We start from the raw sequence: 57,391 nt of genomic DNA on the forward strand, positions 1-57,391 counted from the left end.
TCTCCAGAAAGCGCGGGTTGCTGCCCGGCACGGCGAGGCAGGAGCGGCGAGGACGAAGCCGGTTCACGGCGCCGGCGACGGTCTCGGTCATGCGGGGACCTCCAGGGGATTGAGCTTGTTCGCTGCACGGATCTCGTCGACGATACGTCCGATGATCTCCGTGATACCGAAGTCCTTCGGGGTGAAGACGGCCGCGACTCCGGCCGCGCGGAGCGCCTCGGCGTCGGCGGAGGGGATGATCCCGCCGACGATGACCGGGATGTCCGACGCACCGGACTGGCGCAGCCGCTCCAGGACATCCGGTACGAGTTCGGCGTGCGAGCCGGAGAGGATCGACAGGCCGACGCAGTGCACGTCCTCGGCCACGGCCGCGTCGACGATCTGCTCGGGCGTGAGCCGGATGCCCTGGTAGACCACCTCGAAGCCGGCGTCCCGCGCGCGTACGGCGATCTGCTCGGCGCCGTTGGAGTGGCCGTCGAGGCCCGGCTTGCCGACGAGCAGCCGCAGCCTGCCGCCGCCCAGTTCCTCGGCGGTCCTGGCGACCTTCTCGCGCACCGAGGCCAGCGGAGTGCCCTGTTCGGCGGCCACCGCGAGCGGCGCGCTGCTGACGCCGGTGGGCGCCCGGAACTCGCCGAACACATCCCGCAGTGCCCAGGCCCACTCGCCCGTGGTCACGCCCGCGCGGGCGCACTCGAGTGTGGGGCCGAAGAGGTTGGTGTCGCCGGCGGCCGCCCCCTTGAGGGCGGACAGCGCCTCCTGGGCCCGTCCCTCGTCGCGATTGTCCCGCCAGTCGTGCAGGGCGGCGACGACCTTGGCCTCGTTCTCCGGGTCCACTGTCATGATCGCGGTGTCGAGGTCCGCGGTGAGCGGGTTGGGCTCGGTCGACTCGAAGCAGTTGACCCCGATGATCTTCTCCTCGCCGGACTCGATTCGAGCCCGGCGTTCGGCGTGCGACGAGACGAGCTGGGCCTTGAGGTAGCCCGACTCGACGGCGGCCATCGCGCCGCCCATCTCCTGGATCCGCTCGATCTCGGTCATGCACTCCTCGACGAGCGCGTCGACCTTGGCCTCGATGACGTGCGAGCCCGCGAAGATGTCCTCGTACTCCAGCAGGTCGGACTCGTGGGCGAGCACCTGCTGGATGCGCAGCGACCACTGCTGGTCCCAGGGCCGGGGCAGGCCCAGCGCCTCGTTCCAGGCGGGGAGTTGGACGGCGCGGGCGCGGGCGTCCTTGGAGAGGGTGACGGCCAGCATCTCGAGCACGATCCGCTGGACGTTGTTCTCCGGCTGGGCCTCGGTCAGGCCGAGGGAGTTGACCTGGACTCCGTACCGGAAGCGGCGGTGGCGGGGGTTCTCGACCCCGTAGCGCTCGCGTGTGATCCGGTCCCAGATGCGGCCGAAGGCGCGCATCTTGCACATCTCCTCGACGAAGCGGACGCCCGCGTTCACGAAGAAGGAGATGCGGGCGACCATGTCGCCCATCTTCTCCTGCGGCACCTGCCCGGAGTCGCGTGCGGCGTCGAGCACGGCGATGGCGGTGCTCATGGCGTACGCGATCTCCTGGACCGGGGTGGCCCCGGCCTCCTGGAGGTGGTAGCTGCAGATGTTGATCGGGTTCCACTTGGGGATGTGGGCGACGGTGTAGGCGATCATGTCGGTGGTCAGACGCAGGGAGGGCCCCGGCGGGAAGACGTGCGTCCCGCGCGACAGGTACTCCTTGACGATGTCGTTCTGCGTCGTCCCCGACAGCTCGGTGATGTCGGCGCCCTGCTCCTCGGCGACCACCTCGTACAGCGCCAGCAGCCACATGGCCGTGGCGTTGATGGTCATCGAGGTGTTCATCTGCTCCAGCGGAATGTCCTGGAACAGCCGCCGCATGTCACCGAGGTGGGAGACCGGGACCCCGACCCGGCCGACCTCGCCGCGGGCGAGGATGTGGTCGGGGTCGTAGCCGGTCTGCGTCGGGAGGTCGAACGCGACCGACAGGCCGGTCTGGCCTTTGGCGAGGTTGCGCCGGTACAGCTCGTTGGACGCCTCGGCCGTGGAGTGCCCGGCGTACGTCCGCATCAGCCACGGACGATCCTTCTGACGCTCAGTCATCTAGGTGTCTCTCAGACGTTCCTGAAGCGGTTGATGGCGTCGATGTGCTGGGCGCGCTTCTCCTCGTCGTGCACGCCCATGCCCTCCTGCGGAGCCAGGCACAGCACGCCGACCTTGCCCTGGTGCACATTGCGGTGGACGTCGTGAGCGGCCTGGCCGGTCTCGTCCATCCTGTACGTCTTGGAGAGCGTCGGGTGGATCTTGCCCTTGGCGATGAGGCGGTTGGCCTCCCACGCCTCGCGGTAGTTGGCGAAGTGCGAGCCGACGATGCGCTTCAGGGACATCCACAGGTAGCGGTTGTCGTACTCGTGGTTGTAGCCCGAGGTCGAGGCGCAGGTGACGATCGTGCCGCCCTTGCGGGTGACGTAGACCGAGGCGCCGAAGGTCTCGCGGCCGGGGTGCTCGAAGACGATGTCCACGTCCTCGCCGCCGGTCAGTTCGCGGATGCGCTTGCCGAAGCGCTTCCACTCCCGCGGGTCCTGGTTGTGCTCGTCCTTCCAGAACTTGTAGCCCTCGGCGTTGCGGTCGATGATCGCCTCGGCGCCCATGGCGCGGCAGATGTCGGCCTTCTTGTCGCTGGAGACGACGCAGATCGGGTTGGCGCCGCCGGCCAGGGCGAACTGGGTGGCGTAGCTGCCGAGTCCGCCGCTGGCGCCCCAGATGAGGACGTTGTCGCCCTGCTTCATGCCGGCGCCGTTGCGGGAGACGAGCTGGCGGTACGCGGTGGAGTTGACCAGGCCGGGGGCCGCGGCCTCCTCCCAGCTCAGGTGCTTGGGCTTGGGCATCAGCTGGTTGGACTTCACCAGCGCGATCTCGGCGAGGCCGCCGAAGTTGGTCTCGAAGCCCCAGATGCGCTGCTCCGGGTCGAGCATGGTGTCGTTGTGGCCGTCGGCCGACTCCAGCTCCACCGAGAGGCAGTGGGCCACGACCTCGTCACCGGGGGTCCAGGCGTTCACGCCCGGGCCGGTGCGCAGGACCACGCCCGCGAGGTCGGAACCGATGATGTGGTACGGCAGGTCGTGACGCTTGGTGAGCGGCGACAGCTTGCCGTAGCGCTCCAGGAAGCGGAAGGTCGACACCGGCTCGAAGATCGAGGTCCACACCGAGTTGTAGTTGACCGAGCTGGCCATGACGGCGACGAGGGCCTCGCCGGGGCCGAGCTCGGGGACCGGCACGTCGTCCACGTGGAGGGACTTGCGCGGGTCCTTGTCCCGGGTCTCGAGACCGGCGAACATCTCCTCCTCGTCCTTGTGGACCGTGACCGCTCGGTAGGACTCGGGGAGCGGCAGGGCGGCGAAGTCGGCAGCGGTGCTGTCGGACGAAAGGATTGCGTCCAGGATCTGGTTCACTTTGGGGCCTCCGGCGAAGCGTCGGGGAACGCTTGAGGGAACGCTGGGGTCGCTGACGGGTCGTGTGCTGGCCGTCGGTTCGGCGCTGGGTGGTGCTGGCGGCGCGGGTAGCGCTGGAGAGCCTGTGACGCAGGCGTCCGGGCACGCATATGTTGCGGGGACAGCCGAACGTGGGTGCGATCGCTCCACGCCCGGCCGCCCGGACACTTCCAACGTATGGCACGGCGTGCCACTCGGCAAGACACTGCGTGCCAGCAATTTCTCTCAGATGTCATCCCGCAGGTACGTATGAGCAACAACGGCCGCCCCTCCGGAGGCGGCCGTTGCCGACAGTGGTGACCCGTGTGCTGTCCGTTTCCGGATTGTCCCCGAGGGCGGCGCCGTGGGCGCCGCGCCCCCGCGCGAGGGAGCCGTCAGGGTGAGCCCGCGTCAGCCGCTTGGCCGGATCGGGTCGACCACCTGGTGGAGCGGGAGCGCCCCGGCCCGCGGCGGCCGGCTGCGCCATGACCTCCGCGGCGGGTGCCGCCGACCCGGCAGGGCGTGAGACCGACGGGCCGTCACCCATCGCTGATGCGACGTCAGAACGCAGTGGTGGCCTGCCGCCACGGATATCCGCGGCGACAGGCCACCGACCTGTTCACTTCTCCTTGAGCGCCTGCTCGATGGTGCGCATGACCTCGCGCAGCGGCGCATCCGTACGCGCCACGGTCACCAGTACGTCGCCTTGGGTGGACGCCGACACCATGGGCTCCCGGTCGTGGGCGGGACGGCCCGCGCCGATCCCCGTGCCGAAGGTGTCCCGGACGATCGCGAAGGCGTGGTCGAGCTGCGTCTCCACATCCCCCTGGCCGCCGCTGCGCAGCCAGCGCCGCAGCACGTGGTTGTGCGCGGTGACCACCGCGGAGGCGGCGACCTCGGCGAGCAGCGGGTCGTCGTCGCCGTCGCGGTGCGCCCGCTCGTCGAAATGGCCCAGCAGATAGCGGGTGAACAGCCGTTCGTAGCGTGCGACGGAGGCGATCTCTCGCTCCCGCAGGGTGGGCACCTCGCGGGTCAGCTGATACCGCTCCACCGAGACGGCGGGGGAGGCGGCGTACATCCGCATGACTTCCTTGATGCCCCGGCAGACGGTGTCCAGCGGGTGCTCGTGCGCCGGTGCGGCCTCCAGGACCGCCTCGGCCCGTACGAGCGTGTCGTCGTGGTCCGGGAAGATCGCCTCTTCCTTGGAACGGAAGTGCCGGAAGAAGGTCCTGCGGGCCACCCCGGCCGCTGCGGCGATCTCGTCGACCGTCGTCGCCTCGTATCCCTTCGTGGCGAAGAGTTCCATCGCCGAGGCCGCCAACTTGCGGCGCATGGAGAGCCGCTGTGCGGCCGCCCGGCGACTGCCCGCGCTCTCGGAGGGCTCCACAGGAGGGGTACGAGGGGACTTAACGGGCTGGGCCATGTGGGGAACGTAACACGACGCACGGACACCGTGTGGGGGCGGACTGTCGACCGGGCCCAGCAGCCCGCCCCATGCCGGGTCCCGGTCAGCGCCGGGCATACTCGCGGAAGCCGCGCCCCGTCTTACGGCCCAGGCAGCCCGCCGCGACCAGATGCTCCAGCAGCGGTGCGGGCTTCAGACCCGGGTCACGGAACTCGCGGTGCAGCACCCGCTCGATGGCCAGCGACACATCCAGGCCCACGACGTCGAGGAGCTCGAAGGGGCCCATGGGATAGCCGCCGCCCAGCTTCATCGCGGCGTCGATCTCGTCCAGCGACGCGTAGTGCTCCTGCACCATCTTGACCGCGTTGTTGAGGTACGGGAACAGCAGCGCGTTCACGATGAAGCCGGCCCGGTCGCCGCAGTCCACCGGGTGCTTGCGGACCTTGCCGCACACCTCGCGCACGGTGGCGTGCACATCGTCCGCGGTCAGCACCGTGCGGACGATCTCGACGAGCTTCATCGCCGGCGCCGGGTTGAAGAAGTGCATGCCGATCACGTCCTGCGGCCGCGACGTGGCGCGGGCGCACGCGATGACGGGCAGGGACGAGGTCGTGGTGGCGAGAACGGCACCGGGCTTGCAGACCTTGTCGAGCGTGCCGAAGAGCTGCTGCTTGACCTCCAGGTCCTCGGCCACTGCCTCGACGGCCAGATCCACCTCGGCGAACGCGTCCAGGGACCCCGCCGGCGTGATCCGGTCCAGCGCCGCGTCCCGCGCCTCCGCCGTCAGACGGCCCTTGTCGACCGACCTGCCCAGCGACTTGGCGATACGGGCCTTCGCCGTCTCCGCCTTCTCCAGGCTGCGGGCGGCCAGCACCACGGCGTAGCCCGCCTTGGCGAAGACCTCGGCGATGCCGCTCGCCATGGTGCCCGAGCCCGCGACACCGACGCCGGCGACCGTACGGGCCCCGGCGACCGTGCCGTCGCTCTCGGCCGGAGCCTCGGCGTCCGGCACGACGGTGCCGCTGCCCGGCGCCTCGTACGTGTAGAAGCCGCGGCCCGACTTGCGGCCGGTCAGGCCTGCCTCGCTGAGTTGCTTGAGGATCGGGGCCGGGGCGTGCAGCCGGTCCCCGGAAGCCGCGTACATGGCGTCCAGGACGGTGCGGGCGGTGTCGATCCCGACGAGGTCGAGCAGGGCCAGCGGGCCCATCGGCAGGCCGCAGCCGAGCCGCATCGCGGCGTCGATGTCCTCGCGGGTGGCGTACTTCGACTCGTACATCGCGGCGGCCTGGTTGAGGTAGCCGAAGAGCAGACCGTCCGCCACGAAGCCGGGCCGGTCGCCGACCGCCACCGGCTCCTTGCCCAGATCGCGGGCGAGTTGGGTGACCGTGGCGACGGCGGCGGGCGCGGTCAGCACCGAGGAGACGATCTCGACGAGCTTCATGGCGGGCGCCGGATTGAAGAAGTGCAGGCCGAGGACGCGTTCGGGGCGCGCGGAGTCGGCGGCCAGACGCGTCACGGAGAGCGCGTTGGTGCCGGTGGCGAGGATGGCGTCGGGCCGGACGACGGTGTCCAGCGCCGCGAAGACCTCGCGCTTGGTCTCGTAGTGCTCCGGCACGACCTCGATCACGAGGTCGGCCTCGGCCGCTGCCTGCAGGTCCGAGAACGTACGGAAGCGGGCGAGGACGTCCTGCCGCTCCTGCTCGGTGATCTTCTCGCGCTCCACGGCGCGGGCCGTCGACGCCTCCAGCGCGGACGTGGCCTGCACGGCCGCGGCGTCGCTGATGTCGATGCCGATGACCTCACGGCCCGCACGGGCCAGCACCTCGGCGATGCCGCTGCCCATGGTGCCGAGGCCGACGACGGCGACGGTGCCGAAGATGGTGGGTGCGGAGTGGGGTTCCGGACTGGACGGACGAACCATCGCGGGACTCCTGAGGGTGTTCCCCGGGCCGAGGGCCGCAGGGAGAGTGACGACTGAGGGTTTTCCGGGTGCGCGGCGGTCGTTCCCGATCGGGGTGATGTCCGATCGAGGACCGGGTGCGCGCGGAGAGCCGGACTGAAAGGGATTCCGGCCGACGGGCCCGGGTGCACATGCTCCGGGTCGGTGCCCGACCAGGGCGCCGACGAGCGGGTGTCGTGGTGGCGATGCACGTGGGCAGTGCTGCCCGACGGGCAAGAGACCGGCCGGCCCTGTCCCGAGGCCGAGCCGTACTGCGTGCTGTGCAGAACCGACTGCACAAGGCGGCTGCGTCACCAGGCCGCCCGAGCGGGTGTGCTCGTGGCCCCTACCTTAACTCGCGGGTAACAACTTCGCCAGAGGAAGTTGGCGATCCGGGCTGTGGCACGGGCCACGCGCGGGGAGGGACAGTCCATGGACACCGATGACGCACGACGCTCTCTGGTGGAGCGAGCCCGCAAGGAAGTCACCGGGCCCGAGGAGGCGGCCGAGTACGCGCGCCTGATGGCACTTGCCCGGGACGGCTTACCACCAGCGCGCAGGGACGAACTGGTCCGCGTCCTGGCCGAACCGGGACGCCCGTTGTGGGCACGGGAGATGGCGGCGTTCGCGCTGGGATGCGCGGGGGACCGGCGGTCCTTCGAGACGCTGGTGCTGCTGCTCAACCACCGGGACGCACCGCGCTGCGCCTCGGCCGCGCACGCACTGGCCCGCCTCGGCGACCCGCGTACGGCCCGGGCGGCCGCGGCCCTGGCCACCAACCCGCTGCGCACGGCGTACGCGCTGCACCCGGTCCGGCTGCTGACCGCCCTGCGCGCCCCGGAGTCCGTGCCCGCGCTGACCACCACGCTGGAACGGCTGCTGGCCGCGCGGACGCCGTACTGGCCGGTGGCGCTGGCCTGCGTCGAGGGGCTCGGCGCGCTGGGGGACCGGCGGGCGATACGAGTGCTGAAGACCGCCCGCGACCACGCCCGCCTCGCCGCTCCGTCGGAAGCGGCCCTGGCCCGACTGGACCCCACGCCGAAGGGATAGCGGGGGCGGGGGCGGGGTGAGCCTGTGCTGGGGCGGCGGAGTGCGGACGGGGTTGAGACGCCGGGGGAGAGGAGGGGGGGCTCAACCCCGTCCGGGTTGAGACGCCGGGGGAGAGGAGGGGGCTCGGCGGGCGGGGCGCCAGGTCGGTCCGCCCCGGCGCCGCGGTCAGAGCTGGTCGACGCTCGCGGAGTGCCGCTCCGGTACTGAGGGAGGGCCGATCCGGCAGTGAGGCGCCCCTGCCCCGCTGCCCCCCTGCCCCGCTGCCCCGCTGCCCCGCGAAGAGCGGAGCAGGGGTGAACGCCCCCGCCCCGCCCGGCACTTGGGGAGGTCACCGGCCTCTTCGGCGGCCCGGTCTCACCCTGCCCCGGGCCCGCCCCGGGCGGCGACGCACGCACGAATGCCCACGGCCATGGCCACGGCGTCGTCGTGCTCCATCGCCAACACGCCGTTCTCGGTCATCAACGCGTGGAACTGCTGCTGCTCGTACGGAACGCCCGGCGGCAGTACGGCGATGTGCCAGTGCAGATGCGCGTTGCCCTGTTGGCTGCCCAAGGAGTACAGATACGTCCGCTCGGCTCCCACGAAGTCCTCCACCGCGAGGGCGACTTCCCGGACGACCAGCATGAGGCGCGTGTACGCATCCTGATCGAGATCACGGACGACGTGCTCGACATGCTCTTTCGGAGCGACCAGAACCTTGCCGGCGAGGGTGGGCCACCGGTCGAGGAAGGCAATGTGGTCCTCGTCCTCGAACACCGTCTGATGCGCATGGTCGGGATGCCCCGACAGGAAGGCGCACACGAAGCATGGCCCGTTGCGTGCCCTGGCCGCGTAGGCGGCCACGTCCATGGCCCGCATCTCCCGCGGCGCAGGTGTCCCCCTTGCCGGAGCGTCCGGTCCGCTGCTCCGGCGAGGATCGGGCTGCCCGTCCGGGCGGCGCTCGTCGGGCGGGCGGGAACCGGACCGTCCTCGCGGGCTCATGTGGGCCCGATTCCCGCGAGGGGGAGCACGTACCGGACCTCCGGTACGTCCGTGCCGCCCGCGTCGTCCGCCCGCCGTGCGCCGTCCGGCGCGAAGCCCGCGATGCCGTAGAAGCGGCGTGCGCGAGTGTTGCCCTCGACGACCCACAGCAGCAGCCGCCGGAATCCGCGCCGGGCGGCCCGTGCGACCGACTCCTCCAGCAGCGCGCGGCCCGCCCCGGTGGACAGGTGCTCGGGCAGAACGTAGAGCGCGAGCAGTTCGCCGTCACCGGGACGGGAATCCTCGTCGCGGCAGGGGCCGGTGCACGCCCAGCCGACGACCGCTCCGCCGCGCTCGGCCACGAGGTCGGCCACCGTGCCTCTCCCGGGCGCGAAGTGCTCCCGCCGCCGTTCGGCATCGGCCTGGACGGTCTTGGCGTCGAGGTACGTCTTCGGCATCAGGCCCGCGTAGGCGGACTGCCATCCCCGCACCCGGACGGCCGAGACCGCCTCGATGTCCCCCTCGTCCATCTCCCGTATCCGCACCACGCTCGCCAGGCTAGCCGCCGTCTGTGGCAACTCTCCGTATGGACTGGCTCGCCGGCCACCATGTCTCCACCATCGCGCCGGTGTGCGGCGCCGAACAGAGGCGCTCGCCCGGGCCGCGGGGCGCCGCACGGACGACGGCGAGTGCCCCGGCATCGTTACGCCGGCGTACACCGCGCGGTGCGCATGACCGCATCCTCCGCCTGGCGCCCGGATCTCGGGATTGGTGAACTCGATGCGCTCGCACGGCTGTTGGGCTCCCGCAGTGGACGAGCTGGTCGGCCCGTGGACGTACGGCACCGGGAGTGGATCACGCGGGCCCCGGCCCTGACCGGACGCGGGCCGGACGGCGGTGTGCGGCCGGGCGGTGGGAGCGGGGGCGCTCAGAGCAGCGTGAGCTGGGTGGGTTCCGGCTCCGCCGGGTCCGGTTGCGGGGCCGGCGGTTCGGTGATGCGGCGCGACGCGCCGGCGCGGGACGGCCCGATGCCGAACTCCCGCGCGTACTCGTGCACTTGGCGGGTGATGCGGCGCTGGTACCAGGTGGGGGCGTACGAACCGCCCGCGTACATCGTCGCGTAGCGCCGCACCAGATGCGGATGGTGGTGGCCCAGCCACTCCATGAACCACTCCCTGGCCCCCGGGCGCAGATGCAGTACGAGCGGTGTCACAGAGGTCGCGCCCGCGGCGGCGATGGCGCGGACCGTCGCGCGGAGCTGCTCGGGGGTGTCGCTGAGGAAGGGGATGACCGGGGCCATCAGGACGCCGCACGGGATGCCGTTGGCGATGAGGGTGCGGCAGACCTCCAGGCGGCGGTCGGGCGCCGGGGTGCCGGGTTCGACCGTGCGCCACAGCTCGTGGTCGAGGAAGCCCACCGAGACCGAGGTGCCGACCTCGGTCACCTCGGCGGCCTGCCGCAGCAGTTCGAGATCGCGGAGGATCAGGGTGCCCTTGGTGAGGATCGAGAAGGGGTTCGCGTGGTCGCGCAGGGCGGCGAGGATGCCGGGCATCAACTGGTAGCGGCCCTCGGCCCGTTGGTAGCAGTCGACGTTCGTGCCCATCGCGATGTGCTCGCCCCGCCACTTCCGGGACGCCAGTTCGCGGCGCAGCAGCTCCGGTGCGTTGACCTTGACGACGATCTGCGAGTCGAAGCCGACCCCGGTGTCCAGGTCCAGATAGCCGTGCGTCTTGCGGGCGAAGCAGTAGACGCAGGCGTGCGAGCAGCCGCGGTACGGGTTGATCGTCCACTCGAACGGCATCCGGGAGGCCCCGGGCACCCGGTTCACGATCGACCGCGCACGGATCTCGTGGAAGGTGATCCCGCGGAACTCCGGGGTGTCGAAGGTGCGGGTCACGGCGTCCGTGCCGAAGAGGGCGGGCGTCGTCGCGGTCCCGTCGCTCGTCAGACCGTCCCAGCGCATGGTGCCTCCTTCTGTCGCACCTGTTCTGTCGCACCCATCGGGGCACGTACGCCACGCTAGAACACATTTTCGATTTACGCCACGGGGTGGCCGGATCCCGACCCCGATTTGGGCGGGCGAGGTGCCGGTGGTTGGCTTGGTCACCAGCACGCACCGCGGGACAGCAGGGCCCGCGCGTCGACGTGCTCGAGGGAAGGGAAGAAACGATGGCGCAGGTAGAGGCCACGACGGAGCGGATCATCGCGGCGGACCCCGAGACGGTGTTCCGCGCGGTCTCCGATTACTCGGGCACCCGCGCCAAGCTGCTGCCCGAGCACTTCAGCGAGTACGAGGTGCGCGAGGGCGGCGCGGGCGAGGGCACCCTCGTCCACTGGCGGCTCCAGGCCACCAGCAAGCGGGTCCGTGACTGCCTCCTCGAGGTCTCCGAGCCGACGGCCGGACAGCTCACCGAGAAGGACCGCAACTCCTCGATGGTCACGACCTGGACCGTGACCCCGGCGGGCGAGGGCAAGGCCAAGGTCGTCATCACCACCGTCTGGAACGGCGCGGGCGGCATCGGCGGTTTCTTCGAGAAGACCTTCGCGCCGAAGGGTCTGGGCCGCATCTACGACGAGGTGCTCGCCAAGCTCGCCACCGAGGTCGAGAAGTAAACCCCGCGCCCTCACCGGAACGAGTGGTTTTCGCCCGTGAACCGGCGTGCGCCTCGGGCGCGCGCCGGACGCGAAAGCCGCTGATGAGCGCCCGAAAGCCGCCCCGGGCACCGTAGTTGGCCCGCCGTCCCCGCACCTCCCGCGCATCGCGCCGCGCTTGCTCGTAGTTGTCGCGTAATGCGAGAAATGGGCGCGCGGTGCAGGTGCGACGAGGGGAGCGGCACGTGGGCGGGACCACACTGGTGAAGGAGCGCGGCGAGCAGGCCGCCGCGACCGCCCCCGCCCCCGGCACGCCCGACGGAGCGGACCCCTTCACGGCGGCGGGAATCGACCAACTGTCCCCGAGCCGGGTCCGGATGGTCTTCGTCGGCCTGATGCTGACTCTGCTGCTCGCCGCCCTGGACCAGACGATCGTGGCCACCGCGCTGCCGAAGATCGTCGGAGAACTCCACGGCCTGGACAAGATGTCCTGGGCCGTCACCTCGTACCTGCTCGCCTCCACGATCGGGTTGCCGGTCTACGGCAAGCTCGGCGACCTCTTCGGCCGCAAGGGCGTCTTCCAGTTCGCGATCCTGGTCTTCGTCATCGGCTCCCTGCTCGCCGGCTGGTCGCGGACCATGGAGCAGCTCATCGCCTTCCGCGCCGTCCAGGGCATCGGAGGCGGCGGCCTCATGATCGGCGTCCAGGCGATCATCGCCGACATCGTCCCGCCCCGTGCCCGCGGGCGCTACATGGGCCTGATCGGGGCCGTGTTCGGGCTGGCGTCGGTCGCGGGCCCGCTGCTCGGCGGCTTCTTCACCGACCACGCCTCCTGGCGCTGGTGCTTCTACATCAACATCCCGTTCGGCCTCGTCACCATGGCCGTCATCGCGGTCGTCCTGAGGTTGCCCAGGCCCGCCGTCCGGCCCCGGCTCGACGTTCTCGGCGCACTCCTGCTCGCCGCCTGCTCGACGTGCCTGGTGCTGCTGACGAGTTGGGGCGGCACGGAGTACGCGTGGGGCTCCCGGACGATCCTCGGGCTCGCCGCGGGTGCGGTCGCCACGGCGCTGCTCTTCGTCGTCGTCGAGCACTTCGCCGTCCAACCGGTCATCCCCCTGCGGCTGTTCCGCGACCCGGTGTTCACCATGACCGGGCTCATCGGCGCCGTGGTGGGCGTCGCGCTCTTCGGCGCCGCCAGCTATCTGCCGACCTTCCTGCAGATGGTGGACGGTGCCAGCGCCACCGAGTCCGGGCTGCTGATGCTGCCGATGATGGGCGGAATCGTCATCGCATCGATCGTCTCCGGCCGGTTGATCAGCGGTACGGGCCGCTACAAGGCGTACCCGATCCTCGGCGGCGCCCTCTCGGCGGTCGGCATGTGGCTGCTGTCCCTGCTCGACGCCGACACCTCGCGGCCCGAATACAGCATCTGGATGGCCGTCCTCGGCACCGGCATCGGTCTCGTCATGCCGGTGCTCGTCCTGGCTGTGCAGAACTCCGTGCCGCCCGCCGACCTCGGCGTCGCCACCAGCGCCAACAACTACTTCCGGCAGATCGGCGGTTCGGTCGGCGCGGCGGTCTTCGGCACGCTCTTCGCCGACCGGCTCGCCGACCGCCTCGCGCACGAACTCCCGCCCGGTGCCGGTCTGCCAGAGCCGGAGTCGATCACCCCGCAGATGGTGCACGCCATGGACGCGGCGCTGCGCGACGGCTACATCCGGGCGTACGCGGAGGCCATGCCGCGGATCTTCCTCTACCTCGTGCCGGTGCTCGTCCTCGGCTTCCTGCTCGCCTTCCTGCTGAAGGAGAAACCCCTGGTGTCCCACAACGCCCCCGCCGCCCCCGGCCCCTCCACCACCGCCACCACGGTCGTCATCGAAGCCGGGGCCGTGCCGTCCGCCCGCTCGGCGGCCGCCGGCCGGCAGCAGGACCCGCTGCTCGCCGGTGTCCCGGTCTGCGGCACGGTCCAGCACTACGACGGGAGCGCCGTCCCCCGTGCCGCGCTCACCCTCATCGACGTCGCCGGGCGCCAGATCGGCCGCGGCGCGGCGGGCGAGGACGGGCGGTACGCGCTGAGCACACCGGGCGCCGGGTCGTACGTCCTGATCGCGGCCGCAGGCGGTCATCAGCCGCAGGCCGTGAGTGTGAAGGTCGCCGAGCGGCCGGTCGAACTCGACGTGGTGCTCGGCGGCGCGGGGCGTCTCGCCGGAGCCGTGACCACCGCCGACGGCACGCCCGTACGGGATGCCACGGTGACGCTGACGGATGTGCGCGGCGATGTGGTGGCCTCCACCCGCAGCGGGCGCGAAGGCGGCTACGTCATGCCGGAGTTGGTGGCGGGGGAGTACGTCCTGGCCGCGAGCGCACCGGCGTTCCGCCCGGCCGCCCTGCCCGTCACCGTGCAGGCCGCGCGCGAGACCCGCCAGGACATCGAACTCGCGGGCGGGGCGATCCTGCGCGGCATCGTACGGGCCCACGGCGGGCGGCCCGTCGAGGACGCGCGGGTCACGCTGCTGGACGCCGCGGGCAATGTCGTCGACACGCTGACGACGGGAACCGACGGCGTTTTCCTGTTCGTTGACCTCTCGGCGGGTGAGTACACGGTGATCGCCTCGGGCTATCCGCCGGTGGCCACGGTCCTTCAGGTCTCCGGCGGCGGGCGTACGGAGCGGGATCTGCAACTGGGCCACGAGGACTGAACCGAGGACTGCAACCCGGGGTTGCCCGCTGCCAGTCGGGGCGCGCGGGGGCGTGTCGCGTGCACCGGCGCACCACCCGCGCACAGCAGCTTCGGCAAACGTGCCTCGCCGAACCCTACTCGCCCGTACGGTGGTGACGGTGCCGCAGATCATGCGGCAGGGGAAGGAGCCTCCCGGCCATGGACAGTGGTCTTCCGCCGCAGGCCGCGCAGCAGAGCGCCTTGTCCGGAAGGATCCCGCTCGCGATCGTCGTCGTGGACGCGGACGGCCTTGTCTCCCACTGGAGTTCGGGCGCGCGGCGGCTCTTCGGCAGCAGCCGGGAGGAGGCTCTCGGGGTCCCCGCGACGGATCTTCTCCCGGTCGCGGGAGTCCTCTCCGCCGACGTGGACACCTTCGACGTGCCGGAGGAGGACCCGGGCTTCGGGATCGGTGACACCCTCAGCGGCCGGATGCCCTACCCGGCGGCGGGCCGGGCCCGCATGCCCGGCCCCGGCGCGGACGCGTCCGGGCAGGCGGGTGCGGAGCGGCTCGATGTGGTGTGGTGGGCGTATCCCCTGGTGGCGCCGGGACCCGAGCGGCTGCTCGTCCTCGCCGCGGACGCCCGCGAACTGGACGGATCCGAGGACGGCGACGAGGCGCGGCCCGACGGCAGGAGCGGAGAGGCATATCTCGAGGGCGGGGACGCGTACGACGACGGCCGGGACCGGGACGCGTACGACGACGGCCGGGACCGGGACGCGTACGCCGGTCGCCGCCGGTACGGCCGCACCGTCGCCCCTGGGTTCGCGCTGCACACCGAATTCCCCGGCGCCGACGCCCTCGCGGCCGGGCTCCCCGAGATCCTCCCCAGCATGAGCGTCGCGCTCAGCACCCGGATCGCCGGACAGGTCCTGGAACTCGGCTATCCCGTCCTGGAGTTCAGCCACCTCGACCGCGTCCCCGTCACCCCCGACTGGGGAGTTCCGCGCCGCCCCGGGCGCCCGCCCAGGCCGCCGGCCGCGGTCCACGCCCCTTCCTCGGAACCCGCGGCCGGAGCGCCCCCTCCGCCCGAGGAGGACCTCGAGCACGCGGCCGTGCGCGAGCGGCTGGAGTTCCTCAACGAGGTGAGCGGCGGCATCGGTTCCTCACTCGACCTGGAGCGGACGATCCGGGAGGTCACCAGCGCCGCCGTGCCCCGCTTCGCCGACTTCGCCGCGACGCATCTGCGCGCCGCCGTGCCGGCGGGCGAGGAATTCCCCGACGGCGTACCGGACGCCACGACGGTCTGGCACCGGGTCTGGGTGGAGCACAACGACGAACCGGGCCGCTGGGACGACACCGTGCCGGTCGGGGAGTGCCTCAGCTTCCCCGAGCACACCCCGTTCTCCCGGTGCATGGCCACCGGCGAGCCGGTGCTGATCCCGCGGATCACCGACGAGGCGGGCGACCGTGTCTCCCAGCTGTTCGAGAAGCGCGATCTGCGACCGCTGATCAACGGCCGGTCGCTGCTCATCGTGCCGCTCAAGGCGCGCGACGTCGTGCTCGGCTTCATGGTGCTGATGCGCAGGGCGGACCGCGGGCCGTTCGACGCCATGGACCGGGCCACGGGTGCCGAACTCGCCGCCCGCGCCGGGCTCGTGCTCGACAACGCGCGGATGTACACCCGGCAGGAGCACGTCGCCGAGACGCTCCAGGACAGCATGCTGCCCCAGGTGAGCCCGCGGCTGCCGGGCTGCGACACGGCGACCCGCTATCTGCCGGGGACGCGGCTGGGGCGTGTGGGCGGCGACTGGTTCGACGCCATCAAGCTGCCCGGCTCGCGCACCGCGCTCGTCGTCGGCGACGTCATGGGTCACGGCATCACCTCGGCCGCCATGATGGGCCAATTGCGCACCGCCGTGCAGACCCTGGCCGCGCTCGACCTCCCGCCCGCCCAACTGCTGCGGAGCCTGGACGACTTGGCGCAGCGCCTCGGCGAGCACTACCTCGCCACCTGCCTGTACGCCGTCTACGACCCGATCCGCTCCGAGCTGCGCATCTCCAACGCTGGCCATATCCCGCCCGTCCTCGTACGCGCCGCCGACGGCCGCGGCGAGCTGCTCCAGGTGCCCACGGGGGCGCCGATCGGCGTGGGCGGCGTGGCCTTCGGGACGGCCACGGTCCGCGTGGCATCCGGCGACCGGCTCGTGTTGTGCACGGACGGCTTGGTGGAGGTGCGCGGCCAGGACATCGGCGCGGGCCTCGCGGCGCTGTGCGCATCGGCCGCGCATCCCGCCGCCTCCATGGACGATGCCTGCGACGCCGTCATCCGCGCGCTCGCCGCCTCCACCCGCGACCAGGACCTGGGCCGCAAGGACGATGTCGCCCTGCTGATGGCACGGCTGAACGGCATTCCGCACGAGCACGTGGCCACCTGGCGGTTCGGCACCGACCCGCGGGAAGCGAGCCGCGCCCGGCGGCTCGTGCGGGAGCGGCTCACCGGCTGGGGCCTGGACGAGGCCGTGGAGACGGCCGAACTGCTCGTCAGCGAGGCGGTCACCAATGCCGTCCGGCACGCGGACACCGACCGGGTGGAGCTGCGGCTGGTGCGCACGGACGCGCTGCTGTGGGAGGTCTCCGACGAGGACCACGCGCTGCCCGAACTGCTCGACGCGGACCGCGAGGACGTCCACGGGCGCGGGTTGCGCGTGGTCGGATCGCTCACGCGCGAGTGGGGGACCAGCTCCTCGGTGCGCGGCAAGACGGTGTGGTTCGAGCAGTCGCTTCCCCGGCCGCCGGGACCGGCCCGTACGGCGGGGCTCACCGCGGTCCGCTCCAACAGCGGGTGAAGGATTCCCTCGGTAGGCGGAGCGGCTGCTGCGGGAGGCGGGGCTGACGGTACTGGCGCGCGGGTCCGATGGTGCTGCCGCAGACCGAGTACCTCGGGGACGGCGCGCGGCCGGAGCTTCCGGCCCAGTGGCCGGTTCTGGCCCCGGCGGCCCGACGGCCCGGTTCCGCCCGCATACGAGGGACAGGCCCGCCCGCATACGAGGGACAGGCCCGCCCACGTACGAGGGACAGGGTCGTTCCCGCACGGAGAGGGTGCCCGGTGCCCCGTAGGGCGGCTGGACGTATCTCGTCCGGCCCGCATCGGTGGCCTTCTTCGGTACCCGGTGCCTGGTCAAGGTCCGGGGCACGATCGACGGCCACCCGTTCCGCAGCTCGTTCATGGCCCTGGGCGACGGCACGCACATGCTGCCCGTGAAGGCCGAGGTGCGCCGGGCGATCGGCAAGGAGGCGGGGGACACCGTGGACGTGGTCCTGGAGGAACGGGTGGACGGCCGGGCCGTGTAACCGCTCCTCCCGACGGCGTCGGGGAGTCCGGGCGGCCGCTGCCGCCGGCCGGGGCACCGGGGCCGGTGCGGGACCGGGCCGGGACCGCCCCGTGTACCACGACTCCGTCCAGAGCCCCGGACACGTGCCCCGCGCCCCCGATAAGATCACCCGGTTGTCGGGTACGGACGGAACGGGAGCCGGCACAGGCGCCGGCGGGCGCATTCCGGCACGCGCGACCGAGCTGCCGGAATGCGCCGGGGTGACGGCTCCGTCAGGGGGGAGGGGCACACGTGGCATCACGACGATTCCTTCCCTCCGCGGCTGGGGAGCGATCGGGGGCAATACACAGCGGTATGGCGCGATACGAAGCAGGATGTCATTGGAGATCCCCCGGGGTGCGACGAGACTGATGTCAGCCACGGAGGCCGGGCTGCTCCAGGAGCGGCACCCCGACCAGGGAAGACGGAGGCATCCTTGAAGATCCTCATCAGCGCGGACATGGAGGGCGCCACGGGCGTCACCTGGCCCGCCGATGTGCTCCCGGGCAGTGAGCAGTGGCAGCGCTGCCGCCGGCTGTTCACGTCCGATGTCAACGCAGCGGTCGCCGGGTTCTTCGACGGCGGCGCGGACCAGGTGCTCATCAACGAGGCCCACTGGACCATGCGCAATCTGCTGCTCGAAGAGCTCGATGAGCGCGCCCAGATGCTGACCGGCCGCCACAAGGCGCTCAGCATGGTCGAGGGTGTGCAGCACGGTGACGTCGACGGCATCGCGTTCGTCGGTTACCACACCGGTGCCGGGACCGAAGGCGTCCTCGCCCACACCTATCTCGCCAACTCCATCACCGGGGTATGGGTGAACGGCACGCGCGCCAGTGAAGGCCTGCTCAACTCCCTGGTGGTCGCCGAGTTCGGTGTGCCCGTCGTCCTCGTCACCGGAGACGACCGTACCTGCGAGGACGCCCTCGGCTACGCACCGCGGGCGCGCTCGGTGGCCGTGAAGGACTATGTGTCGCGGTATGCCGCGGTGTGCCGCACCCCGGCCCGTACGGCGGCGGACATCCGGGCGGCCGCCAAGGAGGCCGCGGGACTCGCGGTGCGCGGCACGCCCGTGGAGGACGGGCCGTACACCGTGGAGCTGGAGTTCGACGCCGAGCATCTGGCGGGCGCGGCAACCGTCGTGCCGGGCGTGGTCAGCAGCGGCGAGCGCAAGGTGGCCTACTCCGCCGGGACCATGTACGACGGCATCCGGTACTTCAAGGCCGTGACCACGATCGTGTCGTCCGCAGTGGAGGAGCAGTATGGCTGAGGCCGTTGACGACCAGGCCTTGGAGGAGGTCGTACGGTTCACCTCCGAGCTGATCCGCATCGACACCACCAACCGCGGTGGCGGCGACTGCACCGAGCGGCCCGCCGCCGAGTATGTGGCGGAGCGGCTCGCCGAGGCGGGACTGAAACCGCAGCTCCTCGAGAGCGCCCCGGGGCGTACGAACGTGGTGGTGCGGATCGAGGGTTCGGACCCGGACGAGGACGCCCTGCTGGTGCACGGCCATCTGGACGTGGTGCCCGCCGAGCCCGCCGAATGGAGCGTTCACCCCTTCTCCGGCGAGGTCAGCGACGGCATCGTGTGGGGCCGCGGCGCGATCGACATGAAGAACATGGACGCCATGATCCTGGCCGTCGTGCGGGCCTGGGCGCGGGCGGGCGTACGGCCCCGGCGCGACATCGTGGTGGCGTTCACCGCGGATGAGGAGGACAACGCGGCGTACGGGGCGGGCTTTCTCGTCGGCCGCCACGCCGGGCTGTTCGAGGGCTGCACCGAAGGGATCAGCGAGTCCGGGGGGTTCACCTTCCACGACGGCGACCGGCGCCTGTATCCGATCGCGGCGGGCGAGCGCGGCACCGCCTGGCTCAAGCTCACGGCCCACGGCACCGCCGGACACGGCTCCCGGGTCAACCGGGCCAACGCGGTGAGCCGGCTGGCCGGCGCCGTCTCGCGTATCGGGGAGCACGCGTGGCCGGTGCGGCTCACCCCGACCGTACGGGCCGCGCTGACCTCGCTCGCCGCGCTGCACGGTCTGGAGGCGGACCTGACCTCGGACGACCCCACCCGGCTCGCCCGTGAGGTCGACGCGTTGATCGCCGGGCTGGGGCCCGCGGCCAAGCTCGTCGAGGCGACCGTGCGCAACAGCGCCAACCCGACGATGCTGGAAGCCGGTTACAAACTCAATGTCATCCCCGGCAGCGCGACCGGGTTCGTCGACGGCCGCATGCTGCCCGGTGGCGAGGAGGAGTTCGGGGAGACGCTCGACCGGCTCACCGGGCCCGATGTGGACTGGGAGTTCCACCACCGGGAGATCCCGCTGCAGGCGCCCGTGGACTCGGCCACGTACCGGGCGATGAGCGAGGCCGTCGAGCGGTTCGACCCCGGCAGCACGGCGGTGCCCTACTGCATGCCGGGCGGCACGGATGCCAAGCAGTTCTCCCGGCTCGGCATCACCGGCTACGGCTTCTCGCCGCTCAAGCTCCCCGAGGGGTTCGACTACACCGCTCTCTTCCACGGGGTGGACGAGCGGGTCCCGGTCGAGGCGCTGCACTTCGGCGTGCGCGTGCTCGACCACTTCATGAGGAACAGTGCCCCGAAGGCCGGCACCGCGGACGCGGGCGGCCCGGCCGGTGGCGGGCACGGCAGCGGCACAGCACAGGAGGCGTGAGGAACATGGTGTCGACGGCCCCGTACGGCGCCTGGGAGTCGCCGATCGGAGCGGCGCTCGCGGCGTCCCACGACGGCAGGCCGGAGTTCGTGGGCGCGGTCGGCGAGGAAGTGTGGTGGACCGAGCCGCGGCCCGAGGAATCCGGGCGCAGAGCGCTTGTCCGGCTGCGCGCCGACGGCACCGAGCAGTCGCTGTTGCCGGCGCCCTGGAACGTCCGCAGCCGCGTCATCGAGTACGGAGGCCTGCCCTGGGCCGCGGTGCCCCGGGTGCGGGGCGGACCGCTCGCCGTGTTCGTCGACTTCGCCGACCAGCGGCTGTACGCGTACGAACCGGACGCTCCCGGAGCCCCCGCGCCCCGGCCCCTCACCCCGCTCTCGACGGTCGGCGACGGGCTGCGCTGGGCCGACGCCGAGATCCACCTGGAGCGCGGAGAGGTCTGGTGCGTGCTGGAGGAGTTCACGGGGGAGGCGCCGACCGACGTACGACGTGTCATCGCGGCGGTCCCGCTGGACGGTTCGGCCGCCGAGGACGGCGGCGCGATCCGTGAACTGACCGACGACCGGCACCGTTTCGTCACCGGGCCGAGGCTGTCCCCGGACGGCGCCCGCGCGGTCTGGATCGCCTGGGACCACCCCGGGATGCCCTGGGACGGTACGGAGGTGATGGTCGCCGACATCACCGAGGACGGCCGGTTCACCGGCGTCCACCGGGTCGTGGGCGGCACCGTCGAGTCCATCGCCCAGGCCGAGTGGACCGACGACGGGTCCCTGGTCATCGCCAGCGACCGCAGCGGCTGGTGGAATCTCTACCGCATCTCCCCGGAGGACGGGCGGGCCACCGCGCTGTGTCCGCGGGCCGAGGAGTTCGGCGGCGCGCTGTGGAAGGTCGGCTTCCGCTGGTTCGCCCCGATGTCCAGCGGCCTCATCGCCGTCGTCCACGGCCGCGGCACCACCGCTCTCGGCGTCCTGGACCCGGAGACCGGTGAGTTGTGCGACGCGGCCGGGCCGTGGACGGAGTGGTCGCCGAGCCTCGCCGTGACCGGGAGCAGGGTCGTCGGCATCGCCGCGAGTCCCCGCACCGGCTATCAGGTGGTGGAGCTCGACACCGCCACCGGCCGCACCCGGGTGACCGGTGCACGGCACCACGACCCGGTCGACCCGGCGTACTACCCGGAGCCGCAGATAAGGATCTTCACCGGGCCCGGCGGCCGCGAGATCCACGCCCACATCTATCCGCCCCACAGTCCGGACCACACCGCCCCGCCCGGCGAACTCCCGCCGTACGTGGTGTGGGTGCACGGCGGCCCCACCGGCCACGCGCCGCTCGTCCTGGACCTGGAGGTGGCCTACTTCACCTCCCGCGGCATCGGCGTCGCCGAGGTCAACTACGGCGGCTCGACCGGCTACGGCCGCGAGTACCGCAACCGGCTGCGCGGCCAGTGGGGCGTGGTGGATGTCGAGGACTGCGCTGCCGTCGCCGAGGCGCTGGCCGCCGAGGGCACCGCCGACCGCGAGCGGCTGGCCGTCCGCGGCGGCAGCGCGGGCGGCTGGACGGCCGCCGTGTCACTGGCGGCCACGGACGTCTACGCCTGCGGCACGGTCATCTACCCGGTGCTGGACCTGGCGAGCTGGGTCGCCGAGAACGGTACGCACGACTTCGAGTCCCGTTATCTCGAGGGCCTGATCGGCCTGCCCGACGAGGTGCCGGGCCGTTACCGGGACCGCTCGCCGCTGCACAACGCCCACCGGATCACCGCGCCCTTCCTGCTCCTCCAGGGCCTGGACGACGTGATCTGCCCGCCGGAGCAGAGCGAGCGCTTCGTAGCGGAAATGGCCGGACGCGGTGTCCGCCATGCCTACATCGCATTCGAAGGAGAAGGCCATGGATTCCGCAGGGCGGACACGATGACCAGGGCTCTGGAGGCCGAACTCTCCCTCTACGCCCAGACGTTCGGCCTCGCGGCCCCCGGCGTCCCGGTCCTGGAGATGGCCAAATGACGCCCACGGTGCGGCCGGGCCCGGCCGCGGGACCGCAGCCGGAGCGCTCCGCCGGAGCCGAGGAGGGACAGCGGACGCCGTTCGTGCCGTACCGCTACGGCGCCGACCCCCTCCCCGGGCCCCGCGTGGGCCGGGGGACGGAGGTATGGCTGGTGCAGGTCTCCTCGCACGCGAAGGACGCGGCCGCAGAGAGCCATGTGCTGGACGGCGAGGAGCGGGAGCGCGCCGCGGCCTTCCTGCGGGAGGCGGACCGCGACCGCTACCGGGTCGCGCATGTGGCCCTGCGGCGGCTGCTCGGCGGGTACCTCGGCCGCGACCCGGCAGCCGTGGAGTTCCTGCGCGAGCCGTGCCCCGGCTGCGGGAAGCTGCACGGCCGTCCCGCGCTGTCCGGCGAGTCGCTGCACTTCTCGCTCTCGCACTCGGGCGACCTGGTCGGGATCGCGGTCGCGGACACCCCCGTCGGCATCGATGTGGAGGAACTGCCGGCGCCGCAGGTGGTGGCCGAGGTGGCTTCCGTGCTGCACGCGGAGGAGCGCGCCGAGATCGAAGGCCGGCCCGAGGGACTGCGCCCTGCGGCGTTCGCCCGCTGCTGGACGCGTAAGGAGGCCTACCTCAAGGGCACCGGCATCGGGCTCGCGGAGGACCTCTCGGTCACGCTCGTGGGCGCGGGACCGGAGCCGGTCGATCCGCCCGGCTGGGACCTGGGCGACGTGCAGCTGCCCCCGGACCTGCGGGCGTACGCGGCGGCCTGCGCCGTACGCCGGGCGGCCGAATAGCCGCTCACCCGGGGCAGGCCCGTGCCGGGCCGGGCGGCTCACTCGTACGGGCCCGCGGAGGCGCATCGCCGGGCGCGGCCGGGGCAGGGGGCGTGCGGCCGGCTGCGGGCGGATGGGGCCGAGCCCGGGCGGGGCCGGGTGGGGCCGGGTGGGGCCGGGTGGGGTTCCGGCGGCGCGGTGCGGGCGCAACGGGCGCATGCTGGAAGCGAGGGGTGGCGGTACCCGCAGGGAGGTTCCTTCCATGAGTTCCAGGACCTCGACCAGAAGAACGTCCGGTGGCCGGCGCGGTGGGATGCACGGATCGCGCTGGGGCGACGTCCTGACGCCGTCCCGTGTCGTCGTGGGCCTGATCATGATCCTCTGCCTGGTGTTCGTCTTCGAGAACACCGGCGAGACCAAGATCCGCCTGCTGGTCCCCGAAGTGATCATGCCGCTGTGGCTGGCGCTCCTCGGAGTGGGAGTCATCGGCTTCGCCTGCGGTGCGTTCCTCTTCCGCCACCGGCGGAGGTAGGCCGCGCGCGGGCCGGCCGGGCTCCTTAGGATGGGCGGATGCCGTCCGACCGTGTCTATCTCGCAGTGGGCCCCCGCGTGGCCATCCGCCCCATCGAACGGCGGGACCAGGAGGAGTTCACCGCGAGGGTGCGGGAGAGCGCCGAGTTGCACCACCCGTGGGTGTTCCTGCCGACCGAAGCCGAGGAGTTCGAGCGGTGGTCGGCCAGATTCCGTACGCCCGCGGGCGAGGGCTACGCGGTGTGCGACCGGGAGACCGGCGAGCTCGCGGCCGGCATCGCGATCAACAACATCGTCCGCGGCGGCTTCCAGTGCGGGGCCGTAGGCTACGGGGCCTTCGCGCACGCGGCCGGGCGCGGCCTGATGACCGAGGGCCTCGGACTCGTCGTACGGCACGCCTTCGGCCCGCTCGGCCTCCACCGGCTGGAGGCCAACATCCAGCCGGGCAACGAGGCTTCGCGCCGCCTCGTCCAGCGCCTGGGCTTCCGGATGGAGGGATTCTCGCCGGACTTCCTCTTCATCGGCGGCGCCTGGCGCGACCACGAACGCTGGGCCATCACGGCCGAGATGACGGACAGTCGGACAGCGGAGCAGGCCTGACGGATACGGGCAGGCTCGCGGCCCGGCCGCACGCTCCTCGCCGCACCGTCGTGCGTCGCACCCACCACGGGCGTACACACCCGTAGCACCCCCTCGCCCACGCCCGCCTCGCTCGCACACACCCGTAGCACCCGTTTCGCCCGCGCCCGTCGCGCCCGTAACGCCGCACTCCGTCCCGGCCCGCCGCGCGCCCCCGCCGCCACCGGCCTTTTGCCCAACCCTGACCGGAGGCGGGCCTGGTCAGCCGCGCCGGGAGCGTGTTCCATGGTCATCGGGGGCGGCCGGTCAGGCGGCGGCCCGTACGAGGGAGCGAGGTTGCCGTGGCCACGACCGTGCGACGCACCGTACTGACCCTGCCCGGCGCGCCCGTCGGGCCGGAGAATCCGCTGCCCGCACTGCGGCCGCTCGACGGGGTGCACACGATCGGCGACCGCGAACGCGCCGCCCTGCCCGCGGACATGGCCCGGCAGGTCGGTTACGAACCGCTGCGGTCGGTGCTGCCCGTGCGGCTGCTCGACGGCTACGCCCGCGCGCGCGGCCCGGTCGGCCTCGACGCGCTCGTGATCGAGAACGACCGGCTCCGCGCCACCGTCCTGCCCGGCCTCGGCGGCCGCATCCACTCCCTCCACCACAAGCCGACCGGACGCGAACTCCTCTACCGCAACCCGGTGTTCCAGCCCGCGGACTTCGCGCTCAACGGCGCCTGGTACTCCGGCGGCATCGAGTGGAACATCGGCGCCACCGGGCACACCACCCTCTCCTGCGCCCCGCTGCACGCCGCACGCGTACCGGCGCCGGACGGCGGCGAGATGCTGCGGCTGTGGGAGTGGGAGCGGCTGCGCGACACCCCGTTCCAGGTCGATCTGTGGCTGCCGGAGGACTCGGACTTCCTTCTCGTCGGCGTCCGGATCCGCAATCCGCACGACCGTCCCGTCCCCGTCTACTGGTGGTCCAACATCGCCGTGGAGGAGCACGGGACCACCCGTGTCCTCGCGCCCGCCGACGAGGCGTGGCACTTCGGCTACGAGCGCAGTCTGCAGCGCGTACCGGTGCCCGAGTGGCAGGGCGCCGACCGCACCTATCCGCTGCGCAGCGAGTTCCCCGCCGACTGGTTCTACGAAGTGCCGGACGGCGCCCGGCGCTGGATCGCGTCGCTGGACGCGGACGGCCGGGGCCTCGTCCAGACCTCGACCGACCTGCTGCGCGGCCGGAAGCTCTTCGTCTGGGGCGCGGGGCGCGGCGGGCGGCGCTGGCAGGAGTGGCTCACCGAGCCCGGCACCGCCGGCTACGCGGAGATCCAGGCGGGGCTCGCCCGGACCCAGCTGGAGCACGTACGGCTGGAGGCGGGTGCGGAGTTCGCCTGGCTGGAGGCGTACGGCCCGCTGGCGGCCGACCCCGCCGCCGTGCACGGAGCGGACTGGTCCGCGGCGCGGGCCGAGGCGGAGGCCCGGCTGGAGGAAGTGCTGCCGTGTGCCGACGTCGACGCGGCGTACGCGGCGTGGCTGCCGTGCGCCGACACCGAGCCGAAGGAGGTCCTGGCGGCGGGGTCGGGCTGGGGAGCGCTCGAAGTGGCGCGCGGCGCCCATGAGTTGCCCGGAACGCCGTTCGACGCGTCGAGCCTCGGCGAGCAGCAGTGGCCGTGGCTGGAGCTGCTGCGGACCGGTTCCCTGCCGGCCGAACCCGTGTCACCGCACGACCCGGGGCCCACCCCGGTCTCGCCGCCCTGGCGGGAGATTCTGGAGACGACCGGGCCCGGAGCCCTGGCCGACTACCACCTGGGGGTCGCCCGGTGGCACGCCGGTGACCGTGCGCAGGCCGCGCGGAGCTGGGAGTGCTCGCTGGCCGCCGCGGAGACTCCCTGGGCGCTGCGATGCCTTGCGGTCGCGGTCGCGAACTCCGGGGACACCGAGCGCGCGGCCGATCTTCTGGCGCGAGCGGTCCACGTGGCGGCGGGAGGTGTCGCGGCGGGACGTGCGGTGGCAGGGAACGGCCCGGAAGCCGGGGCCTGTACGGGTGCCGAGACGGGCGCCGGCACGGGCACGGGCACGGGGCCGGGGTTCCGTACGGGGGAGGGGAGCGGGACCGATGCCCGCGGCCCCGAGCACGCCCTGTCCGCCGCGCTCGCCCGGGAGGCGATTCCCGCCCTGCTCGCGCGCGGACGGGCGGCGGAAGCGCGCGGCGTGCTGCGCCAACTGCCGCCGCAGCTCCGGGAATGCGGCCGGTTCCGGCTCTTGGAGGCGCAGATCCTCCTCGCCGAGGGCGACGCCCGCGCCGCGCGTGCCGTCTTCGACGCCGGGTTCGAGGTCGACGACCTGCGGGAGGGCGACGAGGTGTTGGAGGAGACCTGGTACGCCATCGCCGAGCGGCTGCTGTCGGACGGCTCCGGGGCTGACGAGTCCGCGGCGGACAGGGCCGGGACGTACAGGGCCGAGACGGACAGGGCCGGGACGGACAGGGCCCGGGCGGCCGGGGACCCGGCGGCGACCCTGCGGGCACGTGCCCGCGCCGAGCATCCGCTGCCGGGCCGGTACGACTACCGCATGCGGCCACAGGGCTGAATTCGGCAGTGAACCGCGGACCCGGGAATGATCGGCTCCGGTCCGCGGTTCCCCGGGCATGAAGGCTGCAACGATCAACGCCTATGGCGAGACCCCTCGGATCACGGAACAGCCGGAGCCCAAGGTCGGCCCGGACAGCGTGCTCATCCGCACCAAGGCCGCCGGGGTGAACCCGGTGGACTGGAAGATCACGGAGGGCTATCTCGACCCGCTCGTCTACGCCGACTTCCCGCTCGTCCCCGGCTGGGACATCGCCGGTGTGGTGGAGAAGGTCGGGGTGTCCGTCACCGAATTCGCGCCCGGGGACGAGGTGATCGGCTACAACCGCCAGGACCATGTACAGAACGGCACGTACGCCGAGCTGGTCCCCGCACCCGTCCGCGTCCTCGCCCGCAAGCCCGCCTCGCTGAGCTGGGCTCAGGCCGGCGGTCTGCCGCTGGCCGGCCTGACGGCGTATCAGTCACTGCGTGCGGCCGAGGTCGGCAAGGGCGACACGGTTCTGGTGAACGCGGCGGCGGGCGGCGTCGGTTCGCTCGCCGTGCAGATCGCCGTCGCCCGGGGCGCTCGCGTGATCGGCACCTCCAGCGAGGCCAAGCACGACTATCTGAGGTCGCTGGGCGCGGAGCCGGTCACCTACGGCGAGGGCCTCGTCGACCGGGTGCGGGCGCTGGCGCCCGAAGGGGTCGACGCCGCCTTCGACTTCGTGGGCGGTGACGCCGTCCCGGCGTCCCTGGAGCTGGTGAAGTCCCCGGCGCGGGTGGTGTCGATCGCCGATCACACGGTGGCCGAACACGGCGGCCGCTATCTGTTCGTCCGCCCGAGCAGCGAGGACCTGACGGCGCTCGGCGAGCTGGCCGACGCGGGGAAGCTCACCGTCCACGTCGAGAAGGAACTTCCGCTGGAGGAGGTCGCCGAGGCCTTCCGGGCCAGCCAGGAGGGCCGCGCCCGCGGGAAGATCGTCCTGGTGGTCGCCTGACGTACGTTCACCCGGGGCTGTCACGGATCGCGTCCGACGGAAGATCGCGTGCGGCGGATCGCGCACGAGGACGGGATCGCGCACGACGACGGGATCGCGCACGACGACGGGATCGCGCGCGGACGACGTGCGTCCGGCAGCCCCGGGGCCGGCCCGGCGTCAGTCCGCCGACCCGCCCCGATCGACGTACTCGAAGACGGAACCGTCCGGATGACGGGCCACCAGATTGCGGCCCATCGGGGTGGGCACGGGCCCGGCGATGATGTCGGCCCCCACCTCGGACAGGACGGCGTGCGCCTCGTCCAGGTCCTTCACGGCGATGGTGGCCGTGACCTTCCGCAGCACCTCGAGTTCCCAATCGGGACCGCTCATCAGCAGAAAGGCGCCGACCGCCGCCACGGAGACACCGCCGCGGCCGAAGCGCACCGCCTGACTTCCCGTCAGGCGTTCGTAGACGCCCACGGCGTGATCGAGATCGTCGACGCAGACGCGCAGTGAAGTACCCAGGATCTCCATGCGAACGAGCCTAGTCGGCCCGGCCGGAGCGGGTGATCGTATCCCCGTCGCGTCCGGTCCCGCCGATCGGCGGGTGACGGCCTCGCGTGTCAGCGGTGTCCTCCAACAGCCGTGTCTCGACACGGTGTTGGGACCTTCGGCTGCGTGGTGCGGCTCAGCGGCGGCAGAGGATCTCGCCGTGCAGCACCGCGAACCAGCCGTCCTCCCGGCGTCCCCACTCCCGCCAGGCGTCCGCGATCCGGCGCAGCTCCTCCGGTGAGGCGTGGCCGCCCTCCACGGCCCGGCGCGCGTACGAGGACTCGGTCGTGCGGTCCGCCCACAGGCCGCTCCACCACGCTCGCTCCTCAGGTGACGCGAAGCACCAAGTGGCCGCCGTGGACGTGATGTCGGTGAAGCCCGCCCGCCGGGCCCAGGAGAGCAGGTGCCGTCCGGCGTCCGGCTCACCGCCGCTCGCCCGCGCCACCCGCTCGTACAGATCCAGCCATGCGTCCAGGCCCGGCACGGCCGGGAACCATGTCATCGCCCGGTAGTCGGAGTCGCGTGCCGCGACGACGCCTCCCGGTCGGCACACCCGCCGCATCTCGCGCAGGGCGGCCACCGGGTCGCCGACGTGCTGGAGCACCTGGTGGGCGTGGACGACATCGAATGAGGCGTCGGGGTGGTCCAGTGCATGGACGTCGGCGACCGCGAAGTCGACGGTGTCCAGGCCGCGTTCGGCAGCCACGCGTCGCGCGTCGTCCAGAATGCCGGGGGCCGCGTCGACGGCGGTGACCCGGCCGGGCGCCACCCGTGCGGCCAGGTCCGCGGTGATGGTCCCGGGGCCGCAGCCCACGTCGAGCACGGAGAGGCCCGGGCGCAGCTCGCCGAGAAGATAGCCGGCCGAGTTGGCGGCAGTACGCCAGCGGTGGGAGCGGAGCACGGATTCGTGGTGTCCGTGCGTGTAGACGAGGGCCTTGTCCGGCATGGCGGTCCTCCCTCGGGCGGTGGCCTCTGCTGCGCAGCCTAGGCCGGAGTCTCGCATAGCGAGAGAGGGGTATCACATGCTGGACGACGTTTCCGTCGGGCGATAGACCGTCAGGGCCTCCACCTCCTTGTCGAGGAGGAACGCCGACGGTGCGGGCGCCACCTCGCCGTCGTACGCGAGGAGCGTGCCCGTGGGCAGGCCCGAGACCCGCAGCGAGGGCACCCCGGCCGCGGTGTGGACGGGGGAGTGCCGGGCGAAGCCCGTCACGGCCGCCGCGAGCAGACGCGTCCGGGCGAACCGTCCGCCGTGCGCGATCCGCACGTCCAGCAGCCCGTCCGCGAGGTCGTAGCGCCACGCCGGTGCCAGACCGACGCTGCGGTAGGTCCCGTTGCCCGCGAACAGCATCCACATGGAGCGCAGTCGTCCGTTCACCTCGGCCGTGACCGGCCGCGAGGTGCGCAGCGCGTGCACGGCCCCGAGCAGCATGGCCGGCGGACCGCCCAGCCGCGGGGCCCAGCGCTCCCGCGCCCGTACGAGATCCGGGTACGAGCCGATGCTGAAGGTGTTCAGGAAGTGGACCGGCGCCGCCCCGTCGCCCCCCTGTCCCTGCGGGGTCATCCGGCCGACGTCCACCCGCACCGCGCTGCCCGCCACCACCGCGCCGAAGGTGTCCTCGAAGCTCTCCACCCCGAGATCGCCGGCGAAGTGGTTGAACGTTCCGCTCGGCAGCACCGCCAGCGGCACGCCGTACCGCATCGCGACACCCGCCGCCGCGTTCACCGTGCCGTCGCCGCCGCACACCCCGAGTGCTCCGCCCCGCCCCGCGACGTCGGCGGCCGCGTCCTCCAGGACCTGGAGGAGCGGGCCCGCCTCCTCCTCGTGGAAGACCACCTCGGCCTTGGGCAGCGCCGCCCTCAACTGCCGTACGCGTTCGGCCAGTACAGCCGGTGCGCCCTGACCGGAGCTCGGGTTGACGACCACGGTCAGTCCGTCCCCACCGGTCAGCGCAGGCGCGTCGGTACGCGGTCTGGCGGGCGGCGGAAGCTGATGGCGCGTCGGGACCAGCCCGCGCACCGCGAACGCCGCACCCGCGCCCAGCGCCGCACCCGCCACCACGTCACTGGGGTAGTGCACGCCCGTGTAGATACGGGAGAACGCCACCGACGCGGCGACCGGTGCCAGCACGGCACCCCACCGGCGCGACTCGAGCGCCGCGCCGACGGCGAACGCAGCGGCGGAGGCGGAGTGTCCCGAGGGGAAGGAGGTGGTGATGGGCTGCTTGGCGAGCCGCCGTACGAGGGGTACGGCATGCAGGACCGGCCGGTCGCGGCCGAACGAGCCCTTCACCACGGTGTTGACGGTCGCCGAGGCCAGCGTGAGCGACGCGATCCCGCGCGCGGCGGCGCGGCGGGAGCGCGGATGGCCCATCACCCACATCGCGCCCGCGATGCCGAACCAGAGGCGGCCGTGGTCGGCGCTCCGGCTCAGCCGGGGGAGTACGCCGTCGCCGCCCGGCCAGTGGTGGGAGGCGACCCGGTGGAAGAGGGACCGGTCCAGCCTGCTCGGCCACCGCCTGCCCCGTCGCTTCATCTGTGCGTGCCCGAACAGCTCGTGCCTCCTCAGACCTCATGCCCGTACCCGCGGGCCGGACGGTCTCCGTCCCGGGGCTCCTAGCCTGGCGCCTACCCCGTCGTTCCGCCTTTCCACGGCCGGTGATCAATCGCGGCCTGTGGTGGTCCCGACCCGTGAGGTGCCCGACCCGGGAGCGGGAGCGGCCGCGGGCTGTGATCAGCCGCGACCTTCCCGTGGCGCCCGTACGGCGCGCCCGGCCTCGCCATGGCCGGCGCGGCGCACCCCCCGTCCACCCGAGTCCCTGGACGGCGGGGTGAGGGGAGGTGCGTCGCCGTGCGTCGCGTGCTGCGCTGCGGTGCTATGTGCGCGTCGACCGGCCGAGGGCCTCGACGACCTCCTGCACATTCCTGTACGTGTCGTGCGGCGGCACATCGCCCACGATCTCCACCAGCCGGTCCGGTGCGTGCCGCTCCTCCAAGGTGTGAAGGAGCTGCCGTCGCTTGGCGGGGAACGGCGTGCGAGCCAGGTGTCGCGCCAGCTCGTAGCGGAGTGTCTCGGCGTCGCCGATCGAGCCCCGCGCCGGGATCGGGCCCCAGGCGACCTCCGGGTCGTCGTCCGCGGCGGGCTCGGGGTCGTGCCACTCCTCGGCCCGGGTGGGGTGACCGGAACGAAGCAGGCCTTGCAGCTCGTGCTTCATCTCGTCGTCCCGGTGAACATTGAGCCGGTTGCTCCCACGCTCCATGGCGTCCTCTCTCGTCCTGATCGGTCCGACCGGCCCGCGCTGTCTGCGGACCCTCGGTCGTATCGATCCGTCGGGATCTGTGTCGGTCGTGCGAGGCGGGTACCCGTCGTGCGGACAGCAACACGGCTGCGCTGCGTGGCCGTCCCGGCCCGCGCAGGTGACGGAAGGGAGTGGCCCCATGGCCGACCTCGGACGGCGGGGCGGCGGCGTCGACCCGGCCGCGCTCGACGAACCGCAGCTCATCAAGGAACTCGAGACGATCCACCGCACCCGCCACGAGACCTTGATGTACGGGTCCCCGGACGCCCTCGACCGGCACACCTCGCGCATGGCGGAACTGGAGGCGGAGTATCTGCGGCGGCACCCGGACCGGTACGTGGCCTCCGGCCGTACGCGGGACGGCGCCAGGGCCAGGACCTGCAGCAGCTGAGGGCTTCCCGTCTGCGTTTGACAAACCGGGGATGTTCGTCGGGTGCGTTTGGGGGCAGACGGGTTGGCAACCCGGAATCCGGCCCGAGCGGCCGTGAGTTGGGGAGTAGAGGGACTCCGGGCCCGGGACTTCAGGGATCCCGGGCCCGGAGTATGTTTCGGGCATTTAGGACGTTTGGCAATGGTGAGCGGGGTCACTCGGTCCTGAGTCCGCGGCGTTGTTTCCCAGCGCGCGCGGGCGCTCAGGGAAGGGACAGGGCCCATGGCGTTGTTGCTCGCCCTACTCATGCCGATCGTGATGCTCATCGTGGTGTGCGCACTGGGGCGGTATGAGGAAGCGCTGCTGAAACCTCCGGCAGAGCTGGTCACGGCCCCACCGTCGTTCACGCCTGAAGAAGGAGGCGAGGACACATGACGGACACCTCTCGAGACACCAGGTCCACTCGCCCGTCTGAATCCGAGATCCGGAAGACCTCGGCAGCCCCGGCGGCCCCGGTGGAAACCCAGGGGAACGGACACCGTACGAGCCCCTCGCAGGACGGCAAGTCCGTGGGCGTACTGGTGAAACAGGCATCGGAGCAACTGTCCGACCTCGTCCGCAGCGAACTCCGACTCGCCCAGGCGGAGATGGCCGCCAAGGGCAAGCGGGCCGGGCTGGGTGGGGGATTCTTCGGCGGAGCGGGCCTCATGGCCCTGCTCGCGCTCCAGGCGCTGGTGGCCGGCGGCATCGCGGCCATCGCCCTGAAACTGCCCGTCTGGGCAGCCGCGCTGATCATGGCCGGCGGTCTGCTCCTGCTCGCGGCCGGACTCGCACTCCTCGGCCGTATGGAGACCCGCAAGGTCACGCCACTCAAACCCGAGGAGGCGATCAGCGGGGTCAAAACGGATGTCGAACGGATCAAGGAGAGGGCACACCGATGAGCGAGAGCCCCGAAGAGCTGCGCGGACAGGTCAACGAGGCCCGCGAGCGGCTGGGCGCCACGGTGGAGGAGCTCGCTGCCAAAGCGGACGTCAAGGGCCGGGCCCAGCACAAGGCGGCGGAGGTCAGGGAACGCATCCAGGCGAAGGCCGCCGAAGCCGGCCAGAACGCCCGGGACACCGCCTCGCACGCCCGCCACTCGATGCAGGACCGCACGTCGCACGCTCGTCACAGCGTGCAGGACCGCGCCTCGCATGCCCGTCACGCGGCACAGGACCGTAGGGCGGGAGCGGCGCACGCGGCGCAGGACCGGACCCCGCGTGCCGGCCACGCGGATCACGACCGGACCCCGGACCACATCTGGTCCGCGGCCACCCGCGCCGCCAGGAGCGGGCAGCAGCGTCCCGTTCCGACCGCCGTCGTCGGCGGGCTTGTGGTGCTCGCGGCGGTGGCGGCGACGCGCGGGATGCGCGGCCGGCACGGTGGGCGCGGCAGCCGCCACCACGGCTGGGGCACCGGCATGAGCGGGAGGTGGTGAGCCGTGGGCAGGATGATCTACAAGGTGCTGGCCATGGTGTCCGGGATCCTCGGTGGCATGGTGGCGGGCGCGATCTTCAAGCGCGTCTGGCGGATGCTCCCGGGCCAGGACCGGCCTCCGGCCCCGACGGACGAGGACCGTACGTGGCGCGAGGTGCTGCCGGCGGCGGCGCTTCAGGGCGCGATCACCGCGGGCGTGCGCGCGGGGGTCAAGCGGGGCGAGGCCAGCGGTATGCGCAAGCTGACGGGCACCTGGCCCGCGTAGGGCGCGGGGCTCCCTCCTCCCGCGACCGGTTCCGACGTGGGACCGGGCGGGACAGGTCCCGGGGCCGGACCGGGCGCGACCGGTTCCGGCGTCGGACCGGGTGGAACCGGTGCCGGGGCCGGACCGGGGAGCCGGTACCGGTCTCCGTCCCGGCGGCGGAAGCCGTGCCGCCGGGACGCCCGGCGGTCGCCCGGTGGAGTGGCGGATTCCACCCGTCCGGATGCGTCCGCCGCCTCTCGTGGCTACGTTGGAGGTAGTCCCGCGACGGTGGTGTCACGCCGATCGGCCGGGCAGCGAAACCGTGCTTCGGACCGGAGGCACGCCCGCGGGAGCCGTTGCGCCCGCCCGGGTGTCCCTGGCCCGTCCCGGGCGCATTCCACAGCTCCCGCGGTGAACAGAACCGCGTAAGGGGAGCTGTTCTCATGACGACCGTTCGAGCACCGGGCAAGGCTCAGGCCAAGCGCCGTTCCGCGAAGCATCCGCATGACGACGCCCCCGACACCACCGCCGAGTTCCAGGTCCTCGCCGGTCTCCCCGACGGCCCGGAGAAGGAGGCCCTGCGGCAGCAGGTCGTCCGGGCGTGGATACCCATGGCCGAGCGGCTGGCCCGCCAGTTCCGCAATCGCGGGGAGTCCCTGGAAGACCTTGAACAGGTGGCCGCGCTGGGCCTGGTGAAAGCCGTGATCCGCTACGACCCGGCGCGCGGTACGGCGTTCGAGAGCTTCGCCGTCCCCACGGTCGTCGGCGAGGTCAAGCGGCACTTCCGCGACCACATGTGGGGCCTGCACGTACCCCGCCGCGTCCAGGAACTGCGCAACCGCGTACGGACCGCCTACCGCGAGCTCTCCCACTCCCTCGACGGACGCGGACCGGGCGTTCAGGAGATCGCCGAGCACACCGGGCTGACCGAGCAGGAGGTCCGGGTGGGTCTGGAGGCCCTGGACAGCTTCACCCCGCTCTCGCTCGACGCCGAACTGCCCGGCTCCGAGGACGGCTACGCGCTGCTCGACACCCTCGGCGACCAGGAGGCGGGCTACGACCTGGTGATAGACCGCGAGGCGCTCAAGCCGAAGCTGAGCAAACTCCCCGAACGCGAGCGCCAGATCCTCTACATGCGGTTCTTCTGCGACATGACCCAGAGCTGCATCGCCGAGCAGCTCGGCATCTCCCAGATGCACGTCTCCCGCCTCATCAGCCGCACCTGCGCCTCGCTCTGCGACCAGGTGATGGCCGACGCCCGCTGACACCGGAGCCCGTACGCCCGCTGACACCGGGGCCCGTACGCCCGCTGACACCGGAGCCCGTACGCGCACGGGATCCGCGCCGTGGCGGGGCCGTGCACACGCCGGATCCTCGTCGGCGGCCCGTACGCGAGCGGGATCCCGACCGCGCGCCCGAGGCCCCGGACGCGGCCGGTCACGCCCCACCCGCCACCCCGACGCCGTACCGGCCCCCCGGTACGTACGAGGCCCTGCCCTCCCGCCGGGCGAGGTCGTGCGCCGGGCGCGGGTCGTCCCGTTGACCGCTGTCCCGTTGCCGGTCGCGGGCGATCTGCGAGGGTGGAGGTCCGAGCCCCGCGGCGGACATGGCGCTGGGCGCGGACCGACCCCGTCGGAGGTGGGTGATGGAGCGGACCGCACCCGTGGCGCGCGGACCGGCGCCGTTCGGGCCGCCGGCGTCCGAGCCCGGCCTGCCGGTCCTCCGGGAGCTCGCGGACCTGCTCGCCGCGGCCGCACCCACCGCGGGCCCCGAGCCCGTCGGCGGCGGACACGCCCTGCGCTACGCGGCGTGCGCCTACTGGGCGCTGCGCGGGCTGCCGACCGATCCCGCCCACGTGGCCGCCTCCCCCGGCGCCGAGTCGCTGCTCCTCGCGCTGCTCGCCGCGACGGGCGGGGACGTCCTGCTGTCGCGCCCCTGCGCCGCCTGGTACGTCCCGCAGACCCGGATCCTCGACCGGCACGCCTACCACGTCCCGATCCCCGCCGAATGCGGCGGCGTGCCCGATCCGTTCGCGTTGCTGGAGACCGTACGGCGGGTGCGTCGGGAGGGCGGCGATCCGCGGGTGCTCCTGCTGTCCGTGGCCGACGACCCGACCGGGACCGTCGCGCCGCCCGAGCTGATGCACGAGGTCTGCGAGGCCGCGCTGGAGGCGCGCCTGCTGATCGTCAGCGACGAGACGTACCGGGACGCCGTGCACGACGCGGACGGGCCGGTGCTGCTGAGCCCCGCGGAAATGCTTCCCGACGACGTCGTGGTGCTCTCCGACCTCGGCGCGTCCCTCGTACCGCCCGCGTGGCCCGCCGGGATCGCCCGGTTCCCGCACACCTCGCGCGGCGCCGAACTGCACGCCGCCACCCTCGACGCGCTGTCCGGCCTGCGTGCCGTCCTCGCCGGTCCCGTCGCGGCCACCGTGACCCACGCGCTCGGTGAGCCGGGTGCCGTCACCGCCCGCCGCGCCGCGGCCAACCGCCTGCAGGCGGTGCTCGCCTCCGCCCTGCACCGCACCGTCACGGCCAACGGCGTGCTGGCCCGTCCGCCCCTCGCGGGCAGCCACCTCTACGCCGACCTGGCCCCTCTGCGTTCCGCGCTCTCCGAGCGCGGCATCACCGACTCCGTCGAGCTCGAGGACCATCTCACCCGTCGTGTCGGCGCTCCCGTACCGGGCGGGCACCGCTTCGGGGACGGCCCGGACGGGCTCCGGGTGCGCTTCTCGACCGCACCCCTCCTCGGTTCCACCGACGAGGAGCGGACGGCGACCCTCACCGCCCCGGCCCCTCTCGAATTGCCGCACGTGGAGGAGGCATTGAGGCTGTTCGGATCAGCACTCGCCGAACTGAACGGAGGGCCGCGATGACGGAACGGACCGAGCGCCCCCTCTCCGATGCCCCCGGGCGCACCGGGACCTCCGGTGGCTCCGGTGCGGGATCCCTGCCGGGCGCCGGCTCCGGCCATGGCGCGCGGGCGAGGCCGGATACGGGTCCGGGGGCGGGCTCCGTCACCCGCCCCGCACCGCGTGCGCCCGGTGAGGTCCGCGTCTGGCCCCGGTCCTTCGCGGGCCGGCTGACCGCCCCGCTGCCCGGCGTACGGGACTTCGCCCGCATGGCGCGGGAGGGCGGGCTGAGGCCGGCCGATGCGGAGGCGCGGCGCGACATCCCGCGGATTCCCGTCGAGCCCGCGCCGCTGCCCTCGGCCGGGCCGGACACCGTCGCCGTGACCTGGGCGGGACACGCCACGTGGGTGCTGCGGATGGGCGGCCTCACCGTCCTCACCGACCCCGTGTGGTCCAGCCGCATCCTGGGCACTCCGGCGCGCATCACCCCCGTCGGCGTCCGCTGGGAGGACCTGCCGCGGATCGACGCGGTCGTCATCAGCCACAACCACTACGACCACCTCGACGCACCCACCCTGAAGCGGCTCCCGCGCGAGACCCATCTGCTCGTACCGGCGGGGCTCGGGGCGTGGTGCCGGCGCCGCCGCTTCACCCGCGTCACCGAACTCGACTGGTGGGAGGCGGTGGAGCTGCCGTCCGAGGGCGGCGGTGTGCGGTTCGACTTCGTACCCGCCCATCACTGGAGCAAGCGGACGCTGACCGACACGTGCCGGTCCCTCTGGGGCGGCTGGGTGGTCACCGACGCCCGGGGGCGGCGGGTGTACTTCGCGGGCGATACCGGATACGGCCATTGGTTCGCCGAGATCGGGCGCCGCTTCCCCGGCATCGACCTGGCCCTGATGCCGATCGGGGCGTACGACCCGGGCTGGATCCTGCGCCCCGTGCACACCGACCCCGAGGAAGCCGTGCTGGCCCTCCATGACCTCGGCGCGCACGCCCTGGCACCCATGCATTGGGGGACGTTCCTGCTCTCCGCCGAGTCGCCGCTCGAACCCCTGACCCGCGTGCGGCAGGCATGGGAGGCGGCGGGGCGCTCGCGCGAGGACCTCTGGGACCTGCCGATCGGCGGTTCGCGCGTACTGGGTGACTGAACTCGCGCGTACGGGGTGATGGAACCCCCGCGTATGGGGTGGCCGAAGGAGACCGAGCGCGGCGCGCGGCCCCGCGGGCCTCCCGGACCGCGGCTGCGCCTCGGCCTCAGCCCCCGTCGGCCCGGCCCGACGACGTGAGACGCCGCCACACCGCCGGCACCGCGCTGACCAGCACGGTCAGTGCCACCGCCGCCACCACGCCCTCCCATGGCTGTGCGAACAACGAGCCGCCCGCGATCCCGATCAGCCCGTACGCCGCCGCCCACGCCAGGCACGCCGGCGCGTCCCCGTGCACGAATCGCCGCAGCGGCATGCGGGAGAGCAGGCACGCCACCATGACCGGGATACGGCCGGCCGGGAGGAGCCGGGAGACCACCAGGACCGCCACCGCGTGCTCGCCCAGCCTTCGCCGTGCCGTCTCCAGCCGGTCGGGCGCGGCACGTTGACGCAGCCGGTCCAGCAGGCGCGAGCCGTTCGCCGAGCCCACGCCGCGCAGCCCGAGCCAGTACAGGGTGATGTCGCCGAGGAACGCCGCGAAGGCCGCCACCACGAAGACCACCAGCAGCGCCAACGGCGTGCTCTGGTGGAAGGCGACCACGGCGGCCGTACTGACGAGGGCCCCGGTCGGCAGCACCGGGACGAGTGACCCCAGGGCGACGAGCAGGAACAGCGTGGGATAGCCGACGGCCTGCTGGGTCGACTCCGGCGGCACCGTTTCGACGACGCCCCGGGCCACCTCGCGCACCGCCTCGGGGAACAGCGCGAGAATCACCGCGCCACCCCCGGACGCACGCTCTCGCCGTGCTCCAGCCGGTGCACCGCGACCTCCGGCGCCAGCCGCCCGGCATGCCGTACGAACTCCTCGCCCGGCGCGTGGAATTCATGCGGCCGCACCGGGTCCATCCCGATCGGCCAGTACGTGCCGTAGTGCACCGGCACGGCACTGCGCGGGGCCAGCAGGGCGAGCGCCTGCGCGGCGCGCACCGCGTCGAGGTGGCCCGGGCCGAGGTACGGGCCCCAGCCCCCGACCGGCAGCAGCGCCACATCGCACGCCCCCACGTCCTCGGCCATCTCCGCGAAGAGCCCGGTGTCGCCCGCGAAGTACGTCCGGGCCTCGCCGTGCACCACGTAGCCGAGCGCGGGGGACCGGCGCGGCCCGTACGGCAGTCTGCGCCCGTCGTGGGCGGCCCGCACAGCCCGGATCACCACGTCGCCGACCACGACCTCGTCGCCCGGCACGACCTCGGTGAGGTGCAGCCCGGCGCCCCACAGCCGCCGCAGGCGCGGCACAGCGCGCTGTGCGCCGTACGGGAGGACGAGCCGGGTGCCGGGCGCGAGCCGCCCGAGCGACGGCAGATGGAGGTGGTCGGCGTGCAGATGGGAGACGAGGGCCACGTCCGCGACGGCCGCCTCGGGCGGAGGCAGCGCGCCCCTGCGACGGCGGAGATGGGCCAGGCGGCGTACGAACAGCGGGTCGGTGAGCACCCGGACCCCGGAGTCCACGACGGTCGCGGTGGCATGACCCCACCAGGTGATCTCCACCGGCACGCGCCACCTCCCGCTGCTCACATCCCGGTCGCATCCCGGCCCGTCGCGATTCCCGGTCCGCGACGGAGCGCCGGTTCCGCGCACTGTCGAGCGTAAGCGCTGCCGTGACCGGATCTCCGGTCTCCCGCCCCTTTGCCCGGGCGGACTTCGTTCGGGGCTTCCGGGCCGGCATCTGTCGACGTCCGGGCGCCCGGGATCCCGGCCCGCCGTACGGACCATGCCCCAAGGGTCCTGAACCGGCCTGGAGGCTGGGCGAGTTGCCGTGGGCCCGGCACGCAGTGCGGTCGCGTCCCCGCGCTCCGGTCTCCCGGCCCGGTGGGACTCGTGGATGCCGCACGTCCCCTGCCCGTGTGCGGCTGCCGCGCCGGTGAGGATGCCACCCCCGCCCTTCTCCACGCCCGTTGCAGGCGGTTCAGCGGGCCGGACTCGACAGGAGCCACCCCCTGTGACGCCGATGCCGTCACGCGCCCAGCGGTCCCGCCCGGCCGGGTGGGACCCTTTGGCACGATGGTCACGAGGGGACGTGCGTACCGCGGCGCCGCGCCGGCCCGGCGGCCGTACGTCAACCTGCCCCGGGCGGCGCCGAGTTCCCCGCCGGCCCCTTCTCTGGAGGATGCGTGAACGCGACACCCAAGACCGTGGCCGTGCTCGGACCCGGTGGCGTCGGCGGGCTCGTCGGCGCCCTGCTGGCCCGCGCCGGGCACCGTGTCATCTGCCTGGCCGGGCCGGACACGGCCGAGGCGCTGCGCCGGGACGGGCTGACGGTGACCAGTGCGCGGTACGGCGACTTCACCGTGCCGGTCGCCGCGGGCACCGAGCTGACGGAGCCGGTCGACGCCTGTCTGATCGCCGTCAAGGAGACCGCGCTCGCATCGGCCTGCGACCGCGTGCCGCCGGACGTTCTCGGATCCGGCCTGGTCATACCGTTCCTCAACGGCTTCGAACACATCGCGCTGCTCCGTGACCGCTACCCGGCCGAACAGGTCGCCGCCGCCACGATCATGGTCGAGTCGACCCGCGTCGCGCCGGGGAGGATCGAGCACACGAGCCCGTTCAGCGCCATCGCCCTGGCCGGAGCCACCGTGCCCGGGGAGCGTCTGGCCGGGGCCGCGGAGCTGCTGAACGACAGCGGACTCGAGGTGACCGTACGGGAGGACGAGGCGGCCATGCTCTGGGACAAGGTCGCCTTCCTCGCCCCGCTGGCCCTGCTCGCCACGCGCTACGAGATGCCTGTCGGCGGCCTGCGCTCCGAGCGGCGCACCGACATGCTCGCCGTCCTCGACGAGATCACCGCCGTGGCGCGGGCGGGCGGGTCCGCGGTCGAGGCCGGGCAGGTGCTGACCGCCTTCGACCGCATGCCCGCGGGGACGAAGCCGTCGATGCTGCGCGACGCCGAAGCGGGGCGGCCGCTGGAGCTGGAGGCGATCGGCGGGGCGCTGCTGCGGGCGGCGCAGCGGTACGGCGTCGACGCGCCTGTCACATCCAGGATCGTCGCGGAGCTGCGCGCCCGCCGACGGCTCACCGGCGGTCCGTACGCGCGCCCGCCGACCGGTCAGCCACAGTCCGTACGCGCCCTCCGACGGGGACCGCCGGCCGCGGATGCGCTGCGGCGGCGCTCGCCGGACGCGCTCACCGGCCGGCCGTGGAATCCGCCCCGCATGGACTCGGCGACCGGGAATGCGTACGGGCCGAAGATCGTTGACCCGAAGGCAACTGCCCGACGACAGAAGGATCGACCTCTCGTGAGCAAGGTCCCCCAGATCCCCTTGAACAACGGCGTCCACATGCCCCGGATCGGCTTCGGTGTCTGGCAGGTGCCGGACGACGAGGCGGAGCGGGCGGTGGGCATCGCGCTGGAGGCGGGCTACCGCAGCATCGACACCGCCGCCGCGTACGAGAACGAGGAGGGCACCGGCAGAGGCATCGCCGCCTCCGGGCTTCCCCGCGAGGAGCTGTTCGTCACCACCAAGCTGTGGAACAGCGCGTCCGAAACCTGGACACGGGACAGTGTCCTGCGGGAGTTCGACGCCTCCCTCGCCCGGCTGGGCCTGGACTATCTGGACCTCTATCTCGTCCACTGGCCGCGCCCGATGCGCGAGGACTACCTCAACATCCTCCGGGCCTTCGACGAGATCAACAAGAGCGGCCGGGCCCGCGCGGTCGGCGTCTCGAACTTCCAGCCCGAGCACCTCCGCCGCGTGATCGACGAGACCGGGGTCGTCCCCGCGGTCAACCAGATCGAGCTGCACCCCTACTTGCAGCAGGCCGAGGTCCGCGCCTTCCATGCCGAGCACGACATCGCGACCGAGGCGTGGTCTCCGCTGGGCCAGGGCAAGGGGCTCCTCGAGGACCCGGTCATCGCCGCTCTGGCGCGCAAGTACGACCGCACGCCCGCCCAGATCGTTCTCCGCTGGCATCTGCAGATCGGGAACGTCGCGATTCCCAAGTCGGTCACCCCGGCCCGTATCCGCGAGAACATCGATGTCGTGGGCTTCGAGCTCGACGCCGACGACATCGAGGCCATCGCGGGTCTGGACACCGGGAAGCGCCTGGGCCCCGACCCCGACACCTTCGACTGGAACTGACCCGGTCGGCAGCAAACCCGCGACAGCAAACCCGCGAGAGCAGAACCCGCGGCAGCGGAACCCGCGTGCCGACCACGCGGAAGCGGAACCCAGCGAAACGGAGGGTGCCGCCCGGTACGGAACCGGGCGGCACCCTGCACGTTCGGGCCTCTCCCGCCCTACAGCGGGACGACGTTGAGGGCGCGCAGCTCGCCGCCCGCGCCCTTGGTCAGCTCGTACGACACATGCTGATCCTTGATCAGGCTCTCGACGACATTGAGTGCGGTCTCGTCGACCGACACGTCCGGGCTCCCGTCGTCCGGAGCGAGGTAGCCGAAACCTCGGTCGGCGTCGTAGTACTTGACCGTTCCTGTGGGCATCGCGTCACCCTTCCCCTGGCCCGTCCGCCGGCCGCGGGCGTCGCCGCGGGCCGGGCACCGCGGTGGGCGGTGCGATACCCGTGTCCCCTCTCGCGCGGACACGGAATCCCGGAGCACCCCTGACAGCACCCGGATGAACGAATCCCGTGAAGATTGTGGTGCACGCTGCCAATCCGCGTACGCTCCGGCTCCGAATGATCTGCGGAGCCCGCGGTCGAGCGGGCCCGCCGGCAGGAAAGAACGGGCGGCGACGGCCGCCCCGCAAGGGGAGGAAACATGGCGCCCGCTGATCTCCGCAGCCATCCCAGGCCCGGTCCCGCCGGGCCGGATCTGCAGGAGTTGCTCGGCATGGTGGCCCGGGGTGACCAGGAGGCGTTCAGCCGTCTCTATGACGCCGTATCAGGTCCGGTGCTCGGGCTGGTCCGCAGCGTCCTGCGGGATCCGGCGCAGTCCGAGGAGGTCGCGCAGGAGGTGCTGGTGGAGGTCTGGCGCACCGCGGCCCGCTACCGGCCGGACCGGGGCGGCGCCATGGCGTGGGTGCTCACTCTCGCCCACCGCCGTGCCGTGGACCGCGTACGGGCGGCACAGGCGGCGGCGGACCGGGAGCAGCGGGCGGCACTGCTGAACAGGACGCCCGCCTTCGACGAGGTGACCGAGCAGGTGGAGGCCCGGCTGGAGCGGGAGCAGGTGCGCCGCTGCATCCGTACCCTCACCGAGCTGCAACGGCAGTCGGTCACCCTCGCCTACTACCGCGGTCTGACCTACCGCGAGGTCGCCGAGCTGCTGTCCCTCCCCCTGGGAACCGTGAAGACCCGCCTGCGCGACGGCCTCATCCGGCTGCGCGACTGCCTGGGGGTGAGCGCGTGAACGCCCCGGATCTGCACCTGCTGACCGGTGCCTACGCCATGGACGCGCTGCCGGAGGGCGAGCGCGCCGCGTTCGAGCAGCATCTGGCCGAATGTCCCTCCTGCGACCAGGAGGTCCGCGAACTGACGGGCACCGCCGCCCGGTTGGGACTGGCCGTCTCGCTGGTGCCGCCGCCCGGAATGAAGAACCGGGTGATGACGGGCGCCGCCGCCGTACGGCAGGAGCCCCCGCGGATACCCGGGCAGCAGCAGGCCCAGTCACCGCCGCAGTCGCCCGCGCAGTCCTGGTCCGGGGGACGAGCTCGGCGCCGTACGCGGTCGGCCCCGCGCTATGTCCTGGCCGCCTGCCTGGCCGCGGCCGCGGTGCTCGGCGGAGCGGTCGCCGTGGTGAGTCACGGGGACGCGCAGAAGGCGCGGCAGATCGCGCAGGACGCCCGGAAGGAGGCACGGGAGAAGGTCCGGCGGTCCGAGCGCGGCACCGAGGAGCTGGCCCGGGTGCTGGCCTCACCGGACGCCTCCGCGGGCACCGGCCGGCTGAAGAGCGGCGGGACCGTCACCGTCGTCGTCTCCCGCGATGAGGACAAGGCCGCCTTCCTCATGGGACACATGCCCGAGCCGCCGTCGGGAAAGGTCTACCAACTATGGTTCGACGACAACGGATCGATGCGTTCCGCAGGCCTGCTGGACGCCTCGAAGGACACGGCCGCGACACTGATGCACGGCTCCGTCGGGAAGGCCACCGGCATGGGCATCACCCTGGAACCGGAAGGCGGTTCGAAGCAACCGACCACAGAACCGCTGGCCCTGATGGACCTTCCGCCCGCGCGTAGTACGTAGGAGCACAACCCCCATGCGCGTGTCGATCGCCCTGCTCACCTCCGATCTCCGGCTGCACGACAACCCGGTGCTGCGCGCCGCGCTGCGCGGCTCCGACGCGGTGGTGCCGCTGTTCGTCACCGACGCGGGTGTGCGCGAGGCCGGGTTCGACGTACCCAACCGGCGGGCCTTCCTCGCCGACTGCCTGGCCGACCTGGACGCGGGACTGCGCAGACGCGGCGGCCGGCTCGTGGTGCGGACGGGCGACGTGGTGGAGCAGGTGAGCCGGGTGGTGTACGAGTCCGGTGCGCGCCGCGTGCACATCGCGCGCGGGGCCACCGGCTACGCACAGCGCCGCCAGGAGCGGTTGCGCACCGCGCTGGCGGAGGAGCGCTGCGCGCTGCACGTCCACGACGCGGTGAACACCACGCTCTCCCCGGACGCCGTGCGCCCCGACGACGCCGATCACTTCCGCGCGTTCGGTCCGTATGCCGAGCGCTGGGAACGCGCGGTGCCGCGCGAACCGGTGGGCGCGCCGCGCATCGTGCGGGTGCCGGACCACATCGGCTCGGACGACCGTCCGTCGAGGAGCGACGTACGGGGGGTGTCACCGGGTCTCGCGGTGGGCGGTGAAACGGCGGGGCGGCGGTCCATGGCGACATGGACGGCCGGGCCCGTGGACGCCTACGCCGAACGGATCGACGACCTCGCCGCCGACGCGACGTCACGCCTCTCCCCGTATCTGCACTTCGGTTCGCTGTCGCCGGTCGAACTCGCCCACCGGGTACGGAAGTCGGAGGCGGCCGGTGCGGAGGCGTATCTGCGGCAGCTCGCCCGGCGGGACTTCTGTCACCAGGTCCTGGCAGCCCGGCCGAGGGCCGCTTGGCAGGACAGGGGAGGGGACCGCGGAGGCCGCGGTGATCCGGAGCGGACCGCGGCGTGGCAGGAGGGCCGTACCGGCTGGCCCGCGGTCGACGCGGCGATGCGCCAGCTCCGGTACGAGGGCTGGCTGCCGGGACGGGCGCGGCTGTTGGCGGCGGGCTTTCTGACGGGTGTCCTGCGCACCGACTGGCGGGTGGGCGCGCGGCACTTCCTCGGGCTGCTGGTCGACGGGGACGTGGCGGAGAACCAGCTCAACTGGCAGGCGGTGGCGGGCACCGGTCCGGGACCCGAGGGGCCCGCACCGGTCGGGGGACCGGGCCCGTGTCCGCTGGTGCAGGCGGAGCGCTTCGACCCGCACGGCACGTATGTACGGCGCTGGGTGCCCGAACTGGCCGGGGTGGAGGGCCGTGCCGTCCACCGGCCGTGGCGCCTTCCACGGGAGGCCCGCGACCGGCTCGACTACCCCGGGCCGATCGCGGTACCGGGCGAGGTCGCCGTGGATGCCGACGACGTCCTGGCCCGTCCGCACGCGGACTGACGGCACGTCGGATGACGGGGGGGCCTCTCGTCCGGAGGTCTCGCCCATCGGCCGATGCGCTGCGGGGGCGCGCCTCGCTTGCCCGGCAGCGAGACGCGCCCCTGGCAGACGTGGTCAACTCGTGTGTACGGCACCGGTGTTCAGCCGGGCGTTCAGCCCTCGTCGCCGGGCCGGGTCAGCAGGAGCTGCTGCACGTCCAGCCGGTGCGACCGGAATCCGGCCTCGGCGCAGGCCAGATGGAAGGTCCACATGCGCCGGAAGGTCTCGTCGAGGCCGATCGACGCCAGCTCCCCGGCCGACCGCTCGATGAAGCGTTCGCGCCACAGCCGCAGCGTCTCCGCGTAGTGCGCGCCGAAACCCTCGCGTGCGGCGATCCTCAGGTCCGTGTACGCGCCTGTGACCTGCTCGATCGCCTCGACCGAAGGGATTCCGCCCCCCGGGAGTGCGTACTTGCGGACCCAGGAGGGCGTCGAGCGGCAGGCGGTGAGCCGGTCGTGCGGCATGGTGACCGTCTGCAGCGCGATCCGGCCGCCGGGCGAGAGCATCCGGTCCAGCAGCGAGAAGTACAACGGCCAGGACTCCTCGCCGATGGATTCGATCATCTCCACGCTGACGATGGCGTCGAAGGCGCCGAGGAGGCGCCGGAAGTCGCGCTGGATGACGGTCGCCCGTTCCGCCATGCCCGCCTCCGCGATGCGCCACCGGGCGGGTCCGAGCTCCTCCCCGGACGCGGTGACGCTCAGGACGCGGGCACCGCGCGCGGCTGCGCGTACGGCCAACTCCCCCCAGCCGGTGCCGATTTCCAGAAGCTGCGTGCCGGGCCCCACGGCGGCCAGGTCCAGCAGCCGGTCGATCTTGTAGTGCTGCGCCGCGGGCAGCGTGGCGTGGTCGGCGGGGAAGCCCGGGAAGACGGCCGAGGAGTAGGTCATCGTCCGGTCGAGGAACCCGGCGAACAGCTCCTTCGGCAGATCGTGGCGGGGTGCGGTCTCCTGCGGACGGGGGTCCGGGGGCCGGGGCGGATTCGGTGCTGCCCGCCGGCCGCGCAGCCGTCGGTGCCGCCGCACCGGCTCCGGCGCCTCCGCGGTGAACGCGCCTTCCAGTTCGGCCAGTTCGGCCAGTACGGCCACGAGGTCGTCGGCCTCCCACTCGCGCGCCATGTACGACTCCCCTAAGCCGACCGGGCCGCACGCCCCGATCCGGCGGAAGAAGGCGGCCGGGTCGTACACGTGGAGCGTCGGGCCCGTCGTGCCGATGACCTCCCCGGGGCCGAGTCGCACCCGCATCGGCCGCCGGGCCGCCGCGCCGCGCACGGCCTTCTCGGCCGCCAGGGCACGGGCGCGTGGGCAGTCCGGCACCTTCACCACGTCGGGCCAGCGCCGCGAGTCGGCGGCCGCGGTCGCCGACTCGTCCATCAGGGCCGCCGGATGCCGTCCCACCGTCATGCCGCTCCCCTCTCGCACCTTGCCGCGGGCTCATGCCCCTCGGCGGCTATTCGGAGCCGGGGCGGCGGGGGATTGGTGCCGATCGGCAGCAATGCGGAACGGGCTTGCCAGGAGCTTTCCGCACATGCCGACCGGGGCGCGACAGGGTGCCGACTCTCCGCGGACGAACGGGGAACCCCGGGGCCTCAGCCCGCGGTGGTGCCCACCCCGTGCTCGGACGCGATCTGCTCGATGCGGTGGGCCAGTTCGAGATCCAGCTCCGTCACCTTGCCGCCCGCGCTGTGGGTGCTGGAGGTGGCGGTGAGCTTGTTGTACGAGAGCGTCAGATCCGCGTGGTGGTTCAGCGTCTCCTGGACGCGGGCGATCTGCCCCACCATCGCCGCCGCCGCGAGATGTCCCTCGCAGGTGTACGTCCGCGTGATCCGGTCGTCGTTCAGCGTCCAGCCGGGGAGTTCGGCGAGCGCGTCCTCGATCTCCTGGTGCGACAGCGGTTCCGGTGCCATGTCTGCTGCCTTCCGTCCGGGGGGTCGTCCGGGGGGTCGTCCGGGGATGCCGTATGCGTACTCCCAGACTGCCACCGGACGGGGTCGGATTCGCGCCAATGTGGGTCCGGCGTGGGCGTGTGCTTCCCGCCGCCGGAAGCGGCTCATAGGCTCCTGCGCCGTACCCGACCATTACCGGCGAGTAGCAGGGGGAACGCGACCATGGAAGGCAATCGGAGCACCAGACGCACGTTCGTCACCGGCGCGGCCGCGGCGGGCGGCGCCCTGGCCCTCGGGGGGACCGTCTCCACCGGCCGGGCCGAGGCCGCCTCACGCGCCGGACTCCGGTCCGGCGCGGCCGGGCCCACCGTCGCCGTCCTCGGAGGGGGCGTGGCCGGGCTGACGGCCGCGCACGAGCTGGCCGAGCGCGGCTTCGCGGTGACCGTCCACGAGAAGAAGGCGCTGGGCGGCAAGGCCCGCAGCATGGACGTGCCGGGCAGCGCCACCGGCGGCCGCAAGCCCCTGCCCGGCGAGCACGGCTTCCGCTTCATCCCCGGCTTCTACCTCAACCTCCCCGACACGCTGCGCCGCATCCCCTACCCCGGCAATGCGAACGGCTGCCACGACAACCTGGTGGCCTCCACCGAGCTGCTGTTCGCCCGTACCGGACGCGAGGACATCCGGCTGCCCTTCGCCACGCTCGGCACCCCGCCCGGCCCCATGACCCCCGACGAGCTGGTCCGTATGATCCGGGGGCTGCTGATCACCGCGTGCAGACTGCCCGTTCACGAGGCCCTGTACTTCGCGAACCGCGTGCTCGTCTTCCTCACGAGCTGCGAGCAGCGGCGGCTGGAGAGGTGGGAGCGCACGCCCTGGTGGGAGTTCATCCGGGCCGAGCGGATGTCGCCGGAGTACCAGCGGCTGCTCGCCATCGGCATCACGCGCAACATCGTCGCCACCAAGGCCGAGGTGGCCAGCACCCGGACCGTCGCCAACTGCTTCGAGGCGTTCCTCTTCAACCTCCTGGGCCGCGGCTCCGACGGGGAGCCGGACCGTGTGCTCAACGCCCCTACCAACGAGGCGTGGATCGACCCCTGGGTGCGCCATCTCCGCGGTCTCGGCGTCCGGTTCGAGGTCGGCTCCGCGGTGGTCGACCTGCCGTACGCGGACGGGCGGGTGAGCGGAGCCGTGCTCCAGGACCCGGACGGCACCCGGCGCACCGTCACCGCCGACCACTACGTCTGCGCGATGCCCGTCGAGCACGCGCGGAGGACCTGGGGCCCCGCTCTGCGGGCCGCGGACCCCGCGCTGAGCCGCGCGGACGCACTGGAGACCGACTGGATGACGGGCATTCAGTTCTATCTCACCGAGCCGACGCCCGTGATCCACGGCCACGTCAACCACCTCGACTCGCCCTGGGCGCTGACCTCCGTCGGCCAGGCCCAGTACTGGAAGGGCCGCGACATCCCGGCCGAGTACGGCGACGGACGCGTCCGCGAGTGCTTCTCCGTCGACATCTCCGAATGGGACCGGCCCGGCACCCTCTACGGGAAGACGGCCAAACAGTGCACGCGCGACGAGGTCGCCCGCGAGGTGTGGGCCCAGCTCAAGGCGGCGCTCAACGACACCGGCCGTACGGTGCTGCGGGACGGTGCCCTTCACTCCTGGTTCCTCGACCCGGCCGTCGACGGCCTGGGCACGCCCGAGCCGCGCAACGACGAACAACTCCTCATCCACCCCACCGGTACCTGGTTCGACCGGCCCGCGTCCAGGACGAAGGTGCCGAACCTCTTCCTGGCGGGTGACTACGTGGCCGTCGACATCGACCTGGCCACGATGGAGGGTGCCAACGCCTCCGGACGCCAGGCGGTCAACGCGCTGCTGGACGAGGTGGGTTCGACGGCGCCGCGGTGCGAGGTGAAGCCCCTCTACCGCGCCCCGGAGTTCGAGGACCTCAAGCGCCACGACGCGTTCCGCCACCGGCTCGGGCTGCCGAACGTCTTCGACCTCGGCTGACGGGGCCCGGAGACCGGCGCGCCTGCGGGGGACCCGCGCGCCTGCGGGGGACCCGCGCGCCTGCGGGTCCCGCCTGCCTCAGGGGACGCGTCGGGGCCGCGATCACGCTCGATGGTTCGCGGCCCCGGCCCGGTCGCCTCCTTGATTTCGCGGTCCGTCACCACGTCCCCTCCCCGGCGGGCGAAGGCATTCCGGCAGCAGTCACCCCGGCAGCGGGGACACACCTCGCGTGCCCGGCTCCGCGCCCGGCTCCTCCTCCCCGGACGGGAGGCCGCCTCGTGCCTCCGGCACCCGCCCGTGGTTCTCACCGGCCCCGGACGGATTCCCAGCCCCGGACGGATCCCCGGCCCCGGACGGATCCCCGGCCCCGGGCGGGATCCCGGATCCGGCACCGACTCCCTTCGAGGGACGCGGAACTGACGTGGCCTCACCCGACGCCGTACCGCCGGAGCGCGGTGCCATGAGCGGAACCTCGGGACCGCTGGCCTGGCGAAGCCAGTGGCGCAGTACGCCGTGGATCGCCTCGGCCCCGTACAGCTCCTCGCCGTCCGCCACCGGTGGGCTCAGCTCGGCGGGCCACAGCAGGAAGGCCCGGTTCTGGCTGCCGCCGAGGCCGCCGTGGGAGCCGATCTGCTCCTCGAAGGCGTACACCTCACCGGACTTGGGGTCGTACGCGGAGTTGACCATGATGTCGGCCGTGTGCGGGAAGTCGGCCGTACGGCGCACCGCGTCCTCCGCACCGGGCCCGAACCGGGCCAGGGGGTTCTCCGCCGGAGCGCCGCCGCCCGACGCCAACTCGGTCGTATCGAGGCGCAGTTCGGCACCGCCCGCGCCCAGCACCACCGGCCCGTGTTCCTCGCTGTGCACCAGCAGGAAGCCGATGCCCGGGTGCTCGGCCAGCGTGCGCAGCAGCGCCGGATGGCGGGCGTCGATCGCCTCCCGGCTCGCCCGGCCCGGGATGCGCGGGAACGAGACGAGCCCGAGGTTGCCGGAGGCGAGGACGACCGGGTCGCTCGCCCGCGCCCGCCGCGACCGCTGCTCGCCGTGGTCCTTCTCCGGCCGGCCCAGCGCCGCCCGCGCGGCCGCCCGTGCCTCCGCGCCGCTCGCCGAGCGCCCGGCCCGCCGCGGGACGGCGAGCCCGCACCCGGCGCGTACGAGGTCCTGGAGGGCCAGTCCGTAGGTGCCGGCGAACGTGGGTCCGGGGCTCTGCCCGTGATCGGAGAGGAGCACGATCCTGTACTCGCGCGGCGCGTGCTCGGCGACCTTGGCGAGCAGCGCGATGCTGCGGTCCAGCCGGGCGAGGACCTGTTCGGCGTCGCGGCTGCGCGGGCCCGAGTGGTGGGCCACCTCGTCGTAGCCGACCAGGTCCGCGTAGACCGCCGTACGACCCGCCAGCATGTCGCCGATGACGGCCGCCACGACCACGTCCCGTTCGACGACCGTCGCGAACGCCCGGATGAAGGGGTACAGGCCGCCCCGCCGGACCCGCGGCTCCTCGCGCCGCAGCCGCGCCCGCGTGGACTGGCCGACCTCGCGGCAGACCTCGGCGGCATAGGAGAGGACGGTACGGGTCGCATTGGCGGGATCGGAGAAGTACGCGTAGTAGCCGGAGCGGGAGCGGTGGCCGCGTCCGCGACGGGCCGCCACCGACAGCACGAGCGCGAGCTGGTCGGCCCCGCCGCCGAACAGATTGCCGCGGCTCGCCCCGTCGACCGTGAGCAGCCCGCCGTCGCGGGTGCGCGCGACGGCCCGCCGCTGGAGTTCGGCGACACTCGTCGGGCGGCTGCAGACCATGACCTCGCCGGTCTCCTTCTCGTACCAGCGGAAGGCGGGCACGTCGTAGGCGGTGCCGTGGAGGATGCCGAGTTGGCTGGCGCCGGTCTGGCTCGACCAGCCGGTGCGCCAGGGGGTCAGCCGGTGGCTGCCGTGCGCATACCAGGACGCAACCGTCTCCATGACCGGCGGCCCGGGCTTTCCGGCCGGACCCTGGGGCGGGCGTTCGCGTACCGCGTCGGCCAGGACGTCGAACCCCACCCCGTCGAGCTGGAGGAAGACCGTGCCGGGAGTCGCCGACCGGGCGCGGCGGTCGATGCCGCGGCGCCTGCGCCGGTCGGCGAGCCGGTACAGCCGCCGCCGGTAGGCGCCGTCGTCGCGGACGGCGAGCGCCGTGCTCGTCGCCGAGGCGACCGCCGACATCACCGCCGCGACCACCACCGCCGTCTCCGGCGTGAGCTCGCCCCGTTCCTCGGGGACCAGCCGCAGCGCGACCAGCAGCACGGACCCGTTGAGGAAGAACACCAGCAGCCCGAGGACGAAGGCGGGCACCAGCAGCAGGGCGCGTACGAGCGCGGGCCACACCAGTGCGCTGAGCAGACCGAAGGCACCGGCACCGAGGGCCGCGGTGACGGCGATCCGCGTGGCGCTGTCGCCGTCCGCCGACTGGAGCCGGAAGTCGGGAAGGACGCCGGCGAGGGCGAGCATCGTCAGGGTGCTCGCCCCCCAGACGATCAGCACCCGCAGGACGGCACCGCCCAGCGCCCGCCACTTGCCCATGACCACGGCGTCCCACCTCGTCGGCTCGCCCGCGCCACCGCGGGCCCGCTCTCCAGCGTGGCACAACGGGACGCGCGCCAGGGCGGGATGCCGGGCGGGCAGGTGCCGGGCAGGGCCCGCGGGGACGAGGCGCGGCCCGGCGCGGGCGAGGCGGAGGTGGTGCGTCCCTGGGTGCCCTGGGGACGGGACCGCCGGGCGTCAGGCGTGGTAGAGCGCCTCGACCTCGGCCTCGTACGCCTTCTCGATCGCCCGGCGCTTCAGCTTCAGCGAGGGCGTCAGCAGCCCGTGCTCCTCGGAGAACTGCCCGGCCAGGATGCGGAAGGTGCGGATCGACTCGGCCTGCGAGACGAGGGTGTTCGCGGCGACGACGGCACGCCGGATCTCCGTCTCCAGATCCGGGTCCCGCACCAGGTCCGCGGCCTTCAGTCGGGGCTTGCCCCGCATCGCCAGCCAGTGCTCCACGGAGTCCGGGTCGAGCGTCACGAGCGCGGCGATGTACGGCCGGTCGTTGCCGACCACGATGCACTGGCCGACCAGCGGATGGGCCCGGACCCGCTCCTCCAGAGGGATGGGCGACACGCTCTTGCCGCCCGAGGTCACCAGGATCTCCTTCTTCCGCCCGGTGATGGTGAGGTAGCCGTCCTCGTCCAGCGCGCCGAGGTCACCGGTGGCCAGCCAGCCGTCCCGCAGGACCGCCTCGGTCGCCTTGGGGTCGTTGAGGTACCCGGAGAAGACCTGGCCGCCGTGGATCCACACCTCGCCGTCGTCCGCGATGTGCACGGTGGTGCCCGGGATGGGCTGGCCCACGGTGCCGTAACGGGTGCGGCGGGGCGGGTTGGCGGTGGCGGCGGCGGTGGACTCGGTGAGCCCGTAGCCCTCGTAGACGGTCACACCCGCACCCGCGAAGAACAGCCCGAGCTGCCGGTCCATCGCCGAGCCGCCCGACATCGCCGTACGGATCCGGCCGCCCATCGCCTCGCGCACCTTGCCGTACACGAGCTTCTCGAAGATGCCGTGCTGCACGCGCAGGCCGGCGCTGGGTCCGTGCCCGGTGCCGAAGTCGCGGTTCTCCTGCGCCTCCGCGTACCGCATGGAGACATCGACGGCCTTGTCGAACGGCCCGACCTTGCCCTCGGCCTCCGCCTTGCGCCGTGCGGCGTTGAAGACCTTCTCGAAGACGTACGGCACGGCCAGGATGAAGGTCGGCTTGAAGGCGGCGAGATCCGGGAGAAGCTCGGTGGCGCTGAGGTTCGGCTGGTGGCCCAGCTTCACCCCACCGCGTATCGCCGTCACCTGCACCATCCGGCCGAAGACATGGGCCAGGGGCAGGAAGAGGAGGGTGGACGCCTCGTCGCCGGGCTTGGAGTGGAACACCGGCTCCCAGCGCTCGACGAGGGTGTCGCACTCGAACATGAAGTTCGCGTGCGTGATCACACAGCCCTTGGGGCGGCCGGTCGTGCCGGAGGTGTAGATGATCGTGGCGGTGGAGTCCGGAGTCACGGCGAGCCGGTGCCGGTGGACCGTCTCGTCGTCGATGTGGGCGCCGGCGGCCTTCAGTTCGTCCACGGCGTCCGCGTCGAGCTGCCACAGCCTGCGGAGCTGGGGCAGCCGGTCTATCACCGAGCCGATCGTCATGGCGTGGTCCTCCTGCTCGACCAGCACCGAGGAGACACCCGCGTCGTGCAGCATCCAGAAGGCCTGCTCGGCGGACGAGGTCGGATAGACCGGGACGGACTGGGCGCCGATGGTCCAGAGCGCGAAGTCGAAGAGCGTCCACTCGTAGCGCGTACGGCACATGATGGCCACACGGTCGTTGAACCGGACGCCCTGGGCGAGCAGGCCCTTGGCCATGGCGAGAACATCGTCGCGGAACTCGCCCGCCGTCACGTCCTGCCAGACGCCGTCGACCTTACGGCCGAGAGCCACCCGGTCGGGATCCTCTGCGGCATGGTCGAAAACGGCATCGGCCAGACCTCCGGTCCGGTCGGCCGCCACCACGGGAGGGGACATGAACTCACGCAATAGCTGCTCCTCAGCGTGCTTCGCACAGCGCGGCGACCGTACCTGATGAATCCCCTGGAAGGGAGACCTGATTCACACCCGGGATTCGGTACAAAACGGCTGGTCAGGAGCTGATCTGCGGTCCATGCAGGGGGATTGGGCGCTCCGCCTGACTCGTGAGTAAGGTCCGTGGCCGGAAATCTCCACTGAATCCGCGCTCAGTAATCACCTGCGCATTACAGCCAACGGCGCTTTCCGGCCGTTCGCGGCAAGGGACTTCGGATTCCGCTTTCGTCCGGGTCCGTCCCTCTCGGGGGACCGCGGGACAGGGTGGACTGCTGCCACTTCCCCAGACGACGGCGACGCGTGCCGGGTTGCCTCCGCGGTCGGGTCTTTTCCGCCACGGCCACTGCGCCCTGCTCCGGGCCTGGCGTGTTCATGCCCCCGATGCGCACCGTCACGCCGGTGCCATCCCGTACGGCGGGGGTCGCCGGTCGGCCGCGTCGGGGCAGCGCCACCCCGTGGGCCCCTGCCCGGGCCGGGAGCCGGTCCGGTCCGGGCAGAGGCCGTTACGCGGGTGAACGCACAGGTGAAGGCCGGGGGCCGGTTCATGATCCGCCGGTCATGATCCGCCGTTCACGAACCACCTGTCACACGCCACCGTCCACGAACAACTGGTCACGAACCACCGGTCCGGCGGTCGAGCGGCAGCCGGAGGACCGTTGCCCCCGGGACCTGCGCGTTGGACTCGCGGACGCGCGCGAGTTCCTCGTCGGACAGCGCCCGGCCGTAGACCCGGATCTCGTCCAGCGATCCGGTCAACCAGCCCCGGCTGTCGGCCTTCTGGCCCACGTGCACGCCGAAGGTCGAGCCCCGGCTCACCGTGCCCGGCACGTCCGGGGCGGCCGCCTCCGCCCCGTCCACGGTCAGCCGGAGCTGTCCGCCCGAGCGGCGCAGGGCCACGTGGTGCCACTGTCCGTCGTTGTACGGCCGGGTGGTCCGTACGGATGCGGTCGCGGCCGGCGCGTTGCGCTGCACCGTGGTGATGAGGGCGGTCACCCGGCCCCGGTCGGGCTCCCCGCGCAGCCACACCTGCGGGCTCCTGCTCCCGACCCCGCCCATCCACAGGAACGGCTGGTCGCCGGAGACCGCGCTGTAGCGGAACCACAGACTCGCGGTGAAGTCCCGTGTGCCGAGCGGCAGCGCGTTCCGGAACGGCAGCCGGACGGCGTCGTCCCTGCCGTCGAAGGACAGGGCCTTCCCGAAGCGGCCGTCCGTCACCGGCGCCCCGCCGAGGACCGACGCGCCACGGGCGAACGGCGCCAGGTCCGGCGTCGTCGGATCGGGCCCGCGCCGCGGTCCGAGCCAGTCCTCGGTGAACCGCGCGAAGCGGATCTCGTCGCGCGCGTCGACGGCCCCTCCCTCGTACATCAGCCCCACCTCGCGGTCCGAGAGGGCGACCATGTCGGAGTAGCCGGACCAGTCGGTGGTCACGGTCGCGCCGCGGTCCAAGCCCTCCCAGGTGCGGCCGTCGTCGTACGAGGAACGGACCGTCATCGTGCGCCGTCGGTCGGGGTCGGCCGGCGCCGCGAACAGCAGCCGCCCGCGCCCCTCGTGCTCGCCGGGCATGCGCAGGACGGAGGCCTGCACCATGGGGGAGTAGAGGTCGGGGGCGGCACGGAAGGGGGCCGCGAAGCTGTCCCCGGCGTCCCGGCTGACCGCGGACGTGCGATGGCCGAGGTCGGTGCCGTCCTGCTCGCGCCCGTTGACGTAGATCGAGCCGTCGGTCCGCTCCACCAGGGTCATCTCGGACGGCTTCTGGCGGAACAGCCCGTCAGGCGCTATCGGCCAGCTGTCCACCGCGCCGACGCGCCAGTTCCGGCCGCCGTCGTCGCTGTGCACCAGGGCCGCGTGGTTGGCGGTGACCCGGGTCCCGTCGTGCGTCTCGGTGTTGACGCCGAACACCAGCCGCCCGGCGTGCCGCCCGCGGGTGAGCTGGATCCCGTGCACGGGCCCGGTGGCGTACCAGGAGTTCCAGTCGGGGCGGCGGATGGCGTCGGTCAGGTCCTGGGGCCGCGACCAGTTCGCCCCGTCGTCGTCGCTGTACTGCAGGTGCGGTGTCCTGTCGCACGGTGCCTCGCAGGGCAGCGAGTCGTCGCGGCCCTTGTTGTACGTGGTGGCCAGCACGATGCGGCCGGTCCGCCGGTCCACGATCGGGGCGGGGTTGCCGTGGGTGTCGCCCCGGCCCTCGTCGATCACCTGGAGCGGCCCCCAGGTGCGGCCGCCGTCGGTGGAGCGTTTGAGGACCAGGTCGATGTCCCCGGCATCGCCGCAGTTGTCGACCCGTCCCTCGGCGAAGGCCAGGAGGGTGCCGGCTCGTGACTTCACGACGGCGGGGATGCGGAAGCAGGCGTAGCCGGGGTCCTGCTCCGCCTTGAACAGCACCTGTTGCTCGATGCCGCTACGGGCCGCGGCCGGGGACTGCTCCGCGGCCGCGGCCCGTACGGTGACGGCCGGTGCGACGAGCACCGAGACGAGGAGTAACGCCGCGAGGCGGCGCCCAGGGGGGCCGGTGTGTGCACGGACAGGGAGAACTGACGGCATGACACATCCCTTCAGCCGAAGGTCCGGACATCCCACGTCCCATGTCCGGGCGTCGAAGGTAGGTGCCAGGGAAGGCTTCCCACAAGGCATCTGCACGACTCGGCCGGCGGCGGATCCGTCCCGCTTCCGTACGGATCCGCATCTGTCGGTCTCGTGGGCCATCTCGCCCTCCTGAGGGGGGAGTTGGGGCTGCGCGGCGAGGTGCGGGGCCGCGGACCGCGCCCTCCATGCCTGTCACCTTCGCCGCGGCGGTACGCCGTTCCCCCGCCGGAATCGCCCCACCGCCTGAACGGAGGCCACCAACCGGCCGAACGGGCGAGGCGCGATCCTCCGGGGCGGATGCGGCCGTCACGGCGAGTGCGGGAGGAGGCAATGTGCTGCCGAGGGCCGGTTCTCTCTGATCGAAATGAGCCAACTCACCGTCATACTGAAGAAGTTGACGGTGCACCACGTCCGGTCCCGGTGGGACATCGGCAGGCGGAACCGCTCCGGAACCACTCCGCCTCGCGACCGCCCGGCTCAGACCGCTCAGACCCCGCTCAGATCCGCGAAAGGACCCCATGGACACCGCGAACCGCAGCTCGGTACCGGCCTGCCCGCTCGGCCACGACCAGCACGCCGACAACGTACGGCTTCGCGAGGCGGGAGCGGCGGCCCCGGTGGAGTTGCCCGGTGACGTGCCCGCCTGGGCGCTGGTCCGTCATGACGCGCTCCAGGCAGCCCTCTCCGACCCCCGGTTCGCCAAGTCCCACGAGCACTGGGCGGCGCTCGCCGAGGGCGGAGTGCCCGCGGGCTGGCCTCTGATGACCTTCATCGTCAACAAGGGCATGACGACGGCCGACGGCGAGGAGCACCGGCGGCTGCGCGCCCTGGTCACCCAGGCCTTCACCCCGCGCCGGGTGGCCGCGCTGCGCCCGCGGGTCGAGCAGCTCACCGAGGACCTGCTCGACGCGCTCACCGCCGACCCCGGACCGGTCGACCTGCGGGCCCGCTACGCCTACCCGCTCCCCATGAACGTCATATCCGAGCTGCTCGGCGTCCCCGAGGACCGGCGGGACGAGCTCCACCGGCTGTGCGAGATCCTCGTCAGCACGGAGACCGCACCGGACGAAGCGGTCGCGAACGTCCGCGCCCTCCACGGTGCGCTCGCGGAGATCATCGAGGGCAAGAGGCGGGCCCCCGGCGACGACCTCACCTCCGCGCTGATCGCGGCCCGCGAGGAGGGGGACCGCCTCAGC

General features: G+C 72.8%; 46 protein-coding genes and 2 pseudogenes (2 of these 48 running past the window's edge). 28 read left to right on the forward strand and 20 right to left on the reverse strand.

Translation table 11 applies throughout. From position 1 onward, the window contains the following. From ACGFNH_RS13805 to ACGFNH_RS13825, 5 genes are all read right to left on the reverse strand, one after another. A protein-coding gene (locus tag ACGFNH_RS13805) for an HpcH/HpaI aldolase/citrate lyase family protein (RefSeq protein ID WP_393653287.1) crosses the window boundary here: on the reverse strand, positions 1–91 show its beginning. 887 nt of this gene lie to the left of the window's left edge; the window shows 91 of its 978 coding nt (coding positions 1–91); it begins with the start codon at positions 89–91; the stop codon falls past the left edge of the window. After that, positions 88–2,100, reverse strand: coding sequence for a protein meaA (locus tag ACGFNH_RS13810; RefSeq protein WP_393653288.1), 2,013 nt, complete (start codon positions 2,098–2,100; stop codon positions 88–90). The genes ACGFNH_RS13805 and ACGFNH_RS13810 overlap by 4 nt, the downstream gene beginning before the upstream one ends. Before the next feature lie 11 nt (positions 2,101–2,111). Next, a complete protein-coding gene (gene ccrA, locus ACGFNH_RS13815) occupies positions 2,112–3,449 on the reverse strand; it encodes a crotonyl-CoA carboxylase/reductase (RefSeq protein WP_393653289.1) in 1,338 nt (445 codons plus the stop codon). Between the two features lie 637 nt (positions 3,450–4,086). Continuing rightward, positions 4,087–4,890, reverse strand: coding sequence for a TetR family transcriptional regulator (locus ACGFNH_RS13820; RefSeq protein WP_393653290.1), 804 nt, complete (start codon positions 4,888–4,890; stop codon positions 4,087–4,089). 85 nt (positions 4,891–4,975) lie between these two features. Then, a complete protein-coding gene (locus ACGFNH_RS13825) occupies positions 4,976–6,793 on the reverse strand; it encodes a 3-hydroxyacyl-CoA dehydrogenase family protein (protein ID WP_393653291.1) in 1,818 nt (605 codons plus the stop codon). A gap of 450 nt (positions 6,794–7,243) precedes the next feature. On the opposite strand from ACGFNH_RS13825, the gene ACGFNH_RS13830 reads away from it, so the two are divergent. After that, positions 7,244–7,861, forward strand: coding sequence for a HEAT repeat domain-containing protein (locus tag ACGFNH_RS13830; RefSeq protein WP_393653292.1), 618 nt, complete (start codon positions 7,244–7,246; stop codon positions 7,859–7,861). Between the two features lie 354 nt (positions 7,862–8,215). Here the strand turns inward: ACGFNH_RS13830 and ACGFNH_RS13835 are convergent, their stop codons facing one another. The 3 genes from ACGFNH_RS13835 to ACGFNH_RS13845 all read right to left on the reverse strand — a co-directional run bounded on the left by ACGFNH_RS13835 (position 8,216) and on the right by ACGFNH_RS13845 (position 10,784). Next, on the reverse strand, positions 8,216–8,710 hold the full coding sequence (locus ACGFNH_RS13835; RefSeq protein WP_393653293.1) for an HIT family protein: 495 nt from the start codon (positions 8,708–8,710) through the stop codon (positions 8,216–8,218). 128 nt (positions 8,711–8,838) lie between these two features. Continuing rightward, positions 8,839–9,369 (reverse strand): GNAT family N-acetyltransferase, encoded by a 531-nt coding sequence (locus ACGFNH_RS13840; RefSeq protein ID WP_393653294.1) that lies wholly within the window; start codon positions 9,367–9,369, stop codon positions 8,839–8,841. 380 nt (positions 9,370–9,749) lie between these two features. After that, positions 9,750–10,784 carry an Rv2578c family radical SAM protein gene (locus ACGFNH_RS13845; protein WP_393653295.1) on the reverse strand — a complete coding sequence of 345 codons (1,035 nt, stop codon included), beginning with the start codon at positions 10,782–10,784 and terminating at the stop codon, positions 9,750–9,752. A 206-nt stretch (positions 10,785–10,990) separates the two neighbouring features. Between ACGFNH_RS13845 and ACGFNH_RS13850 the strand changes: the two genes are divergently transcribed. From ACGFNH_RS13850 to ACGFNH_RS13905, 12 genes and pseudogenes are all read left to right on the forward strand, one after another. Next, entirely contained in the window at positions 10,991–11,434 is a 444-nt protein-coding gene (locus ACGFNH_RS13850; protein ID WP_393653296.1) for an SRPBCC family protein, read from the forward strand. A gap of 224 nt (positions 11,435–11,658) precedes the next feature. Continuing rightward, positions 11,659–14,112 carry an MFS transporter gene (locus ACGFNH_RS13855; RefSeq protein WP_393653297.1) on the forward strand — a complete coding sequence of 818 codons (2,454 nt, stop codon included), beginning with the start codon at positions 11,659–11,661 and terminating at the stop codon, positions 14,110–14,112. Positions 14,113–14,291: 179 nt separating this feature from the next. Beyond that, entirely contained in the window at positions 14,292–16,919 is a 2,628-nt protein-coding gene (locus ACGFNH_RS13860) for a SpoIIE family protein phosphatase (protein WP_393653298.1), read from the forward strand. A 271-nt stretch (positions 16,920–17,190) separates the two neighbouring features. Continuing rightward, positions 17,191–17,424, forward strand: a pseudogene (locus ACGFNH_RS13865) (DUF1905 domain-containing protein); the annotation flags it as partial. Between the two features lie 456 nt (positions 17,425–17,880). Beyond that, entirely contained in the window at positions 17,881–18,714 is an 834-nt protein-coding gene (locus ACGFNH_RS13870) for a M55 family metallopeptidase (protein WP_393653299.1), read from the forward strand. Next, the gene (locus tag ACGFNH_RS13875) at positions 18,707–20,119 is read left to right on the forward strand and encodes a M20/M25/M40 family metallo-hydrolase (RefSeq protein WP_393653300.1); all 1,413 of its coding nucleotides are present in this window, start codon (positions 18,707–18,709) and stop codon (positions 20,117–20,119) included. The genes ACGFNH_RS13870 and ACGFNH_RS13875 overlap by 8 nt, the downstream gene beginning before the upstream one ends. Before the next feature lie 5 nt (positions 20,120–20,124). Continuing rightward, a complete protein-coding gene (locus ACGFNH_RS13880; protein ID WP_393653301.1) occupies positions 20,125–22,116 on the forward strand; it encodes a prolyl oligopeptidase family serine peptidase in 1,992 nt (663 codons plus the stop codon). Further along, positions 22,113–22,892 carry a 4'-phosphopantetheinyl transferase family protein gene (locus ACGFNH_RS13885; protein ID WP_393653302.1) on the forward strand — a complete coding sequence of 260 codons (780 nt, stop codon included), beginning with the start codon at positions 22,113–22,115 and terminating at the stop codon, positions 22,890–22,892. Before ACGFNH_RS13880 ends, ACGFNH_RS13885 begins: the two co-directional genes overlap by 4 nt. Before the next feature lie 241 nt (positions 22,893–23,133). Continuing rightward, complete coding sequence (locus ACGFNH_RS13890) at positions 23,134–23,403, forward strand: hypothetical protein (RefSeq protein WP_393653303.1); 270 nt, start codon at positions 23,134–23,136, stop codon at positions 23,401–23,403. Between the two features lie 38 nt (positions 23,404–23,441). Continuing rightward, a complete protein-coding gene (locus ACGFNH_RS13895; RefSeq protein WP_393653304.1) occupies positions 23,442–24,002 on the forward strand; it encodes a GNAT family N-acetyltransferase in 561 nt (186 codons plus the stop codon). Positions 24,003–24,322: 320 nt separating this feature from the next. Continuing rightward, a complete protein-coding gene (locus ACGFNH_RS13900) occupies positions 24,323–26,560 on the forward strand; it encodes a DUF5107 domain-containing protein (RefSeq protein ID WP_393653305.1) in 2,238 nt (745 codons plus the stop codon). Between the two features lie 58 nt (positions 26,561–26,618). Next, positions 26,619–27,536: an NADP-dependent oxidoreductase gene (locus ACGFNH_RS13905; protein ID WP_393653306.1), complete on the forward strand. Its 918-nt coding sequence runs from the start codon at positions 26,619–26,621 to the stop codon at positions 27,534–27,536. Positions 27,537–27,695: 159 nt separating this feature from the next. Here ACGFNH_RS13905 and ACGFNH_RS13910 read toward each other — a convergent pair whose 3' ends face one another. From ACGFNH_RS13910 to ACGFNH_RS13925, 4 genes are all read right to left on the reverse strand, one after another. Beyond that, the gene (locus ACGFNH_RS13910; RefSeq protein ID WP_393653307.1) at positions 27,696–28,052 is read right to left on the reverse strand and encodes a VOC family protein; all 357 of its coding nucleotides are present in this window, start codon (positions 28,050–28,052) and stop codon (positions 27,696–27,698) included. A 154-nt stretch (positions 28,053–28,206) separates the two neighbouring features. Continuing rightward, on the reverse strand, positions 28,207–29,016 hold the full coding sequence (locus ACGFNH_RS13915) for a methyltransferase domain-containing protein (RefSeq protein ID WP_393653308.1): 810 nt from the start codon (positions 29,014–29,016) through the stop codon (positions 28,207–28,209). 72 nt (positions 29,017–29,088) lie between these two features. Then, positions 29,089–30,606, reverse strand: coding sequence for a bifunctional phosphatase PAP2/diacylglycerol kinase family protein (locus tag ACGFNH_RS13920; protein ID WP_393653309.1), 1,518 nt, complete (start codon positions 30,604–30,606; stop codon positions 29,089–29,091). A gap of 340 nt (positions 30,607–30,946) precedes the next feature. Next, positions 30,947–31,330: a DUF2795 domain-containing protein gene (locus ACGFNH_RS13925; protein ID WP_393653310.1), complete on the reverse strand. Its 384-nt coding sequence runs from the start codon at positions 31,328–31,330 to the stop codon at positions 30,947–30,949. A gap of 178 nt (positions 31,331–31,508) precedes the next feature. On the opposite strand from ACGFNH_RS13925, the gene ACGFNH_RS13930 reads away from it, so the two are divergent. The 8 genes from ACGFNH_RS13930 (at position 31,509) to ACGFNH_RS13965 (ending at position 37,461) form a co-directional block, all read left to right on the forward strand. Further along, a complete protein-coding gene (locus ACGFNH_RS13930) occupies positions 31,509–31,760 on the forward strand; it encodes a DUF6158 family protein (protein ID WP_393653311.1) in 252 nt (83 codons plus the stop codon). A 261-nt stretch (positions 31,761–32,021) separates the two neighbouring features. Continuing rightward, complete coding sequence (locus ACGFNH_RS13935; RefSeq protein WP_393653312.1) at positions 32,022–32,174, forward strand: hypothetical protein; 153 nt, start codon at positions 32,022–32,024, stop codon at positions 32,172–32,174. Next, entirely contained in the window at positions 32,171–32,680 is a 510-nt protein-coding gene (locus tag ACGFNH_RS13940; protein WP_393653313.1) for a phage holin family protein, read from the forward strand. The genes ACGFNH_RS13935 and ACGFNH_RS13940 overlap by 4 nt, the downstream gene beginning before the upstream one ends. Continuing rightward, entirely contained in the window at positions 32,677–33,216 is a 540-nt protein-coding gene (locus ACGFNH_RS13945; RefSeq protein ID WP_393653314.1) for a DUF3618 domain-containing protein, read from the forward strand. The genes ACGFNH_RS13940 and ACGFNH_RS13945 overlap by 4 nt, the downstream gene beginning before the upstream one ends. Before the next feature lie 12 nt (positions 33,217–33,228). Continuing rightward, a complete protein-coding gene (locus ACGFNH_RS13950) occupies positions 33,229–33,480 on the forward strand; it encodes a DUF4235 domain-containing protein (RefSeq protein ID WP_393653578.1) in 252 nt (83 codons plus the stop codon). A gap of 422 nt (positions 33,481–33,902) precedes the next feature. Beyond that, the gene (locus tag ACGFNH_RS13955) at positions 33,903–34,724 is read left to right on the forward strand and encodes a SigB/SigF/SigG family RNA polymerase sigma factor (protein ID WP_393653315.1); all 822 of its coding nucleotides are present in this window, start codon (positions 33,903–33,905) and stop codon (positions 34,722–34,724) included. Positions 34,725–35,104: 380 nt separating this feature from the next. After that, complete coding sequence (locus ACGFNH_RS13960; protein WP_393653316.1) at positions 35,105–36,334, forward strand: aminotransferase class I/II-fold pyridoxal phosphate-dependent enzyme; 1,230 nt, start codon at positions 35,105–35,107, stop codon at positions 36,332–36,334. Next, entirely contained in the window at positions 36,331–37,461 is a 1,131-nt protein-coding gene (locus ACGFNH_RS13965; RefSeq protein ID WP_393653317.1) for an MBL fold metallo-hydrolase, read from the forward strand. Before ACGFNH_RS13960 ends, ACGFNH_RS13965 begins: the two co-directional genes overlap by 4 nt. 106 nt (positions 37,462–37,567) lie before the next feature. Here ACGFNH_RS13965 and ACGFNH_RS13970 read toward each other — a convergent pair whose 3' ends face one another. Both ACGFNH_RS13970 and ACGFNH_RS13975 read right to left on the reverse strand, forming a co-directional pair. Further along, the gene (locus ACGFNH_RS13970; RefSeq protein WP_393653580.1) at positions 37,568–38,230 is read right to left on the reverse strand and encodes a DedA family protein; all 663 of its coding nucleotides are present in this window, start codon (positions 38,228–38,230) and stop codon (positions 37,568–37,570) included. Further along, complete coding sequence (locus tag ACGFNH_RS13975; RefSeq protein ID WP_393653318.1) at positions 38,230–39,009, reverse strand: MBL fold metallo-hydrolase; 780 nt, start codon at positions 39,007–39,009, stop codon at positions 38,230–38,232. Before ACGFNH_RS13975 ends, ACGFNH_RS13970 begins: the two co-directional genes overlap by 1 nt. A 644-nt stretch (positions 39,010–39,653) precedes the next feature. Between ACGFNH_RS13975 and ACGFNH_RS13980 the strand changes: the two are divergent. After that, positions 39,654–40,514 (forward strand): annotated as a pseudogene (locus ACGFNH_RS13980) (ketopantoate reductase family protein); the annotation flags it as partial. Between the two features lie 237 nt (positions 40,515–40,751). Then, positions 40,752–41,594 (forward strand): aldo/keto reductase, encoded by an 843-nt coding sequence (locus tag ACGFNH_RS13985; RefSeq protein ID WP_393653582.1) that lies wholly within the window; start codon positions 40,752–40,754, stop codon positions 41,592–41,594. 158 nt (positions 41,595–41,752) lie between these two features. On the opposite strand, the gene ACGFNH_RS13990 is transcribed toward ACGFNH_RS13985, so the two are convergent. Further along, a complete protein-coding gene (locus ACGFNH_RS13990; protein ID WP_393653319.1) occupies positions 41,753–41,953 on the reverse strand; it encodes a cold-shock protein in 201 nt (66 codons plus the stop codon). 276 nt (positions 41,954–42,229) lie between these two features. Between ACGFNH_RS13990 and ACGFNH_RS13995 the strand changes: the two genes are divergently transcribed. Genes ACGFNH_RS13995 through ACGFNH_RS14005 form a run of 3 tightly spaced genes read left to right on the forward strand, consistent with a single transcriptional unit; the run spans position 42,230 to position 45,055 of the window. Next, positions 42,230–42,820, forward strand: coding sequence for a sigma-70 family RNA polymerase sigma factor (locus tag ACGFNH_RS13995; RefSeq protein ID WP_393653320.1), 591 nt, complete (start codon positions 42,230–42,232; stop codon positions 42,818–42,820). Continuing rightward, complete coding sequence (locus tag ACGFNH_RS14000; RefSeq protein WP_393653321.1) at positions 42,817–43,656, forward strand: anti-sigma factor domain-containing protein; 840 nt, start codon at positions 42,817–42,819, stop codon at positions 43,654–43,656. The genes ACGFNH_RS13995 and ACGFNH_RS14000 overlap by 4 nt, the downstream gene beginning before the upstream one ends. A gap of 13 nt (positions 43,657–43,669) precedes the next feature. Beyond that, positions 43,670–45,055 (forward strand): FAD-binding domain-containing protein, encoded by a 1,386-nt coding sequence (locus tag ACGFNH_RS14005; protein ID WP_393653322.1) that lies wholly within the window; start codon positions 43,670–43,672, stop codon positions 45,053–45,055. A gap of 152 nt (positions 45,056–45,207) precedes the next feature. Here the strand turns inward: ACGFNH_RS14005 and ACGFNH_RS14010 are convergent, their stop codons facing one another. Together ACGFNH_RS14010 and ACGFNH_RS14015 are read right to left on the reverse strand one after the other, a co-directional pair. After that, the gene (locus ACGFNH_RS14010) at positions 45,208–46,497 is read right to left on the reverse strand and encodes a class I SAM-dependent methyltransferase (protein ID WP_393653323.1); all 1,290 of its coding nucleotides are present in this window, start codon (positions 46,495–46,497) and stop codon (positions 45,208–45,210) included. Positions 46,498–46,682: 185 nt separating this feature from the next. Continuing rightward, complete coding sequence (locus ACGFNH_RS14015; protein ID WP_393653324.1) at positions 46,683–47,000, reverse strand: 4a-hydroxytetrahydrobiopterin dehydratase; 318 nt, start codon at positions 46,998–47,000, stop codon at positions 46,683–46,685. A 201-nt stretch (positions 47,001–47,201) separates the two neighbouring features. Between ACGFNH_RS14015 and ACGFNH_RS14020 the strand changes: the two genes are divergently transcribed. Next, positions 47,202–48,995, forward strand: a complete 1,794-nt coding sequence (locus ACGFNH_RS14020) for an FAD-dependent oxidoreductase (protein ID WP_393653325.1) — start codon at positions 47,202–47,204, stop codon at positions 48,993–48,995. Between the two features lie 201 nt (positions 48,996–49,196). Here ACGFNH_RS14020 and ACGFNH_RS14025 read toward each other — a convergent pair whose 3' ends face one another. The 3 genes from ACGFNH_RS14025 to ACGFNH_RS14035 form a co-directional block, all read right to left on the reverse strand. Further along, the gene (locus tag ACGFNH_RS14025) at positions 49,197–51,548 is read right to left on the reverse strand and encodes a phage holin family protein (protein ID WP_393653584.1); all 2,352 of its coding nucleotides are present in this window, start codon (positions 51,546–51,548) and stop codon (positions 49,197–49,199) included. Positions 51,549–51,746: 198 nt separating this feature from the next. Continuing rightward, positions 51,747–53,558 (reverse strand): AMP-dependent synthetase/ligase, encoded by a 1,812-nt coding sequence (locus ACGFNH_RS14030; protein ID WP_393653326.1) that lies wholly within the window; start codon positions 53,556–53,558, stop codon positions 51,747–51,749. Between the two features lie 669 nt (positions 53,559–54,227). After that, positions 54,228–56,153, reverse strand: a complete 1,926-nt coding sequence (locus ACGFNH_RS14035) for an exo-alpha-sialidase (RefSeq protein WP_393653327.1) — start codon at positions 56,151–56,153, stop codon at positions 54,228–54,230. Positions 56,154–56,713: 560 nt separating this feature from the next. On the opposite strand from ACGFNH_RS14035, the gene ACGFNH_RS14040 reads away from it, so the two are divergent. After that, a protein-coding gene (locus ACGFNH_RS14040) for a cytochrome P450 (RefSeq protein WP_393653328.1) crosses the window boundary here: on the forward strand, positions 56,714–57,391 show its 5' portion. 537 nt of this gene lie beyond the right edge of the window; 678 of the gene's 1,215 nt are visible here — the first part of the coding sequence; it begins with the start codon at positions 56,714–56,716; its stop codon lies off the right edge, out of view.

It is taken from the genome of Streptomyces sp. NPDC048639, assembly GCF_043199075.1.
GTDB lineage: Bacteria > Actinomycetota > Actinomycetes > Streptomycetales > Streptomycetaceae > Streptomyces.

What these genes read in the sequence shown, in the direction of transcription:
- ACGFNH_RS13945 (WP_393653314.1), top strand. Translation starts at nt 32,677, where the DNA reads ATGAGCGAGAGCCCCGAAGAGCTGCGCGGACAGGTCAACGAGGCCCGC.
- ACGFNH_RS13895 (WP_393653304.1), top strand. Translation starts at nt 23,442, where the DNA reads ATGCCGTCCGACCGTGTCTATCTCGCAGTGGGCCCCCGCGTGGCCATC.
- ACGFNH_RS13925 (WP_393653310.1), bottom strand. Translation starts at nt 31,330, where the DNA reads ATGGAGCGTGGGAGCAACCGGCTCAATGTTCACCGGGACGACGAGATG.
- ACGFNH_RS13810 (WP_393653288.1), bottom strand. Translation starts at nt 2,100, where the DNA reads ATGACTGAGCGTCAGAAGGATCGTCCGTGGCTGATGCGGACGTACGCC.
- ACGFNH_RS13825 (WP_393653291.1), bottom strand. Translation starts at nt 6,793, where the DNA reads ATGGTTCGTCCGTCCAGTCCGGAACCCCACTCCGCACCCACCATCTTC.
- ACGFNH_RS13850 (WP_393653296.1), top strand. Translation starts at nt 10,991, where the DNA reads ATGGCGCAGGTAGAGGCCACGACGGAGCGGATCATCGCGGCGGACCCC.
- ACGFNH_RS13830 (WP_393653292.1), top strand. Translation starts at nt 7,244, where the DNA reads ATGGACACCGATGACGCACGACGCTCTCTGGTGGAGCGAGCCCGCAAG.
- ACGFNH_RS14035 (WP_393653327.1), bottom strand. Translation starts at nt 56,153, where the DNA reads ATGCCGTCAGTTCTCCCTGTCCGTGCACACACCGGCCCCCCTGGGCGC.
- ACGFNH_RS13935 (WP_393653312.1), top strand. Translation starts at nt 32,022, where the DNA reads ATGGCGTTGTTGCTCGCCCTACTCATGCCGATCGTGATGCTCATCGTG.
- ACGFNH_RS14010 (WP_393653323.1), bottom strand. Translation starts at nt 46,497, where the DNA reads ATGACGGTGGGACGGCATCCGGCGGCCCTGATGGACGAGTCGGCGACC.
- ACGFNH_RS14025 (WP_393653584.1), bottom strand. Translation starts at nt 51,548, where the DNA reads ATGGGCAAGTGGCGGGCGCTGGGCGGTGCCGTCCTGCGGGTGCTGATC.
- ACGFNH_RS13920 (WP_393653309.1), bottom strand. Translation starts at nt 30,606, where the DNA reads ATGAAGCGACGGGGCAGGCGGTGGCCGAGCAGGCTGGACCGGTCCCTC.
- ACGFNH_RS13835 (WP_393653293.1), bottom strand. Translation starts at nt 8,710, where the DNA reads ATGGACGTGGCCGCCTACGCGGCCAGGGCACGCAACGGGCCATGCTTC.
- ACGFNH_RS14005 (WP_393653322.1), top strand. Translation starts at nt 43,670, where the DNA reads ATGCGCGTGTCGATCGCCCTGCTCACCTCCGATCTCCGGCTGCACGAC.
- ACGFNH_RS13915 (WP_393653308.1), bottom strand. Translation starts at nt 29,016, where the DNA reads ATGCCGGACAAGGCCCTCGTCTACACGCACGGACACCACGAATCCGTG.
- ACGFNH_RS13940 (WP_393653313.1), top strand. Translation starts at nt 32,171, where the DNA reads ATGACGGACACCTCTCGAGACACCAGGTCCACTCGCCCGTCTGAATCC.
- ACGFNH_RS13910 (WP_393653307.1), bottom strand. Translation starts at nt 28,052, where the DNA reads ATGGAGATCCTGGGTACTTCACTGCGCGTCTGCGTCGACGATCTCGAT.
- ACGFNH_RS13820 (WP_393653290.1), bottom strand. Translation starts at nt 4,890, where the DNA reads ATGGCCCAGCCCGTTAAGTCCCCTCGTACCCCTCCTGTGGAGCCCTCC.
- ACGFNH_RS13960 (WP_393653316.1), top strand. Translation starts at nt 35,105, where the DNA reads ATGGAGCGGACCGCACCCGTGGCGCGCGGACCGGCGCCGTTCGGGCCG.
- ACGFNH_RS13890 (WP_393653303.1), top strand. Translation starts at nt 23,134, where the DNA reads ATGAGTTCCAGGACCTCGACCAGAAGAACGTCCGGTGGCCGGCGCGGT.
- ACGFNH_RS13880 (WP_393653301.1), top strand. Translation starts at nt 20,125, where the DNA reads ATGGTGTCGACGGCCCCGTACGGCGCCTGGGAGTCGCCGATCGGAGCG.
- ACGFNH_RS13965 (WP_393653317.1), top strand. Translation starts at nt 36,331, where the DNA reads ATGACGGAACGGACCGAGCGCCCCCTCTCCGATGCCCCCGGGCGCACC.
- ACGFNH_RS13885 (WP_393653302.1), top strand. Translation starts at nt 22,113, where the DNA reads ATGACGCCCACGGTGCGGCCGGGCCCGGCCGCGGGACCGCAGCCGGAG.
- ACGFNH_RS13995 (WP_393653320.1), top strand. Translation starts at nt 42,230, where the DNA reads ATGGCGCCCGCTGATCTCCGCAGCCATCCCAGGCCCGGTCCCGCCGGG.
- ACGFNH_RS13990 (WP_393653319.1), bottom strand. Translation starts at nt 41,953, where the DNA reads ATGCCCACAGGAACGGTCAAGTACTACGACGCCGACCGAGGTTTCGGC.
- ACGFNH_RS13860 (WP_393653298.1), top strand. Translation starts at nt 14,292, where the DNA reads ATGGACAGTGGTCTTCCGCCGCAGGCCGCGCAGCAGAGCGCCTTGTCC.
- ACGFNH_RS13955 (WP_393653315.1), top strand. Translation starts at nt 33,903, where the DNA reads ATGACGACCGTTCGAGCACCGGGCAAGGCTCAGGCCAAGCGCCGTTCC.
- ACGFNH_RS13875 (WP_393653300.1), top strand. Translation starts at nt 18,707, where the DNA reads ATGGCTGAGGCCGTTGACGACCAGGCCTTGGAGGAGGTCGTACGGTTC.
- ACGFNH_RS14020 (WP_393653325.1), top strand. Translation starts at nt 47,202, where the DNA reads ATGGAAGGCAATCGGAGCACCAGACGCACGTTCGTCACCGGCGCGGCC.
- ACGFNH_RS14030 (WP_393653326.1), bottom strand. Translation starts at nt 53,558, where the DNA reads ATGTCCCCTCCCGTGGTGGCGGCCGACCGGACCGGAGGTCTGGCCGAT.
- ACGFNH_RS14015 (WP_393653324.1), bottom strand. Translation starts at nt 47,000, where the DNA reads ATGGCACCGGAACCGCTGTCGCACCAGGAGATCGAGGACGCGCTCGCC.
- ACGFNH_RS13905 (WP_393653306.1), top strand. Translation starts at nt 26,619, where the DNA reads ATGAAGGCTGCAACGATCAACGCCTATGGCGAGACCCCTCGGATCACG.
- ACGFNH_RS13950 (WP_393653578.1), top strand. Translation starts at nt 33,229, where the DNA reads ATGATCTACAAGGTGCTGGCCATGGTGTCCGGGATCCTCGGTGGCATG.
- ACGFNH_RS13845 (WP_393653295.1), bottom strand. Translation starts at nt 10,784, where the DNA reads ATGCGCTGGGACGGTCTGACGAGCGACGGGACCGCGACGACGCCCGCC.
- ACGFNH_RS13930 (WP_393653311.1), top strand. Translation starts at nt 31,509, where the DNA reads ATGGCCGACCTCGGACGGCGGGGCGGCGGCGTCGACCCGGCCGCGCTC.